The sequence below is a fragment of the Mariniflexile gromovii genome (genome assembly GCF_017814435.1).
Lineage (GTDB): Bacteria > Bacteroidota > Bacteroidia > Flavobacteriales > Flavobacteriaceae > Mariniflexile > Mariniflexile gromovii.
Map to the genome: position 1 here is coordinate 1 of NZ_JAGJCB010000028.1, position 44,483 is coordinate 44,483.

Below are 44,483 nucleotides of genomic sequence, written 5' to 3' on the forward strand. Positions count from 1 at the left end.
ATATTGATAATCCTATCGGAATTATCAACATTCCAACACCACAGAATCATCATTATGAGATAATTAAAATATAAATATTAACTTTGAAGAACTAGGCTAGTGCTTTTCATAGGATACGGTGTTCCAATGCTTTTTACTCATGTGGTATCCTGGTTGGATACAGCTGTATTCTGCACGAAGTTCTTCGGCGTAGTCGGGGTCGCATTTTAGGTTGATGGCTTTTTCGCCATATTCCCATTTTTTCAACCCTATTAAGGCAAACATTTTTCCTAATACTTTAAACACAAGGGTATCTTCATCAAAAGGAAAGTCTTCTGATACGCCTTTTTTGCTTAAACAATATTGATGTAGTTGTTCTATGTTCATTATAAAAGTCTTTCCATTACTTTTTCAGGATGCTTTAACTCAGTATATCCAAATTGCATATAAAGTTTATGGGCATCGGAAGTTTTCAGCATCCAAACTTTACACGATTGCAATTGCGGTTCTTCATTTATAGCTTTCATCAATTGTTTTGAATAGCCTTTGCCTCTATATTCTGGCAAAATAAAAACATCCATCACATATGCGAAAACGGTATAATCGGTTGCAATTCTTGCAAAACCTATTTGTTTCCCATCTATATAAACCCCAAAACACAAACAATTATCAATTGTTTTCTTTACTTCATCAAAAGTTCTTCCCTTTGCCCAATAGGTTGTGGTTAAAAATTGATGAATCACATCCATTTGAAGTTTGCTTTTATCTGTAGAAATTTCAATCATGGCTTTCCTATGTCACCTAAATGCGTATGCTTAAAATTATCAAAATATTTCAATCCATAACCAAAAATTCTATCAAAAGAAGCATGAGAGAACAACATAACGCCCAACAACTGCACAATCTCATTTTGAAAATACATACCAACTACATAAACCAAAATTGCAATGCCCTTGTGATGAAACACATTATATGCTATGGCTCCAACTTTTGTATTTACAAAATACCCCAGCATGCTAATATCAGGAAGCAGAATTAAAACCAAAAACCACCACCAACTGAAACTTAATTGGCTAAAAGCAAAAATTCCTAGAAGGAACATCATGAGTTCTTCTAATTTTAAAACAATCTTCATTATTCTATAATTTTATATAAAACTGGCTTGCTAGGTGTGGCATCATTTTCAAAAGGGGCTATTTGAAGGTTTAAAATATAACTGCCATCTTCAATTTTATTGGCAACATAAATAAATTCTGTTATGGTAGCGTCCAGCCTTAATTTGCCATCAAAATTCCAAAAGGCCTTGTGCGCCAATAATTTTCCGCCGTCGTATTCCCTATCCACACTTGGCAAATCAATCAGCAAATGTTTAATGCCTTTATTGCGAATAAACACCATGGCTTCTTCTGTAATATAGGTCCAATTGGTATTGGAATACTGGCGTTTTTTTTTATCTTTTGTATTCGGCATCGTTCTTATAACCAATGCCTCAGGTGTATTATCTTTTAACAGAAGTTCTATTTGCTTTTTTGAAATAACAGTATCTTTCATGTATTTTTCGGCAGCCACAGAAATTAATTCTGCCGTGAAAAAAAACTGTTTTAGGTTCTTGTTTACGGAATGAAACGCTTTAGTTATATGCCCAACGCATTCGGTATGGGTTCCATGGGCATGCGGACTGAATTGAATGTTGTTGAAATTAACCGATGCACCTTTTTCGACGCTTCCCACCCAATCATCAATAATTACGGGCTCCATTTTAGGCTCTCCAATATACCATGCATTTACGTTGCTTTTTGAAGCTTTTAAGGGTATTGAAATATCGAGCGGTTTAGATAAATCTATTTGATATTTTTTAGACTTGTATTGAATGGTAGCAATCATAGTCTCAAATATAATCAAATCATAAACAAATCGGATGCTATACCATCGGCTAAAAATTTGCCTTTTTTAGTGGTTGTTAAAACGCTTTCATGCGATTGCTCACTAAGTTTTGAAATGCTAAGCAGTTCTAAATTCACAAATTTCTCTGAAGTTTTAAGCAGATGTTCTAAAAATGGCTTCCCAAAATCCTGCTCCACTTTTTCTAAGGAAACGCCCCAAACCGTTCGTAAACCTGTCATGACATATTCGTTGAATTTATCTGTTTTGGAAAGTGTTTCCGTTTCTATTGGCAGTATATCTTGTTCTAACGATTTTATATATTTTGAATTATTACGCACATTCCAACCCCGTTCATTGCCATTGAACGAATGTGCCGATGGGCCAATACCCAAGTACGATTTCCCTTGCCAATAAGCCGAGTTGTTTTTACTAAAATAATCAGGTTTTCCAAAGTTTGACAATTCATAATGTACAAACCCTGAAGCTTCTAATACTTCAATTAAAATATGGAATTGCTGTTGCGCCAAATCATCATCAACATTTTTAATAAGCCCTTTTTTTATAAAAGCATCCAAAGCGGTTTTAGGTTCTACTGTTAAGGCATAACTTGATATGTGTGGAATGTTGAAGCCTAAAACAGTTTCAATGTTTTTTATCCAGTTCTCATTTGTTAGCCCTGGAATTCCGTAAATCAAATCGATGGAAATATTATCAAAATGTTTTGTAGCTTCTTGCAAACATTTTTTGGCTTCGTCGGCATTGTGTGCGCGATTCATAAGTTTTAGATCGGCTTCGAAGAAGGATTGGATGCCTATAGAAAGTCTGTTAATTCCAATTTCTAAGTAATTTTCAAAAATGGAATTACGAGTGAGACCTCTCGACTGCGCTCGAGGTGACATTTGGGATTGAATCAAATCATCTGGATTTGCTTCCAAAGTAATCTCTGGATTTTCTGCAACTTTATAGTTTTTATAAACCGTATCAATCAAAAATCGTAACTCATCAATCGTCAATAAAGAAGGTGTGCCGCCTCCAAAATAAATGGTTTCAACGGTTTTGTTTTTGAATTCATCTTTACGCAAAACCAATTCTTTGGCCAAAGCATTCACCAACGCATCCTTCTTATTCAACGATGTTGAAAAATGAAAGTCGCAATAATGACATGCTTGTTTGCAAAATGGAATATGGATGTAAATGCCAAAAGCCCCACCTAGCCTCCCCAAAGGGGAGGAAATCTCACTCAAAATCATTTCTTTACGCTTTTTATCCCCCCTTTGGGGGTAAGGGGGCTTTTGGATATTCTGGTGCTATTCTGCTTTACAAAAGCATCCCAACCGGAATAGCTTTTTCCAATTTCTACTTTTCCTTCGTTATAAAAATGGCACACCGCAGCTGCCAAACCATCGGTAGCATCCAGATTTTTTGGCAATGTTTTCAAACCCAATAAACTTTGAAGCATTTTTGCCACTTGTTCTTTAGTGGCATTTCCGTTGCCGGTAATAGCCATTTTAATTTTTTTTGGCGAATACTCTGTAATGGGGATTTCCCGACTTAAACCTGCTGCCATGGCAACACCTTGGGCACGCCCTAGCTTTAACATACTTTGCACATTTTTACCAAAAAATGGTGCTTCAATGGCAATTTCGTCTGGGTTGTGGGTGTCTATAAGTTCAATAGTCCGTTCAAAAATGAGCTTTAATTTTAGGTAGTGGTCGTCGTACTTTTTTAAATCGAGTTCGTTCAATTGTAAAAAAGACATGGTTTTACCCACAACTTTAATAAGTCCGAACCCCATAATGGTAGTTCCAGGGTCAATACCTAAAATAATTTTTTCTTTACTCATTAACGTACGCTTATTTGATATGATACCAGAATAATGGTTTAATTTGCAGCTTGAGTTTATGATATACCTGTTGCCATACAAAACTAAACAATTCTTTTTTGTGCTTATTAAAATAAGCATTGTTGTTGCAGCATTTTATTTTATATACATAAAACTGACCCAAAACACAGATTTTGATTACCCAATCTTTTTTGACTTTTCAACCAAAAACAACCTGTTTTCCATAAAAATCATGCTTTTTTTATTGGTTTTAACTGGTTTTAACTGGTTTTTTGAAATTCTAAAATGGCAAAAATTAACCGCTTCAGTAAAAAAAATAAGTTTTAAAAATGCCTTAGAACAAAGTTTGGGTTCTTTAACCGCTTCGTTATTTACACCCAACCGCATTGGTGAATATGGCGCCAAAGCCATTTACTACACAAAGGATTACAGAAAACGCATCATGCTAATCAACCTATTAAGTAACGTTTTGCAAATGGGCGTTACCTGTATTTTGGGTGTAGTTGGGTTTAGTTTTTTTGTTTCAAAATATCCTATTTCAATTAATTATTCTAAAATATTGCTTCTATCCATACTCACGGTTTTTCTAATAGGCTTTGCAATTTTCATATTAAGCAAAACGAAATTCCGTATTAAAGGGTTTTCTTTTGAAAAAATAAAGACGTTCATTTTAAATTTTCCTAAAAAACTCATTGTTTACGGGTTTTGTTTTTCGCTATTGCGTTATGCGTTTTTTTCATTTCAATTTTATTATTTATTAACCGTTTTCGGAATAAACATTTCCTATTTACAGGCGATGATGGTAATTTCCACCATGTATTTATTAGCCTCCATATTGCCTTCTATTTTTATTTTTGATGTGGTTATAAAAGGAAGTGTTGCTGTTTATTTATTCAGCTTTCTTGGAATAAATACATTAACCGTTTTAAGCATCGTAACCGTAATGTGGTTTTTTAATTTTGTGCTCCCAAGCATTATGGGTAGCTATTTTGTTTTAAATTTTAATTTCCCTAAAGATTAACCATGATTTTAATCAGTATTACCATAACTGTTTTGTACTTACTTTTAATTGGAAGTTTCACCATTGGCTTTGACAAGGTAACACTTTTTAAACTTGAAGATTTACCTGCTAAAACAAAATTTTCAGTGGTGATTCCCTTTCGAAATGAAGCTGAAAATTTATCTGCTTTATTGCAAACCATCCGTTCTTTAGAATATCCCAAGGAATTATTTGAAGTTATTTTTGTTGATGACGCATCGGAAGATGATTCAGTAGAAATTATTAAAAACTTCATAAATGAAAGATCCTTTGATGATGCTCTGATAAGCATTCGAGTTATTTCAAACGAACGTAAAACAAATTCACCAAAAAAAGACGCCATTACCACAGCCATAAAACAAGCAAAAAATGAATGGATTATAACCACCGATGCCGATTGTTTAGTACCTAAATACTGGCTTGATAGTTTTGATGAATACATTCAAAAAAGTAATGTCCAATGTATAGCGGCACCTGTAACCTATGTTATAAAAAATAGCTTTCTAGATCGGTTTCAGCTTTTGGACCTATTCAGTTTACAAGGCGCAACCATGGGCGGTTTTGGCATAAACAAACCCTTTTTGTGCAATGGTGCTAATTTTGCCTATACCAAAGCTCTGTTCAATGAATTACATGGGTTTGATGGCAATACCCACACGGCAAGCGGCGACGATATTTTTATGTTGGAGAAAGTCGCTAAAAAACACCCAAAACAACTCCACTATTTAAAATGCGAATTAGCTACTATTTTTACCAGAACACAACCAACCTGGAATGCTTTACTATCACAACGTGTACGTTGGGCAGCAAAAACCAGCACTTACAACAATTGGTTTGGAAAGCTTACAGGACTTGTAGTTTTACTTATGAACGCGCTCATTATAACCTTACTGACACTTACAGTTATTGGCATTTTCAATTTGAAGGTTTTTATATATCTAGTAATAATAAAATTTAATATCGATTTCTTTTTAATTTATAAATCGGCTATATTTTTCAATCAAAAAGGGGTGCTAAAAAGCTTTATTGTAAGTTTTATGTACTATCCTTTTTTTAGTGTTTATGTAGCTTCTACATCGCTATTTTCAAGCTATAAATGGAAAGGGCGCACTTTTAAAAAATAACATTAATTGGCTTGTATAATAACCGGTAGTTCGAATTCAGTTTTTACTTGCTGACCTCGTTTTATAGCCGGAAATACTTTGGGCAATGAATCTAAACTTGAATAAATTAAAGCTTCAATATTTGGTATTTCTTTCATTATTAAACTATCTGTATCAATATTTAAAAGTGACAGAATACCTGTTTCAGATACTTGGAATTTTAAATTGATGGTATCGGTTACATCTTGGGTTACAACTATGGAGTCTTTTTGGAGCTTTTCTAAAATATGAGTGGTTAAAACCTCAGTAAAACAAGTGGTTTTCCCGTTTTTGGTTTCAATAGAATCACACTCCGAAAAAGTTGGATAAACATCTACATCGTTCCAATTAAACGTTTGCAACTCTTCATTTAAAATGGCTTCGGGAGTTGTTTTTTTTGCATTGAAATACTCGCAAGACGTAAGCGCTAAAACTAATATAAAAACACAAATTTGCTTCATAGATTAAAACTGAAGCCGAAAAGTACAATTTTTTTGGTTTTTATATAATCAAAAACAAAAAAACCGAAGCTTTAACTTCGGTTTTTATCTAATTTACTTAAATTACTCTTTTTTATCCTGAGATTTATCGTCTTGAACCTGAAAAACTATTGGTAAAGAATAAGGTACAGTTACTTTTTTGCCTTTTTGTTCCCCAGGAATCATTTTTGGCAAGGTTTTAATAACACGAATGGCTTCTGCCTCTAAAGCGGGATGTGGTGCTCTAGAACGGACTTCTGTAATATTCCCTTCTTTATCAATTTTAAAAATAACGTTTATACGCTGCCTTCCAACTAAATTGTTTTCTTCAGCTATTTTAGTATTAAAATTTTTATTTACATGATCTGCAATACTTTTTGACATACACGCTTTCCGTTCTTCATTGGTTTCTAATGTTTCACAATCTGGAAATATAGGGACATGCTCTACCACACCAAATGGCACTTCTACATCATTTAAATATTTTTTCTCACTCTTATCACTAAACTTAGATGGAGAATACAACCTATAAAGGTTGCCTTCCTTTGAATAAATTTCCAATAGTCCGTAACCCTCAGGAATTTGCTCACTTTCATTATGCAGACTATAAACTAACTCTTGATTTTCTGAGTTGAAATCTGCCCAAATCACATAATTTGGGTTCGATTTTAAAAAATTTTCTTGTTTTTGTTTTGACTCATTAGCCTCTTCTAAAGCCAACTTATCAGAATTGACCTCTACAATATTAACCGTGTAAGTGTATTCACTTAAATCTTTACTCAATATTCCCATTTCATTTTGAACGGTACAAGCTGAATAAATAAGCATTGCAACAACTAACGGAATTAATAAAGCATACTTTAACAAATTAATTTGTTTTGATTTTGATTTTTGTAACATAACGATTCGTTTTTTGATTAATGATTGTTTAAAAAATGGATTGATGAATGAAATATTTTTAGTTTCGAAAACTTGTGATAGAAGATTTTGATAATAACTGGCCTTATCCTCATTTACTACCATTTTTGCATCGGCAATAAACTCATGAAGCAACATGATTCTGTTTTGATACATATACACTAAAGGATTAAACCAAAAAAGAATGCGCAGTACTTCAAAAAACAACAAATCTAGCGTGTGTTTTTCTTTAACATGAATAATTTCGTGCTTTAAAATGGAGGCTTTTTCATGGTCGTTTAAACGCTCTCCCAAAAATATAAAGTGTAAAAATGAAAAAGCAACATTACTGTTTTGGAGTTTTACAATAGATAACTGCCCTAGTTTACTTTTAGGGTTTCTAGCAAGCAACCAAACAATTTTTGAAACTTTAAAAACAAAACCAATGAATGCTAATAGCACGCCCATGTACAGAATTATTTCCCAGTTAAATAGTGCTGCAGACTCAGTTATTAATGCGTCTAGTTGTAAATTTGATGGATTATTTTGCTTGACATTGCCAATAACAACTTCTGGAAGGTTTATTATAAATTCTTGAGGCAACGTTTCTTTAAAACTATCAATTTTAATAAACGGGATAATAACTGATGCTAATGCTGAAGTGATTAAATAAACCCTGTTCCAATTAAAAAAAGTTTCTCTTTTTAAAAACGCATCATAAATGAGCAAAAAAACTAATTGAAACGCTACAACCTGTATAATATAATGTGCCATAACTATTCTTCTTTATTAATCTCTTTTAGTACAGATTCTAGTTCTTTTAAACTGATATCATTTTTCTTCATAAAAAATGACACCATACTTTTAAAAGACCCTTGAAAATAATTATCTACCAAACTATTAATAGATTGATTGCTATATTCTTGTTGTTGTAACAATGGAAAATAGATATGCCCCTTGCCTTCTTTCTCATAATCTACAAAACCTTTGCTCTCTAATATTCTAACAATGGTTGAAACCGTATTGTAAGCTGGTTTGGGTTCTGGAAATTCTTCTATTATGGCTTTCACATTGGCTTTTTTAAGTTTCCAAAGTATTTGCATAATATCCTCTTCTGCTTTTGTAAGTTGTTTCATTTTTATACCTTTTTTTAAACTTTGTCTTGTGCCAAAATCCTCTTGGATTTTTTCATAAATAAGCAAGAATAAGCAAATTAATTATAGCCTTTCTTATCAACTGATATTAGTTCGGCAAGTTTTATATTTAGTTTATCCCCTTGTAAATTTCTATCCACGATTGTTCCATCCCTATCAATTAAAAAATTCGCGGGAATTGTATGGATTCCATAAATTAATGAAGCAGAATTATAACTACCTTTTAAATCACTAACATGAAGCCACGGCAATTTGTCTTTTGCTATTGCATTAAGCCAATTTATTTTGTCAGAATCTAATGAAACAGCAAATATTTCAAAGCCATAAGGATTATATTTTTCATAAGTTTTTACCAAATTTGGATTTTCCTTTCTGCATGGCCCACAAAGCGAGCCCCAAAACTCCAATAAAACAATTTTATCTTTAAGGTCTGAAAGTTTTTTAATTTTCCCATTTGTATCTTCCAGTTCAAAATCAATATACCTTTCACCTACATTTGGAGTTTTGTTCAGTTCAATAAATTTTGAAATTCTTTTTCCGTACTCTGAATTTTTATTTTCTGTAGAAAACAGATCGAAAAGTTCTTTAGTCTTTTCCTTTCCCCATGTTTTAGAATATACAGCTAAAACGGCCATACTAACAATACTATTAGGGTTGTTTTTTACAAATTCCATTTCTTTTTTTTGTCTTTCATCTTTAGAAAGACCATCAATTTCTTTACGAAGTCTTTGTTTTAAATCTTCTGTAATAGAACCCGTAACATTTGCTTGCTTGAAATCAGTTTTTCTTGCATCAAATATCATTTCATTATTTTCAAGCCATAAATACCTGTATTTAGAACGGTCTTTTGTATGTAAAACAACTCTTAAAGGTGATTCAGTTAATTTAGTATGAAAGTAAAAAGAATTATTTTCGACTTTTGCAGAGTCTATTATTTTCTTCTCTAAAATATTATCTAAATAAAGGAATGTTCCGTTTTGAATTGCGTTTGTAAATCCTGTTAAAGAAAATTCTTTTGTAGTTTTTTGTGAATTACAAGAAATAGCTGTTAAAGCTAATAACCCGAAAATTATTTTTCTCATAACTGTTAATTTAGTTGAATAAAACAAATATAACTAAAATTTTAGTTCAAACTAATTTTTTAGTTACAAATTTTTGTAAAAGAAGAAACCCTATGGGTCTCTCACATCCATAGGGTTTATGTAAATTGCTATTATCAACAAAAAAATTGAGGGATTACAAGTTTTTTAGAAGTGTTGATAGTACAAAGGTACAAATAACATATCTTTTTGAGTTACGGTAAACCCGTAATAATACTACGGGTTAAACATAGAATTCAAGTATAGCAAGCAAATTGGGGCCAAAAAAAATTAAAAAAAATTACATAAACATCAACTCTTTGCGCTTCATTACACAAATCCTTTACTTTTTGCAGCATTCACAAGTGTTTCATCTTGTCCATCCTGCACATCAAAAATCTCTCTTAATTGTTTTTTACGTTTTTCAATGGCGCTTAATGAAAGATCTAAATGAGGTGCTAAATTTTTAGTTTTAATACCTTGAGACAATAAGTGAAGTATTTTTCGATTTTTTTCATCAATTACAATATCACTAGCAATTGCTTTTCTTATATAACTATTAACGGTACCGCTGTAAAATGGTGGATTGTTAAGTACTGCTTGAAAAGCACTAGCAAGTTCACTGGATGTTAAATCACTTTTAATTAAAAACCCTTCCGGATCTATAGTTTTTATAATGTTATGAATTCTAAACGATTCATTAAACATGGTTAAGATTATAATTTTCGATTTTGGCAATACCTTACGTGCATAAGCTGCTAAATCTTCACCTGAAGTCATTAAACCATCCGATGATGGTGGCAAACTAATATCAACAAACAACACATCGTATAGATTATCTTTTTCTACAGATTTATCCATAAATGCTATGGCTTCATCACAATTGTTGGCGATATCAATTTCTAATTGCTGACTTTCTTTTTTTGTAAAAAGCAACGTGTTTTGATAACCTTCAATAATCATTGGGTGGTCATCAATCATTAAAATTCTAATTTTTTGGTTCATAAATTTGGTTAGGTCATTGGGACTTGTATGGTTACTTTTGTGCCTGTATCTTTTTCAGATGTTATATCTATAACACCATTTATTTCATTAATTCTAGAGTTCATGTTTTTTAAGCCAATACCCGATTTGGCTTTTTGAACATCAAATCCAGTACCGTCATCGATTAGCGTTAGCCAAATTACATTATTTTTTAATTCAAAACTAACATTAACTTGAGTTGCACTTGCATGCTTATAAATATTATGTAAAGATTCTTGAATAATTCTATAAATATGTATCTTTTTCTTATTAGAAACTTCATCCCAATTTATAGTATCATCATGGTTGAATTTATATGAAAGTTTATAAACTGTTGCCTGCGTTATTACAAGTGTTTTAATTATATCTACAAATCCAGAACCTGAAACAAAATCGGTATTTAACTCGTGCGATACTTTTCTAATATCCTCTTCAATTGTTTTTAGCTCATTAATGTATTGTTCTCTATTTTTAATAGCTTCCATAGAACTACTCATATTTAAGCTATCCAAGCTCAATCTGGTTCCAAACAAACGCCCTAAAATACCATCGTGTAATTCTTCTGAAATACGCTTTTTCTCTAAAGTTCTTGCTTCTTCAATTTTTTCGTTTTGAGAAAGCATTAGGTTATAAATTTCTTCGTTCGTTTCTTGTTGTTCTTGTATAAACTGTAGTTCTTTATTTTTACTTCTTTGCATAATTACAAGGTATAATAAAAATGATGCAATAATAACAGCTACTGAAATGACTAAAAGCCACAATCTCTCTTTGGCTATTTGAATATTTTCTTCTTCTATTTGGTTGGTTTCAAAACGGATTCTTGCAAATTTGTTTCTAATGGTTCGTTCGTTTTTTTGCAAACTATCATTTAAGCTTATATAGGATTTTAAATGTTTAACAGCAAGCTCTCCTTCTTCAATTTTTGAAAGTAACAATAGTGATTTTAATAAATCGTCGTTATGGTATTTCTCTGAAATATCCTTAGCTATATATGCATAATGTTTAGCCAAATCTTTATTCCCTTTACCATTGTAATATTCCGCTATATGCTCATTGATAATAATAGTGTTATAACCTCTGTAATTTATACTATCACTAATCTTTAATGCTTTAAAATATAATCCAGGAAGCTGTTCATGCTTATTTAATAAATATAAAGTATGCGCATAATTATCCAATACAAGTGCATACATACTACGGTTTTCCTTAATAAACTCTTTATCCTGTAATATTTGATTATAATAATTTATAGCTAAATCAAATTGCTTTGCGTTTTTGTAAGTATTCCCTATATTATTCTTAGAGATATTTATTGTTTCTTTATTATTGCCTTTTAATTTCTCCTTAAGTTCAATAGCCTTCGTATGGTATTTAATGGATTCATCAAATTGCTCTAGTTCTTTAAAAACTATCCCAAGGTTATTATATATAAAAGATTTTAAATTTATTATATCATCTGTTTTATTTAATGATTCCAACAATGATAATGCATCAACGCACGACACTTCGCTACCAATAAAATCTTTTTCATTCTTTTGTATAACAGCAATACCATATAATGTTAAAGCTAGTCTATACTTAGTTTTTAATTGTCTAAATATTTTCTCAGCATGATGGTAATGATAAAAAGCACTATCGGTTAAAGGAGTTGCTTTTCTATAATATTCCGCAATGGTATAATGGGCCTCTGCAATTGAAGAAGAGTCTATTTCTTTCGAATTTAGAACAAATTGCTTTAGGGAAGCAATCTTTTTTAAATCTTTACTTTGTTGCCCAAAGGAATAATTTAAAAAAACTATAATTGCTATATATAAGAAATTAAATTTCAACTAAAGGGATTATTATTCATTCCCTCAAAAGTATTTATAATTTCTTGATAAAAAAAGCCCTTTACAATACTACTGTAAAGGGTCTTTTTTTTTTATTTAAATAATAAAATAATTTTTTTATTGATCAATATCTCCTCCTGTATAAAGCGTTTCTTGAGTATTTGGAGATCTTAATACATCATCCTCATTCAAGTCTTGTTTAGTGCAAGAAGTTAGTGATGCGAAAATAACTGCTACAATTAAAGTAATTTTTAGGGATTTCATAAATATTTGGTTTTAAGGTTAATTTATTTTTTCTTACAAATTCTAAAACAAACGTTAACTGGACTTTGAAAAACAAAATCGTTGTTAGAGGGAAAAAATGGATAATTAACTTAAAATCAAACGCACACAAAAGCACACAGATTCTTTAAATACTATTTTGAGGGAAATATGACTTTTCAGTCAAAAGGGAATGGATTAATATAACTTAAAATTGTAGGCCAAATTTAGGAAAACAATTTTTAAGCGGACTCTAATGTAAACTAAATTAGATTCACAAAAAAACTTAATTAGATTAAATGCATGTTTTTATCGATTAAGTGCAATTCAATTAACAGAATATATTATTTTTACTACAATGTGGATTTGCTTTTTATCAATGTTGTCTTGACAATTTTTGTCTTAACATCCATATCACTCGACTTATTTTGAAGTCTGTTAATTAATAATTGAGCAGCACTAGCGCCAATTTCTTTGGCATGCTGTCTTATAGTAGTTAATTGAGGAATGGTATGATAAGAATCTGATTTACTTGCGTAACCTATTACCGATATGTTTTTAGGCACTTTCAAACCTAATTTAACCGCTGTATTTATCGCAATAATTCCTGAAGCACTATCGGCAGCAATTATACCATCTATAGTTGTATTCTTTTTAAAAAAAGACATTATTTTTTTTTGTTGATCGTCTTTCTTTTTAATCTTTAAAATCAATGGTTCAGAAATGTTATTTTCCAATATTGCTTTTCTATAACCACGCTCTCTTAATTTACCCACACTAATTCCATCTAAAGTGCTTATAAATGCAATGTTTTTGCGTTTTTCAGAAAATAAAAATTTAGTAGCGTTGTAGGTAGAATCAAAATCGTCCACTATAACCTTATCACAAAGTACATCATGCGCCACTCTATCAAACATAACAATTGGCAAGCCTTGGCTAATTGTTTTTTTAAAATGATCAATTTCATTTTTTACCTGGGTTTCTTCTGCCAAACACATAATAAAACCATCAACACTTCCATTAGCCAACAACCTCAAGCTTTCTTTTTCCTGCTCTAAAGATTCGTTTGAAATACAGGTAATAATATTATAACCATACTTGGCAGCCTCTCTTTCAACACCAAAAAGCACTTTTGCCAAAAAATGGTTTAATATATCTGGAATAATAACCCCAATCGTTTTAGTCTTATTTTGTTTAAGGCTTAAAGCAACTTTATTGGGCTTATAATTATATAATTCTGCAAGCTCTTTTACACGCTTTACTGTTTCTTCGCCAATTTCCTCACTATTATTTAATGCTTTAGAAACCGTAGATATTGAAACATTCAACTCTTTTGCCAATTGTTTTAAAGTAACCATACTTGTTAACGTGTAAATAAATTTATTGCAATTTACAAAAATAGATATATCTAAATAAAGATTAATATTCAACCAAGCTATTTTCACTAATAAGCACAATAGATTCACATTAATCTAACACTTATTAAGTTTTAGAATGGTATTTTTGTCCATATATAATATTCCTATGAATTTTTCAAAAGTAAAATTGGTTGTTACAGATATGGATGGCACTTTGCTTAATCCAAAAAGTGAAGTCAGCCCACGGTTTTTTAATCAGTTTAATGAATTAAAAAAGAAAAACATTCACTTTGTTGCCGCCAGTGGCAGACAATATCAAAGCATTTTAGAAAAACTAGAAGCCATAAAAGACGAAATTTCAATTATTGCCGAAAATGGAGGCATGATGAAACATAATAATACAGAACATATTTTATTAAAATTAACCACAGAAAACATTGCAAAGTCTATTGAAATTTTACGTCAAATAGATGGTGTTTTTATTGTTTTATGCGGAAGAAAATCGGCTTACATAGAAAATACCAATCAAGAATTCGTTTCAAAATTCAATAAATATTACTCAGAATATCAAATTGTTGAAGATTTAACAAAAGTGACGGGTGATGATTTTCTAAAAATAGCGGTTTATCATTTTGAAAGTTCAGAAAAACACATTTTACCTTATATTGGCGAATTAAAAAATAATTTACAAGTTATTGTTTCTGGACAACATTGGTTGGACATATCGCATGCCAACGCCAATAAAGGATTTGCACTAAGCATGCTTCAAGAAAGCTTAGGAATAACCAAAGATGAAACCATGGTTTTTGGTGATTACAACAATGATTTACAAATGTTAGATCTGGCATATTTCAGTTTTGCTATGGAAAATGCCCACGATGATGTTAAAAAAGTAGCTCGCTTTCAAACCAAAAGCAACTCTGAAGAAGGTGTTGAAGCCATTTTAGAGCAAGTTATTAGCCATATTAATAATGATATTGACAAACCTATTACGCATTAACCAATAAAACTCATTTATATAAAAACAAAAACAGGTCCAGTTGTTATAAACTAGACCTGTTTTTGTTTCTTTTAATGTATGAGACTGCTATTTACCTAAAATCCTGAACATACCAGTACCACAAGATGGGCATTTACCTTTCATTGCTTTTCTACCATTTTTCATAGTTACTTCAGCAGCATCTTTTATTTCTTTTTTGTCTTTACATTTTACACAGTATCCTTCCATGATGATTGAGTTTTATTTTTATTAAAATTAATTTTTATAAATGTAAGTTTTATTCTAAGTGCGTGCAAATAAAAAATAAACATTATCTACTTTTTATTTAAAAAACTGTGCTTAAAACTCCTTTTGTAAGCACAAATAGGATTAACGGCGTTAATTACGCCATAAAATTTCTTAAAATCACCGAGAAAAAGATAATAAAAATGCTCCAATTATAAAAAAGGAGCATTTCATTTTTAACCAACAACGTAAGTTTTGATAACATTGTTGATTCGCTATTAATTTAGTTCAAAATTAATTTCTTTAAATTTTTATATGATATTTCCAAAACGGTTTGAATTCATTTTTTGATTTTGCTATAAACACACATGGCCAAATAGCCTTCAATATTTCCTTCTTCATGCTTTAGATTTAAACTCACTCAATGATATAAGACTGATGTAGCTACGTTGTTTTCTATAAATTTTAGCATAGCAATCTCAGGATTAACTCGCCACATATAATGGCTACTTATCTTCATCAAGCATCATTTTGGTGTTTATAGAATATGTTAATGCTTCATCAAAATTCTTGAAAATTGCACAAGGCGTATGAGGTTCGTAAATTCTTTTATAGGAATTAATCAATAATTTAGTGTTTATCGAATTAATTACAAACGCTTCAGAAACTCTAACTTTCTTAAAAACAGAGCTGTTGGCAAAAAACTTGGCTGCTTCTGTACTAAAGGTTCCATGACAATCTCTTATGTCTATTAAAAAAGGCATGGGTTTACCTTGCGACAAGGAAAAAATAGCTTTTTCATATGTTTCAACAGTATCTACACTTAGCGTGAGATTAGTGTCTTTATTCTTGAATTCACAAAAAAGAATACCTAAAGAGTTTGTCCAGAATAGAGCTTTATTGAGTTTTATTACTTTTTTAGGAAAATCCATTAAGATACGGCATTAAAATTATGATTAATCCCTAACGAATAAGCGAATGCACTATCGTAATTGGTAAAAATTTTATTAGGAATTACAGGATCTTGAATCCCTCTTAATAAAATAAGCAAAACTTGTACAAAATAAGAATTAACAACAAAAGACTTTGAAAGTATTTCCGATTTAATTTCTGGATTAAACGCTAAAATTCTAACTACCGATAAGGCATAATGATCATTCAATTGTCTAAGATCAACAAGTAATGGATAGTACATACCATCAGATAACGTTGTGATAGCTCTTAAATATTCTTCTAAAAACTCTTCGCTAAATTGCTTTTTACATTCGCTACTTATAAACTTGCAAAAAAGAACACCGTCTTCTAACCAAAATTTAGCTTTTTTACATTTTATTTGCTTATTCATATCTGTTATTCTATTATAAACAGAATGACAATTGGTGTGCCAAAGCTTAATGTAAGACAATTATATTTAACTATTTATTTGATTATTAAATAGTTACAAATTAAACGAAAGAAACGGCCTATCTTTTAAATAACGGAATACCGCCACTTAAATAAACAATAACCTACAAAAAACGGAATACCGTAATTTTATAAAGGTTTGACAATATTAAGTTTAGCCATTTTATCACGAAGCGTACTTGGTTTTAAATCAAGCAAAATAGCGGCGCCTTTGGGACCACTGATTTTCCAATTACATTGTTCTAACACTTGTAGAATATGATGGCGCTGAACAGCATCTAAAGATAGGTTTTTAGTATTAATTGAAATTTTTGAGTTTTGAGTTTTAGATTCAAAACCTGGAATTAGTAATGTTTCATTTGTTGACAGTATTGAGGCTCTTTCAATTAAATTTTCCAATTCACGAATATTTCCAGGCCAGTCATACCCTATTAATTGGTTCATGGCTTCATCAGATATGTATTTAATGTTTTTGGAATATGCTTTATTAAACTTATCCACAAAATGCTCTACTAATAATGGAATATCATCCTTACGCTTTCGTAAGGGCGGTACTTCTATAGGAAATACATTCAATCGAAAATATAAATCTTCCCTAAACTGTTTTTTTTCAACTTCTTCTTTAAGGTTTCTATTTGTTGCCGCTATAACTCTTACATCTAACTTTTTAATAACTGCACCACCTACCGTTTCTATTTCACCTTCTTGTAAAAACCTTAATATTTTTGGCTGCATATCTATAGGCAACTCGCCAATTTCATCTAAAAACAAAGTGCCACCATCTGCCAATTCAAATTTTCCTGTTTTGTCTGCAAAAGCACCTGTGAAAGAACCCTTTTTATGACCAAACAGCTCACTTTCAATAAGTTCTCTTGGTATTGCAGAACAATTAACCTTGATTAATGGTTTATTATTTCTTAAACTTATATTATGAATTGCTCTTGCCAATAATTCTTTTCCAGTACCAGATTCCCCTAATAACAATACCGTGGCGGTAGTGGGAGCTACTTTTTCTACCTCGGTAAGTACATTACTGAACGTGGCACTTCCATAAACCATTTCCTCATAATTAAAAACTAGATCTAGCTCGTTTCTTAGGTAAATGTTTTCTCGTTCTAACTTATTTCTTAATACATTTAGTTCTTTATTAGCTTTTGTAAGCTGCTCGTTTGCCTTAATAGCTTCATTTTCTGCTAATTTTCGCTCTGAGCTTTCAACCATTAACGATACTAAATTTGCAATGGAAGTAGCGAATTCTTCATCATCTTTACTCCATACCCGTTTTGACCCAACATGCTCAAAACAAACGATACCATACAAATCATTCGACACTTGAATAACCACATCAAGTATAGAATTAATTCCTAATGGCACAAGGTACTCTCGTTTTAAACCATCTGTAATATTATTAGTAAAAGCATCATGAATACTTATTATTTTATTTTTAAATATTGCTTCAAAATAATTGGGACTATTCGTTTCTTTAAGTATTATTCCCTTTTCACTATCTTGATTATTCAAATCAAACAAATCTTCTAGCTTAATTTCGTTTTTTTTGTCATTAAATTCCCATATAGAAACACGTGCCACATCTAAAGTTTCTGCTGAAAGCTTGGTTATTTTTTTTAGAGCTTCTCTATAATCGGTACCAACAAGACTGGCTAATTCTAATATTACATTCTTCTTTTGATTGGATTTGGCTGCATTATCTTCCAATAGTTTTTTGGCTCTTTCCTCTTCAGAAACATCTTTTACAGTACCAAATAATGCAATAACCTCTCCCACATCGTTTGTAATATTACCTGCTAAAAATGAAGCCCAAAACTTTTCTCCATTTTTTCTAATAAACTCAAATTTAAAAAATGGTGCCTCTCCAGTTGCAACCCTATCTTTAGTCTTAGACATTTCCCCAAAATCTTCCTCTTTAGCAAATGGGTATGGTAGGTTAAGCCCTATTAACTCTTCTTTGGAATAACCAAGCATGTTACAGAAAGCATCGTTAACCATCATAATTTCTGCCTTAGGATTAACTATTAACAACCCCTCTTGCATGGACATGATAAGCTTATCTGTAAATTCTTTGGCTAGTTTTAAGTCTATTTCTGCTTTTTTTAGGCTGGTTACATCACGCGCAATACCTAATATTTTCCCATCTTTTTGAAGTTTTGCAGATATCTCAACGTCTAGTACAGATTTATCTTTCCGAATAAACTTTCTAGAAAATATTATGGACTCTCCTTTAAGTAACTTTTTTAAATTATTTTGATCTTGAATTATTTCACCAACAATGAAATCTTGAATTTTAAGTTTAGAAAATTCCTTTTCCGTATAGCCCAAACTAGTATAAGCAACCTTATTATAGTTGTATATTATGCCATCCAATGAATACGTGATGATAGCATCAGTGGCCTGGTCTATTAATGATTTATAGGATTCATCCTTCTTTTTAATTTCTTCAACAATCCTGAATTTTTCAATGGCAATAGTTGCTAAACTAACAGCAAAATTAAGCTCTCGAACCTCATCCAATGATGGTGTGTTTGTATCTTTGCTATAAATAGCAAAAGTTCCTAAAACAGTATTGTTCTTTGATATTATTGGCAAAGACCAACATGACCTTAAATTGTTTTCTAAAGCAACGACTTTATAATCTACCCATAATTTATCTGTACTAATATCCGAAACAATTACAGGTTTTTTGGTAAATGCAGCAGTACCACAAGAGCCGGCATTTTTCCCTATCACACCACGTTTTATGGCTAAGTTATAAGGTTCTGGCATTGAAGGCGCAGACACTAAATCAAGATGTACACCATCTTCATCCAGCAAACTAATTGAACCAAAATAATCTGGGTGAACAGACTCATAGTTTAAAAGAAGCTTGTCAAAAATTTTATTTAAAGGTGTGTTTACGGCAATTAAATCTAAAATTTCATTTTTATGGATTAATAATTGCTCTGCTTTTTGTCGTTCTACAACTTCATTACCAAGATCTAAACTTTTTTGTTCTAGCTTATTAATAAGTCGTTCACTATAAAGTTTTAAGACTTCGTCTCCAGAAATTCTTACTTTTTTAAGATACTTTACTTGGGTTTTTGCAGAATTGAAAATATCGTTTACCGTAAAAAGTAACTGGTCGTGATCTATAGGTTTTCTTAAAAATTGTGCTGCACCTAATTTTAGCGCAAAATCTTCATCCAGTTTATCCGTATAGGTAGAAGTGTAAAATACAAATGGTATGCTTTTAAATAATTTTTCCTTTTTACAGGCTTGACAGAACAAATACCCATCCATTATAGGCATTAAAATATCTGAAATAATAAGATCGACACCATTATGTTCGTATAGCTTTTTTAACCCTTCACTACCGTCATTGGCTTCAATAACATTAAAACCTGCTTCTTCAAGAATGACTCTTAATAGATATAAGTTTTCAAAAATATCATCTACAATTAAAATAGTTTTATTGTCCATTACTCATTATTCATTTATAATACTTTCCATTTGATGAACAAAAGTTTCAGGATTAATTGGTTTCTCCAAATACCCATCGGCTCCAGCTTCAATGGCTTTTTCTTTGTCACCACCCATGGCGTAACTGGTTACAGCTATGATTTTTGTGTTTTTAGGCAACCCATTATGTCTTAGTTTATTACATATTTCATAACCATCCATATCTGGAAGTTGTATATCGATCAAAATAATCTCGGGGTTGTTTTCATGCGCCAATTTTAATCCATCTTTTCCATTATAAGCCTTAAGCACGTTATAATTACTTTGTGAAAGGAGATAAGATAACATGTACATATTTTGTTCATTATCTTCTATGATTAGTATTGTAGGTTTCATAAATATTTCCTGTAATATAATTCTTTAAATATAACAAATGTTTTAAATAGACAACTAAAAATTTATACAATTTAGTTAATCGACAAATTCTTCTGCTATTGGCAATTTGAATATAAAATTACTTCCTTCACCTACTTTACTATGCACTTCTATGGTACCCCCTAATTTTTCGATTAGATTTTTACATATAGCCAGCCCCAACCCTGTGCCTTCATGACTTCTACTTAATCCTCCGTTTAATTGAATAAATGGCATAAATAATTTATTAATATTCTTTTTACTAATACCTATTCCTTGGTCTATAACTTGAGTAACAAGCATATCGTCTTCTACATCCACTTTCACTTTTATGGTTCCCTTATTTGAAAATTTAATGGCATTGGATAACAAATTGAGCAACACCTGTTCAATTCTTCGTTCGTCACTATTTAAAGTAATATCCATTCTGGATATTTCGGTTTTTAGAACAAGCCCTTTTTTAGAAGCTTGTGGGTCTAAAAAATCGATTGTCTTTTCTAAAGTTGTTAAATAATTAAAAGGATAATGAAATACTTTTAATTTTCCTGCTTCAATTTTAGAAATATCCAAAACATCATTAATTAAACGCAATAAGTGTTCACTACTAGCTTTAACCATAGATAGTTGTTTTTTCTGCTCCTCATTAAGTGGTCCTGCAAATTCTTTTAAAAGTATTCCTGTAAACCCGATAATTGAGTTCATTGGTGTTCTTAATTCATGCGACATGGTAGCCAAAAACGCTGATTTCATCAAATCGGCAGATTGTGCTTTAACTTTTTCCTTTTCCAATTCAATGGATTGAAGATTTAAGTCTTCTAAAAGGTTTAATAAAGCCTCTTTGCCGTCATTTAATTCTTCGGTTCTTAAATCGACCAACTTCTCGAGATTATTTTTGTAGTTTAATAATTCATTTTGATTGTTGATTCTTTCAGTAATATCAGTAGCCGTACCGATATATCCGTACAAATTATTATTAGTATCAAACAAACCAATACTTTTAGCTTCTATAAATGTAATTTTTCCTTTCTTATCCTGAAATCGCATTTCCGTTTTAAATTCACCACCTTTTAAAACGGCCGCTTTCCATTCATTTTCTATACGTTCTCTATCCTCTGGGTGCAATGCCTTAAGCCAACCATATCCCATGGCATCATCAAAATTCATCCCTGAATATTTCATCCATTCTTCATTTACATAGGTACAAGCCCCTTGTGTGTCTGTATGAAAAATTCCTACTGGTGCATGAGATGTAAGACTACGGTATAACAACTCGCTATTTTCTAATACTTCTTCAATTTTTTTTCTATCTGTAACATCCTGCATAATACCAATTGATTTAACAGGATTTTGTTTTTCATCATAAAAAGTTTCACATTGATCATCTACATATTTAACTTGCCCATTATTAAACACCAACCGATAATTTATACGATAGGGCGTATTGTTTTTAACGGATTCGTTGTATGCGCTTATAACCATATTTCGATCGTCTGGATGAATTGCATTATAAAACATCTCTTGGGAGACCTCAAACTTTTTAAAATCTTTTCCGAATATCCTAAACATGCCTTTGGACCACAACAATTTTTTTGTTTTAAAATCGAGTTCCCAACTTCCAATCTTAGCAATCTCTTGCGCTTTATTTAATCTCGACTCGCTTTTTTTTATTTGCTTACTGGTAAATTCATGAATTGATTTTAACTCTGCTTCTTGTTCTAGTAATTTCTTGTTAATAAGCTTATCCAATCTTTCGGATTGTCCTAAAAAATACCAAACTCCCAAACTTCCCAAAACAGAAATTAAAAAACCAAATAGCGCAAACCAAATAGCTGTATTAAATTTCTGTTGAGCTGGAATAACATATAGTTTCCATTCGCCAGCAGACATTTCTATGGGCACTGCATATTCCTTAAAGGTTGACACATCGTTTTCTAAAAAGTATTCTTCCCTGCCTGTCTCAAAATCAACCTTTGACAATTGGTACTTAAAACGATCATCAATATCAATCCCAATATTTAGGTCGTTAAAAAAAGTGGAAAGTTTAGTAACAACTGCAGAAAACCCAGAAAATTTGCCATCAATAAAAATAGGCTGCCTGCTTATTATACCAACCCCTCCTTGTTTAAGGTTTACTGGTCCTGCAATAAAAAAATCTTTTCTTTTTATGGTTGCTAGCGCACCGCTACTTGCAGAATCACTTTTTAAAATATTTAAACCAATGACATCATTACCTTTTAATGGATAAACGTGGGTAATATAGCCCTCGCCATCAACTAATTCTACGACATCAAAATATTTATTTCGTTCTAATAATTCTTTTGCTACATCATCAAAATCTTCCGGTATGCCATTACGTTCTACATTATAAGCAAGTGTTTTAGTAGCTGTGTAGCTGTACATAACCAACCCTTGCAGCTTCTCTTTGATTAAATTAACTTGATTATTAATTTCTTTTTTCTGCGTATTCTCATTAATTATAAACTTTTGATAAGCAATGTATTGGCTAATAATGAGTAGAATTATAAAAGTAACTACTCCAGCTATCAATGGTCTTTTTAGAAAAAGATAGATAGGGTGATTTTTCATAATAAATCAAAATTGAAAAGATGCTTTGTATTAATCATTAATTTATTTATCATTTTTTTGACTGTAGTTCTTTTATAATGTTTTTAAGTTCCTTCATTTTTAATTCTCTTCCAACAAATAATTTGTTCATGCGCTGTAATTCCACATTTTTTACATTGACCTCTTCTGTTCTTATTTTTACTAATTCTTCCAGATTATTTCGATGGTTTTCTAATTCTGCTTCAGCAATTTTCTTTTCAGTGATATCTAAAACTGTAATTAACACGTGTTCTTCGCCATGTAGCTGGAGAGCTTGTAAGGAAATTGATATAAAAAGAAATCTTCCATCGTGCATGAGGTACTTTAATTCAATATTTGATACATACCCCTTTTCGCTAAACTGGCTCCACAACAATTTTTCGTTTTCCAGATTGTTTATATCATCTAAATTAAATAAGCCTATTTCCTCAGCAGTTTTATTTAACATGTTTTCTCTTTTAAATCCAACCATATTAGCCAACGCTTCGTTTACTTCAACAATCTTTTTTTCCTTATTAAGTATTGCTTTTCCAATAACATTAGATTTAAAAGCTTTAGAAAATTTCTCTTCACTTTCTTTTAATGACATCTCCATGGTTACCCTTCCGGTAATATCATGTACCAAAGAAAAAATGGTTTCTATTTGCCCATCAGGAGATTGCAAAACAGAGTTATACCATTCACAATAAATTACTTTTTTAGTTTTGGTATAATTCCGATTAACTATCTTATTATTTTTTACTTCACCCCCCATTAATTCATTAGCAATAACTGTAATAGCTTCAACATCATCTTCATAAACCATATTCAAGTCGTTAAAATGTTTCCCCACAGCTTCTGACTCTTCCCATCCAAATATATTTTTGGCTTTCGTTGACCACTTCTGAATGATTAAATCTTTATCCCATTCTATGATGGCTAGTGGAGAATTATTCAAATGTGTAGTAAGGCGTTGATGTGCCATCATAATTTCCTCTTCTGCTTTCTTTCGCTCGGTTATATCTCTAATTATTCCAATTAAGAATTTATTACCAGCATCATCAGTAAATCTGGTTTTTTTTGTTGAAATTATTCGTTTTTCTTGACCTTTAAATGTGAAGGTTTCTTCATTAATATTTTCAACACCAGTTAATAGTACCTCTCTATCAATTTTTAAAAAACCATCTCTTTCATCTTGAGGAACGTCTTCAGCAAGTGTTTTTCCTATAATATCGTCTTTAGGGAGATTGAAAAAAGAACAAAACGCATCATTTACTAAAAGTAAACGGCTTTCACTATCCTTTACCATTAAAGGATCTCCAATATTATTAATAATATTATCTAAATATTTTTGGTTTTTTATTAAAAGCTCTCTAGCCTTTTTGCGTTCTGTTATATCCTGAAAAAACACTGAAACGCCATCTTTAGATGGAATTACTCGGTTATCAAACCAACGGTCCCAAGGATGGTAATAATTTTCAAATGAAATGATTTGTTGCGTATCAGCAGCCTTATGATAATTAGTATAAAAAGGCAATCCCACAATTTCAGGAAACTCCGTCCAAATATGCTTCCCTATTAAGTCTTCTGCCTTTCTACCCAACATGAATGCGGCACTCTTGTTAACATAAGTATAGTTCCAATCATTGTTCAATGAGAGAAAACCATCTGTCATACTTTCAATGGAATCCACATTAAAGTTTTGGGCAAGTAACACTTGTTCCTTCTTTTTATTTAACACCTGTTTCTCCTTATATATGCTCTGCCTTTCAAGATTATTAATGGTGTTAAGCACAAATTCTTCTCCATTAAGAACTATGACATAAAAAGACAGTGAAACCTTTTTTACAAGTCCATTTTTTAACTTAATGGAACATTTGTAAGAAATGATCTCTTTGTTCTTTAATAATTTTTCTCTTATCAAAGCTCCATCTTCTATGCTTACTAATTCAAGACCGTATACGGTTTTGTTAATTGCTTCACTGTTGCTGTAACCCGTAAACGTTTCCCAAGCTGAATTAACAAAAACATATTTTTTTGTAGTAACACTTGAAATGGTTTTTGGGATTGGGCTATTTTGGAAAAGACTAACAAAGAAATTCATTTCCTCTTCTTTAGAATTTTCATTTGAGTCTTTTGGGATTTTCATATTATTATTAAGTGTGTGTAATAAATGTATCACTTCCAATATAACACTTTTTTATTTTGTAAGAAAATATTATTAAAATAAATTTGATAGTTATTTTTTAACCATCAAAACTTTCAATTTCGCATCGCTGTTTAAGTGTTTTGGAAACTATTGTATCAAAAAAATAAAACAATAAAGCCTCCCAATTTTCTTCCCATGATACTTCGGCAATACATACAACTCTTTACAAACACCAAAGTTCGCTAAATTTAATAGAATACAAAATTATCCGTTCAAATCTACTTTAATATCAGTATCATTTTTTCTAAAATTGTCATTACCTTCTTTTAGCCTTAAGTTTTCTGCCTCCAATAATTCTATTATACGTTGAGCATCTTTTATACGCGCCTCTAGATGTTTTAACAACCTTTCCTCAATTAAAACACCACTATGCTCTTCTACATAATTGGACTTCTCCTCCAAAACCTTAAACCATTCGACTGTAATTTCTGGAAACCTTTTCATTACAGCCTTCAAAACAGCTGTACTTTTTAAAATTGATGGATAGCAATCTGAACGAGGATCTAATCTAAAAAATCTATTTATGTGAGTTGGCGAGACACCAATTTCTTTCGCAAAAGCACTATTGTTTCCTAATGCTTTCTTCTCAATTAACTCTTTAAGTTTCTTATTTTCAATCGAAAATTCCATTTATGACTTGTTTAATTGTTTTAAACATCTAATTACGGGAAAATGACGGGAAAAACAATCTCTAAACAAAAAAGCATCCCAATTTTCTAGAAAGAAAAAAGGAAAGCTTCTCATTGGTTTAACTACTTAAACCTTTAGCAAACACAATGTGCTTACTAACAACACAACTTCTTTATAAGTGCCAAAAAAAGCCCTAATCTCTTAGAGCTTTTTAGCAATTTTCGCGGTCTGGACGGGACTCGAACCCGCGACCTTCGCCGTGACAGGGCGACATTCTAACCAACTGAACTACCAGACCGTTGCTTTATTGCGGTTGCAAATATACACGCCTTTTTTAATATCTCAAATCTTTTTTAATGTTTTTTTAAAATATTTTTGCTAAACAAATTTTTTGCGTTCTATCATATAGGTTGTCAATATGTTATTGAAATCTTTATTTACATCTGCCTCAACATATTTGATTTGATATTGTAAACATTTAAGCTTTAAGGCTTCAAAATATCGACTTACTGCCATGCTGTAATTTTCCTTTATACTATCGGCATATAGGTTGATATAATCACCCGTTTCAACGTCAATAAAGCGTTTTGGCTTGTTATCAAAATCAAAATTCAGCTCCTTTTCCTTATCAAAAACATGAAATAATATAACTTCGTGCTTATTGTATTTTAAATGCCGAAGTGCTTCAAACATCTTTGCTTCATCTTCCGAAGTTTGAAACATATCGGTAAATAAAAAAATCATAGAGCGTTTATGTATTTTCTCTGCAATTTGATGCAAGTACCTATAAGTCTCCGTTTCTTTATTTACAGGTTTTGATACAACCGCTTCACTTAAATGGCTCAACAACATTTGATGGTGGCGTTCACTCCCCTTTTCTGGTGCATAATAATCGTAAGCATCACTATAAATACTTAAACCAACGGCATCACGCTGCTTTTTTAGAATATGCATTAACGATGCTGCTGCCAATACCGAAAACCCAATTTTATTTAGATTTTCAATGGAAAACGAACGCATTTCTGGATAATGCATCGAGCTACTATTATCTAAAATAATGTGGCAACGTAAATTGGTTTCATCATCATAACGCTTGGTATACAGCTTTTCGGTTTTTGCAAACAGCTTCCAGTCTATATGGCGGGTACTTTCTCCTTTATTATAAATTTTATGTTCTGCAAATTCGGCAGAGAACCCATGAAACGGACTTTTATGCATCCCAGCAATAAACCCTTCAACTACTTGTTTTGCAAGTAATTCCAGATTTTTAAAACCTTCTGCTTTATTTAGTTCGTTTTGTATGTTCATCCCCTCCTAACCTAAATCCCCACCTGGCCTCCCCAAAGGGGAGGTACTCTTATGAGGCAATACTAAATTCTCTAATTATATTATATCTTAACTTAATTTGTCCCCCCTTCGGGGGTTAGTGGGATTTAAATTATCCCATCAACAATACCGTATTCAACCGATTCTTGTGCACCCATCCAATGGTCGCGGTTAAAATCTTTCATAACTTTTTCAAAGGTTTGTCCGCAATTATCAGCTAAAATTTGGGCACTTAATTCTTTAGTTAAAACAATTTCTTTGGCTGTAATTTCAATATCACTAGCTTGCCCACGCGCACCACCGCTTGGTTGATGTATCATAACACGGGCATGGGGCTGTATAAAACGTTTCCCTTTAGCGCCTGCAGATAAAATGATTGACCCCATAGACGCCGCAAAACCGGTGCAAATGGTTGAAACTTGGCTGTTTAAAGACTTAATACAATCGTAAATAGCAAAACCAGAAGTTACATAACCTCCAGGGCTATTTATATATAAATGGATATCGGCGTTACCCAAAGCATCTAAATACATCAATCTATCAATCACGTGTTTTGCTGATTTATCATCGACCTGACCCCACAAAAACACCTTACGTTGTTCAATTAATTTGCTATCAATAGCATCTTGCACTTTTATTTTATCACTCATTTTTGTTCTTTAATTTTTAACTAAAATAAAAAAAGGTTTACCATTACGGCAAACCTTTTTAATTTCTTTTTCAATTTCTATTACAAAAGGGCATCAATAGCCTCTGTATATGCATTTTTAGGCGCTACACCTACTTGACGGCCAACAACCTCACCGTTTTGAAATACCAAAACCGTAGGAATGTTACGTACGCCATATTTTGCAGCAAATTCTTGGTTTGCGTCTACATCAACCTTACCAACAACTGCTTTTCCTTCATATTCGTCACTTATTTGTTCAATAATTGGACCAACCATTCTACATGGACCACACCAAGCTGCCCAAAAATCTACCAAAACAGGTTTACTACTTTTTAATACTGTCTCCTCAAACGTTGCATCTGTTATTTCTAATGCCATAATATTTATATTTTAATTCGTACTTTATTTTAATTACACAAAATTAGTCAAAAAATTCTCTAAAGCTTACAACGTAGCAATTTGTTTTCTTTATACTAACATTGTTTTGCACTATTGTAGGTTTCTTGGAAGCATAAAACAGGTTTTCCGTTATTTCTTTTTTGTGCTGAACATGTTTCAGTACCTCATCAAGTTTTCAATATTCATGAATATTAAATGCCTAAATCAAATTTAGTATCAGCACAAAAAAGGATGCCTCTTCAAATGTGAAGCATTCACGATTTCCTTAATTTTAAAAAATAAAATCCAAAGAGTAACCCTTTGCGCAGGGGCTAACTTTCAAAAATCAATTTACTAATTATTACACTTTTAAACCATTTTTTAACTTTTAATTATACTATCCAACCTTCCTCCTAAACACATAGCGATTCAAAATAAAACCTAAAATATTTTATTTTATTAGGATTCCTTACTATATTTGTATTGCAATAGTGCTTTAATTAAAACTTAAAACCATGAGTAAATCCGTTTTCTATCACGCTGGTTGTCCTGTTTGCGTAAGTGCAGAACACGACATTGTAGAACTAATAGGTGCCAACAATGTAGAAATTGTACATTTTGGCAAAGACAAATCTAGAATTGAAGAAGCAGAGAAAAAAGGTGTAAAATCGGTTCCTGCACTGGTTACCCCAACCGGTCATGTCCTGCACATTAACTTTGGAGCTTCTATGCAAGATGTAAAAGGCTAATTTTTTTTAACCTCACAAAAGTTAGGATTCCTAATTTTTTAAATAGAATCCTAACTTTTTAATTTTATCCAACGGGTTAGGATTGCTAACTTTGTAAAACCATTTTAATTTGGCAGTTTATATATGAACAGTCCTTTATTTAACCCAAACAATCAAGAAACCGATTTAGCTAACAAAATAGTTGCCGGTTTAGAGCGTATTTCGGAAGCTTTTAAAGTACTCCTTTGGGAAAAAGCAAAGGCACTGGGGTTAAGCCCTATACAAATTCAAATACTTATTTTCATTGCCTACCATAAAATGGAATTTTGCAACGTTACCCATTTGGCAAAAGAATTCAACGTCACCAAACCAACCATAAGCGATGCGGTACGGGTGTTGATTAATAAAGGTTTTATTGAAAAAATATTCCCAACGTCCGATAGCCGTAGTTACACCATACAATTAACCAATGAAGGCAAACACATGGTTTCTGAAACCGAAAACTTTGCGCTTCCTATAAAAAAGCAACTTAAAAATACAGAGACATCCGATTTGAATGCTCTTTTTAAAACCATTAGCAATCTTATTTTTCAACTGAATAGAAGTGGTGTTTTAACGGTGCAACGTACTTGTTATGCTTGTAAATTCCATCAAAAAATTCAAGATTCAGATTATTGTAATTTATTGGAAAAGGAATTGTTGAATTCTGAAATTAGAATTGATTGTCCGGAGTTTGAGGAAAAGTAATTTATTAAATTCTATCGAACTTATCCTTAACACCAAACTTTGTGATAGCTGGCGTTAAGGTTTTCAAATAGGCTCTTGTTTGGTTCCTCTAAAATTAATAATTTCTATAAGTTGGTTCTTTGCTTGTATCCTGTAGATGATGTAGTTGTTTTTATCTACTAATCCTTTATGCACATTTTTATATTTACCTGTACCAGGGCAGATTTTTGGATATTTGCTTATGCGAATTAAAAGATCTTTTAAATTTTGTTCTAAATTAAGAATCTCATTAACGGTCCATTTCTCTTCTAAATATTCTACAACCTTATCTAAACCTCTTTTAGCTTGGGGTGTCCAAACAATTTTCAATGCCATTTATCAAAACGTTTCATTACGGCTTCATTAGTAATGTAGTCTTCTTTATCTGCTTCGTTTATTCCTGTTTTGATTTCCTCTTGCTCTTCTTTAGACATATCGCTCCACCAATCTCCCTGCTCTTCTTCAAAAACTTTTTTCAGCTTCGCAAGTAAACTTTCTTTCTGCGTTTGCAACAAAAGATGCATTAACTCTAATTTTGTGGCTTCAATGTTCATAATATAAATTATTATAGTACAAAGATAAATTTTATTTCATTTACTAATTTACGAGTTTTATTTCTAATTCTATTCCCAAACAAAATAGTTTATAGTTCTTATTGTTGCCACCACTAAGAAGATCTTAACGGAAACGGAGAAAGATTTTTTTTATATCAAAAAGGCAAGTCTGAGTTTTTATTTTGCTCATATTCAATTACCTTTTTCATCCTTGCTTCAATAGATTCTATAAACTTGATTGTATTGGAAACATTGTTGAAAATTAATACACTTTCTTGGTAATTCAACACTGAATTGTCATGTGCGAAACTTTTATTATTTCTAATGTCATTAAAAGCCTCAATTAAATTGATTGAATATTTTAGTATTTTCTCAGCCATGGTAGATTCAATATGCTTATTATCAACTATAAATTTTATGTACTTTCCAAATACTGAATTTAATGAATTTGATTTATCATATTCAATTTGATGCTTGTCACAAAGTTCTCTTAAATATCTAAATGTAAACGTATGAAGTCTATCTAAACCCGCTTCAGGTTCATTTTTTTCAACACTTTCTCTAATCGACTTTGCAAGTAACTTAAAGTCTTTATCCTCTACATTTGGTTGAATGGCATCAATATGTTCAACAATACTATCTTGTTTAAGTCTGTCAGCAATTCTTGTACATTCTTTATAAATGTTTTCTTCTGCAAGATAATCTATATCGCCCATGTAGACTTTAGAAAGCCAATAGTCGCAAAATGCAGATAATAGTTTCCCAAAAGTATAGTTTGATTCTACTTTAATAAACTGCCTCAGTCGGTTTGCTTTTGAATTAGATGCATAATGATATTTTTCACTATCTATATCTAAACTAACAGCTTCTACAACAAATTCCTGAAAAGTTCGATCAGAAAAATCCATAACATAACCACTTTTCATTCCTAAAAATTTCTCAATGCTCGTTTTCTCAATAAATGTTAATTCCGCCATTTTAAAAAATTCTTAATTTATTAATGCTTCACATTTAACATAGAACAATACATTTTAAGCATTTAAAGATTTTAAAGATTCCTGCTTTCGCAGGAATTAGTTTAGCTTAAACATAACCTGTTCGCTCTCCAACTCATGCAACAGTTCTTGCGAAACTTTTACTTTTTGCTTTCTGCTTGGCATGGTTAATTTTATTTGTTCTTTATGATCGTACACCACAAAATTGAGCATTTGGCTTCCTGGGTGCATTTGCAACAGTTCTTTTAATTTTAATATTTTGGATTCTTGCAGATCGTCTATGTTAAGTTGTATGGATAGCTTTTTTGCATAGTTTTCCATAACATCGTGCAGCAACTGGAAACTATTGAATTGTAACCTTGGTTCGCTTTTTTTGCCTGTATCTTTATTTACCCAACCTTCGCGCACAAACGATTTTACAAATACAAAACTATTTTGCAGTAAAAAGTGCCTGAACTTTAAGTATTCTTCGCCAAAAATGCGGAACTCGAAACTATCGGTATAATCTTCAATGGTAAACATAGCCCACCCTTTACCCTGTTTACTAACGCGGTGCTGCACATCGGTAACCACTCCTCCAAAAACAAGTTCGCGGTTTACATAAGGTTCTAAATTTTTAAATAAGGCTAAATTGGCATTGCAAAAAGTATTCATTTCTATTCTAAAATCATCCAACGGGTGTCCAGAAATATAAATACCCACTACTTCGCGCTCTTGCGCCAATTTTTTCATAGTGCCCCATTCTTCGCATGGTGGCACTTGGGGTTCTGCTATTTGTACATTGCTGGCATCGCCAAACAAACTTACTTGTGCTGAGTTTTCGTTTTCTTGATGTTTCGCTCCATAACGAATGGCTTTTTCCAAAAAGGTAATGCCATCGCCATCATCATGGAAATATTGTGCACGGTGTGTTTCATTAAAACAATCAAACCCACCTGCTAAAGCTAAATTTTCAAAGGCTTTTTTATTGGCTGCTCGTAAATCGATACGCTTCGCTAAGTCAAAAATCGATTTATAATGGCCGTCTTTTTTTCTATTGTCAACTATGGTCATAACCGCACCATGACCAACACCTTTAATGGCGCCCATACCGAAACGTACCGCATTGTCTTTATTTACAGAGAATTTATAAAACGATTCGTTTACATCTGGACCTAGTACATCCAACTTCATACGCTTACATTCTTCCATAAAGAAGGTAACTTGTTTGATGTCGTTCATGTTGTTAGAAAGTACCGCAGCCATATACTCCGCAGGGTAATGCGCTTTTAAGTAAGCTGTTTGGTAAGCTATCCACGCATAACAAGTGGAATGCGATTTATTGAAGGCATAACTCGCAAACGCTTCCCAGTCTTTCCAAATTTTCTCAAGGGTTTTAGCATCGTGTCCATTAGCACTCGCCTGCTCTACAAACTTGGGTTTCATTTTATCCAGTACCGCAATTTGCTTTTTACCCATGGCTTTTCTCAGTACATCGGCTTCACCTTTGGTAAATCCCGCCAGTTTTTGGGAAAGTAACATTACCTGCTCCTGATATACCGTAATACCATAGGTTTCCTTTAGGTATTCTTCCATGGCATCCAAATCGTATTCAATAGGCTCATCACCATGTTTACGACGGGTAAAACTTGGAATGTACTCCATTGGTCCCGGACGGTACAGGGCATTCATGGCAATTAAATCTTCAAAAACGGTTGGTTTTAGTTCTTTAAGGTGTTTTTGCATCCCGGGCGACTCGTATTGGAACACCCCAACGGTTTCACCTCTTTGGAACAACTCATAGGTTTTTTCATCATCCAACGGAAAATTATCGGGATCGAGTAAAATACCATGTTTCGCTTTTACAATTTTAACGGTATCTTTTATAAGGGTAAGCGTTTTTAACCCCAAGAAATCCATTTTTAGTAAGCCTGCTTCCTCTACCACGGAGTTATCAAACTGGGTAACATACAAATCGGAATCTTTTGCCGTTGCTACCGGAACGAATTTGGTTATATCATCGGGCGTAATGATAACACCGCAGGCATGAATACCCGTATTACGAACCGAACCTTCCAATATTCTTGCAAGATTTACGGTTTCAGCTTCTAAATCGCTTCCTTCGGAAATGTTTAAAAGTTGATTGACTTTCTCTAAATCTTCTGCCCTGAATTTACTGCCCAATTCCTTTTCGCTTAAACCGAAAATTTTATTCAGTTTAGACATGGTAGGAATCAATTTCGCAATACGATCGGCATCAAATAATGGCAGATCGAGTACACGAGCGGTATCGCGAATGGAGGATTTTGCAGCCATTGTACCATAAGTGATAATTTGCGCTACCTGATTGCTTCCGTATTTTTTGATAACATAATCCATAACTCGACTTCGGCCTTCATCATCAAAATCGATATCGATATCAGGCATACTCACACGGTCTGGATTTAAGAAACGCTCAAAAAGCAAATCGTACTTAAGCGGGTCTATATTGGTAATCCATAAACAATACGCAACCACCGAACCTGCTGCAGAACCACGACCTGGACCCACCGACACATCCATATTTCGGGCTTCGCGAATAAAATCTTCAACAATTAAAAAGTAACCTGGATAGCCTGTGTTTTGAATAACGTCGAGTTCAAAATCCAAGCGTTCTATAACTTCTTCCGAAAGTTCTTCACCATAACGTTTTTTAGCCCCTTGATAGGTTAAATGGCGCAAATAGGCGTTTTCACCACGTTTACCTCCATCAACTAAATCTTCTTCATGTTTAAATTCTTCTGGAATACCGAATGCAGGCAGTAAAACCTCTCTCGCCAATTCGTAAGCTTCCACTTTATCTACAACTTCTTGGATGTTACTAATCGCTTCAGGAATATCCTTGAAAAGCGATTTCATGTCATCCGAAGACTTAAAATAATACTCCTGATTTGGTAATCCGTAACGGTACCCTCGACCGCGACCAATGGGTGTCGCCTGCTTTTCACCATCTTTGACGCACAGTAAAATATCATGCGCATTGGCATCTTGCTTTTTACAGTAGTATGTATTGTTAGTAGCTACTAATTTAACGTCATGTTTTCTGGCAAGCTCTATTAATACTGTATTTACGCGATTTTCATCTTCTTGGTTGTGGCGCATGATCTCCACATACAAATCATCTCCAAACTGTTCTTTCCACCAAATAAGCGCTTCTTCAGCCTGATTTTCACCTATATTCAATACTTTACTGGGTACTTCACCATACAAGTTACCCGTTAAAACAATAACATCTTCTTTATATTTTTCAATTAAAGCCTTATCAATTCTTGGCACATAATAAAAACCATCGGTAAACGCGAGTGATGATAATTTTGCCAAATTATGATAGCCATTTTTGTTCTTAGCCAACAGTACAATTTGATAACCGTTATCTTTTCGGGTTTTATCGGTATGGTCTTCACATACAAAAAACTCGCAGCCAATAATGGGTTTTATTTCAACAGCTTTTGGAGTTTCACCTCTTTCAATAGCAGCATCATTCTTAGCTTTTACACCTCTATTGTGGTTGCTAACCGCTTTCACAAAGTGAAAAGCACCCATCATGTTCGCATGGTCTGTTAACGCAACAGCTGGCATGTTATGTTCGGCAGCGACGGATACCAAATCGGCAACACTGATGGTGGATTGCAACACCGAAAACTGCGAATGGTTATGCAGATGTACAAAATCAACTTCCTTTAAATCGGATACATTTTGTTTGATTTCTTCGGTTGAAATCGTTTCAACCTGAGCACTTTTTAGGCGTTCCCTAATTTTAGCACTTTCCTTTTTAAGGTTGATATGTTTTAATCCTATAAGCTGAATTTCAGCAGGATTTGCTTCCTTGAACTTTTGAAAATAATCGGGTTGAACATCCAACTGTTCTTTGGTGTATTCCTCTAAACGAATCAGTTCTAAAAAACAACGCGTGGTTGCTTCCACATCGGCAGTCGCGTTATGAGCCTCCGCAAAAGGCTCATTAAATAAGAACTCGTGCAATTCGGTAAGTGTTGGCAACTTAAATTTACCATAACGACCACCGGGAATTTGGCATAAACTGGCCGTATGCTCGGTACAGGTGTCTAAAACCGGCAGTTCCTGCAATGGGTTTGCTACATCACCTCGCACAAATTCGGCACCCATAATGTTAAAGTCGAACTTCACATTTTGCCCAACAACAAATTTGGTTTTACTTAAAGCTTCATTAAATTTTTCTAAAACTTCTGCTAAGGAAATGCCTTGCTCCTGCGCCAACTCCGTAGAAATACCGTGAATTTTCTCAGCATCATACGGGATATTAAAGCCGTCCGGTTGCACCAAATAATCTTGATGATCGATACAATTTCCCAACCCATCGTGTAATTGCCATGCAATTTGAATACATCGTGGCCAATTATCGGTATCGGTAATGGGTGCGTCCCAACGCTTAGGCAAACCAGTGGTTTCGGTATCGAAAATTAAGTACATGCTTTGTGTTTATTTGTTGATGCGTTTATTTGTTTATCTCAAATAACGAGCATATAAAATTACGTAGAAATAATACTTTTTCGGTATGAAGTTATCAAGAGTTTTAAACAAAAACCAAACAGCTATTGCTAAACGAAATTCATTTAAAAAGTCTATTTTTGAATACATCAAACCAACACCATGAAAATCAAACTATTGTTTCTAAGCTTTTCCTTCAGTTTTCTAATTGTTACTGGACAAAACACCCCCATGTACGTAGGCACCTATACAGATGGCTTTAGCGAAGGCATCTATAAATTTGATTTCAACCTTAACACCGGAGAACTTACCAACTTGCAATTGGCAATAGCTACCGAAAACCCTTCGTTTATAGCTTACTCACCAAATAAAAAATATTTATATGCTGTTAGCGAAAGCTTAGGAGGCACCATAGCTTCATTTAAAATTCAAGAATATGGTCAGCTCAAATTCTTAAATAAAGTAAGCAGCCATGGTGAAGGACCTTGCCATGTTTCTTTAAACAAACAAGGCAACAAAGCCGTGGTTTCAAATTATCGTGGTGGCAGTGCTGCTATTTATAACATTTCAAGAGACGGGAAACTTAATGAAGCTTCCCAGGTTTTCAACTACAACACCACAGATAAGGAATCGCACGCACATTCAGCTCAATTTTTTAAAGACGAATTGTATATTGCAGACTTAGGCATGAATGCAGTTTACCAATACAAACTAAAAAACAACATCTACGAATTAACCACACCTTCTATTTTTAAAACTACCGAAAACCCGGGTCCTAGGCATTTTGCATTAACAAAAAACGGAGAATTTATTTATATTATCAACGAACTTAGCGGTTCGATAACTTCGATTAAAAAAAAAGCATCTGGATTTGAACAAATTGACTTCGATGCTACTTTAGAAGATACCTACGAAGGCAAAAATGCCTGTGCCGATATTCATTTATCTAAAAACGAGCTTTATTTATATGGCTCTAACAGGGGAGAAAATTCCATTGCAGTTTTTAAAAGAAACAAGGTTGATGGTACTATTGAAAAAATTCAAACCATGCCCGTTCATGGCGATTGGCCCAGAAATTTCACATTAGATCCCTCTGGAAAATTTCTATTGGTTGCCAATCAAAAAAGTCAAAATATCTCCGTTTTCAGCATTGAAGCAGCAACAGGAATGCTGACTTTTTTACACAGCGTAAAAGCACCAAGACCCGTTTGTTTATTGTTTTAAAAAAATCGATTTCAAACTGAAATAAAGCATTGATAATTAGAAATAAAAGAGTATCTTTGCGCCCTCATTAATAACCGAGGTCGAGAACCTCAAATAATTAATTATTATGCCAGTAAAAATTAGATTACAAAGACATGGTAAAAAAGGGAAACCTTTTTACTGGATTGTTGCAGCCGATGTACGATCAAAAAGAGATGGTAAATATCTTGAAAAATTAGGTATTTATAACCCAAACACAAACCCAGCAACTATAGATTTAAATGTTGATGGTGCTGTAAAATGGTTACAAAACGGTGCACAACCAACCGACACAGCTAAAGCGATTCTATCTTACAAAGGTGCCTTACTAAAAAATCACCTTGCAGGTGGTGTTAGAAAAGGCGCTTTAACCGAAGAACAAGCGGAAGCTAAATTTACTGCTTGGTTAGAAGAAAAAGCTGGTAAAGTTGGTGCAAAAACTGATGGTTTAGCAAAAGCACAAGCGGAAGCTAAAGCAAAAGCTTTAGAAGCTGAAAAAGCTGCAAACGAAGCTCGTATTGCTGCCGCTGCTCCTGTTGTTGAAGAGGAAGTTGCAGAAGAAGCTCCTGCTGCTGAAGTAGAGGCTTCAAACGAAGAAGAATAAAAAATATTTTTTTTATACTTTTAAACTCCGGTACTTGTATCGGAGTTTTTTATGCAAAATGGTTTTGCGTTATGCTGAATTTATTTCAGCATTCTAAAAATTTAATTAATGAGATCCTGAATCCAATTCAGGATGACAAATAAAATTTGTCATGAAAAAAGAAGATTGTTTTTACTTAGGTAAAATTGTAACCAAATATAGTTTTAAAGGCGAACTTTTAATTAAGTTGGATACCGACCAACCTGAATTATACGAAAACTTAGACGCTATGTTTATTGAGGTTCGTAATACGTTGATTCCGTTTTTTATTGAAAGTTCACAGCTTCATAAATCTGATTTATTGCGTGTGCGCTTTGAAGATGTTACCAATGAAGCCGATGCCGATGCTTTAATAAAAAGCGATGTGTATTTACCTTTAGAATTTCTTCCGAAACTTGAAGGCAACAAATTCTATTTTCACGAAGTTATTGGTTTTACCATGGAAGACCAAAACTTTGGCACAGTAGGAAAAATTGTAGGCGTTAATGATTCTACTGCTCAAGCCTTATTTGAAGTAGAAAATAATCGCAAAGAAATACTTATTCCCATGAACGATGAATTCATTGTAAAAGTTGACAGAAAAACAAAAACCATCATAGTGAATACACCAGATGGTTTGATTGATTTATATCTTTAAGACGCTTTATAAGGCATAGATTGTTGTACATAGAAGTCTTTATAAACCTCAATACCATATAATGATTTCACGATGATATCTTGTTGACTTTCTAACAATTCTTCATCAGTATCTGAAAACTCAACATTATTAAGGATTTTTTGATATTTTTCAATATCTAACATTTGAATTTTTCCTGCTTCATTAAGTAACAACTGAACATCTTGAGTTTTTAATGCTTTAATTAGGCTTGAGTTTTTCATAGAATTATTGATATCTGACACATCGTAATATGTAGGAACATCACCATTTTCTCTGATGCTTGCATCCAAAGACTTAATGAAACTCGTTCTTTCGTAGCCAGCTACACTAAAAAAATTCTTTAATATCTTATCTTCAACTTGGCAAAGCGCATATAAAAATAATTTTTCAGTTTCGCAGTTTAAAATTAGTAAGTCGTTTAGGACACTAACACTTTGTTCGGATTTTTTCATAACTATTAAGTAGGTTTTAATTTAGGGCAAAAAAATTAATATTCCTGTTTAACGGGCTATTAAATAGGATGAAAAGCAATAAAATCTGTTAATTTATCTTACTTTTTGGAGCAATTTAGTAAAAAAAGATTCTTATAACCAATTATAATTATAAATTTCGATGAGTGGTAAGTTTTATTTTAAAATAAATCTAAATTGGAGCAATAAAAATACGCCAATAAAATCGGTATCTAACCCGAGTTTATTGGCGTATAATTTCTTTTTGAAAAACCTTTTACAATCGTGTATTTATCAAACAACAAATTGTTCTTGTCGTTTCATAGCATTCATATTGCTAAAAATCCTATCACGTTGTTTTATCAATGTTTTGCAAGTAGATAATGGTAATTTAATTTCTCTTAAAAGAGCGTCATATTTTTCAATACTTGCTTGTTTCAAATTATAAATTTCTTCCAACAAATCACCTTGAAGGTTTAGTAACATATAATTTTTAAAGTTTGTCAAAATTCTACCAAATTTACCACTTAATGCATCAAACTGTTTAGGTTCACCATCTAATTTTTCAATTTCACCTCTCAACTGCCTACCGAATTCATTTCCTTCGAATCCTCTTTCTCTAAAAAACGATTTTAAATTATCATCCGTAGACAAATCATGAGCTTCTAAATAAACTTTTTCAATCTCATAATTCATAATTAACAAATTATTGAGCTTACTTAAAATTTTTTCTGAAGACTTCATACAAATAATCTTTAGTTTAGCATTTTCAATAAATTTTTTAATGATGCGTATTGATTTCACATCCATCATATAATCGTACAATATAATAACGCAAATAGTGATAATTTATTTTTTAACATTATTTAGTATATATTGTGATTTTTTAACATCAAATTTTAACATATCTTCTTAAAATATTAACAGCTAATACATGTCGGACAAACCATTCCAATTCAAACAATTCACAATAAAACAAGACCGGTGTGCTATGAAAATTGGTACCGATGGTGTACTACTTGGTGCTTGGGCCTCTACACAGCACAACCCCTTTTCTATATTGGATATTGGTGCGGGTACCGGAATTATCGCGCTTATGCTGGCACAGCGTTGTAACGCGGAACTTATAGATGCTCTTGAAATGGATGATGATGCTTACGAACAATGTGTGGATAATTTTGAAACCTCACCTTGGGGAGATCGTTTGTTTTGTTACCATGCTTCATTGGACGAATTTGTTGATGAAATTGAGGACCAATACAACCTGATTATATCAAATCCACCATTTTATTCTGAAGATTTTAAGTCGGATAACGAGCAACGTGATTTAGCTCGATTTAGCGAAGCTTTGCCGTTTGACCATTTAATTGAAAGTGCCTCAAAACTACTTTCGGAAGATGGTGTTTTTTCAGTAATCATACCTAATAAAGAAGAAAATTTATTTATCAATTTAGCTTCAAATTTCAACTTGTTTCCTAATAGGATATTGCACGTAAAAGGCTCCCCTACTTCAGATATTAAACGAAGCCTTATGGAATTCTCGTTCCGCGAAAGCGATATTAAAAAAGAAACGCTAATTATTGAAACGGGGCGCCATGAGTATACCCAAGACTATATAAACTTGACGAAAGATTTTTATTTAAAAATGTAATTGAATACTAAGAATTAATTAAATTTGAGGAATTATAATGACAAATTCTTAAAAAAATACAGGTTTTACTAATTATTTTATTCTGAATAGGTCATAAAACCCAAAATTAATGTCGCAAACGGAATAAACGCCTTCGGACATTAATTTAAAATAAAGTAGCCAGATGAAACCAGATTTATTTGAAGCACCAGATTACTATCATTTAGATGATTTACTTTCCGAAGAACATAAATTAGTTAGAAATGCTGCCCGAGCATGGGTAAAACGAGAAGTCTCACCCATCATTGAAGAATATGCGCAAAGAGCTGAGTTTCCCATGCAAATTATTAATGGTTTGGCAGAAATTGGCGCTTTTGGCCCTTACATACCCGTTGAATATGGTGGCGCTGGTTTAGATCAAATTAGCTATGGTTTGATTATGCAGGAAATTGAGCGTGGCGATTCTGGTGTACGTAGCACCGCTTCGGTACAATCAAGCTTGGTAATGTATCCCATTTGGAAATACGGCACCGAAGCCCAGCGCAAAAAATACTTACCGAAACTAGCAAGTGGCGAATGGATGGGCTGTTTTGGCTTAACGGAACCTGACCACGGCAGTAACCCAGGAGGTATGGTTACCAACTTTAAAGACATGGGCGCCCACTATGTATTGAACGGTGCCAAAATGTGGATTAGCAATGCGCCTTTTGCACAAGTTGCGGTTGTTTGGGCCAAAGATGAAACGGGAAAAATTCATGGTTTGCTTGTTGAACGTGGTATGGAAGGATTTTCTACACCAGAAACACACAACAAATGGTCACTTCGTGCATCGGCAACCGGCGAACTTATTTTTGACAATGTAAAAATACCCAAAGAAAATTTATTGCCCAACAAATCTGGCTTGGGCGCGCCATTAGGTTGCTTAGATTCGGCACGATACGGCATTGCTTGGGGTGCTATTGGCGCCGCTATGGATTGCTATGATACGGCATTACGTTACAGTAAAGAACGCATGCAGTTTGGCAAACCTATTGGGCAGTTTCAACTTCAACAAAAAAAATTAGCTGAAATGATTACTGAAATAACCAAAGCCCAACTTTTAACGTGGCGCCTTGGTGTTTTACGCAATGAAAACAAAGCAACTTCGGCACAAATATCGATGGCAAAACGCAACAATGTGGATATGGCCATAAACATTGCCCGTGAAGCGCGACAAATTTTAGGCGGCATGGGAATAACCGGAGAATACTCCATCATGCGGCATTCAATGAATTTGGAAAGCGTCATTACTTATGAAGGGACGCATGATATTCATCTACTTATTACTGGTTTGGACATTACGGGTTTAAATGCTTTTAAATAGTTGCCAAAAAACTTGTTTTATTTTACATAATATAAATTCATGCTTCTTACTTTTAGGAAGCATTTTTTATTGAAATTTGTTTAAATTTACTTTTATGTTTTCATCCAGAAAGAGATTAGACAACGCTTTTAAAAATGCCAAAATCATCAACTTTGATGATTCCAGTAAGTTTATCTTATTTAGTGATTGCCACCGGGGCGACAATAGTTTTGCTGACGATTTTGCCAACAACCGAAACATTTATTTCCATGCCTTAAAGCATTATTATGCTGAAGGTTTCCAATATTGCGAAATTGGTGATGGCGATGAACTATGGGAAAACCTATCGTTCACACCTATTTTTGAAGCCCATAAAAATGTGTATATGATAATGAGGGAATTCCATAAAGGCAACAATCTACACATGATATGGGGAAACCACGACATGGTTTACAGAAATCCTAGCTACGCAAAAAAGTATCTTTATACTTATTTTGATAAAACATTGGGAATAGACGTAGACTTATTTCCGGGCATTGAATACCATGAAGGCATTATTTTAAGGCATACCACTACAAACCAAGATATATTTTTAACTCACGGACATCAAGCAGATTGGTGGAATTATCTGTTCTGGAAATGGAGTCGTTTTATGGTAAGGGTCCTTTGGAAACCGCTCAATGTTATGGGAATTGCCGACCCTACAAGTCCTGCAAAAAACTACAGCGAACTTATACGAATTGAACGCAGAACTAAAAAATGGATTATTGAAAACAATAATTTAGTTACCATTGTTGGGCATACCCACAGACCCCGATTTCCAGAACCTGGCGATATTGCTTATTTTAATGATGGCAGTTGTGTACACCCCAGAAGCATCACCGGTATTGAGATTGAAAACGGAGAAATAGCACTCATTAAATGGTATATAGATACCAATGATGATGGCGTGCTTCAAATAGTAAGAGTTTTGCTTGAAGGCCCCAGAAAATTGATTGATTATAAAACTGCTTGATGGGTTAAATCCGAAATAATGATTCAAAAAAGATATGAAGGTTTTTTAAAAACACCCTGCTTATGGAAAAGTAAGGATGTTTTTTCTTTACAACAATTTGAAATCATTTCTGAATCGCAAACCTTAAATATTGAAATAGACGAACAACTTCGTTTGGGAAAATATGTAGAACGTTTAGTCGCTTTTGAACTCGAAATGCAAAGTAATATTTCCATAATTGCGGAAAATATTCAAATTCAAGATGAAAAAACAACTTTAGGTGAAATAGATTGTTTACTTTTAAAAGATGGTGAACCCATTCATTTAGAAATCATTTATAAATTTTATTTATATGATGCTTCTGTTGGAACTACCGAAATCGATCATTTTGTTGGTCCCAACAGAAAAGATTCCCTAAAAGAAAAACTTACCAAATTAAGAGACAAGCAACTCCCTCTTTTGTACAATAACATGACTGAAAAATATTTAACTGCTTTAGAATTAAACCAACATGAAATTAAACAGCAGGTATATTTTAAAGCCCAACTATTCGCTCCTTTTGCCAATAAAAACATCCAACTTAAAGTTTTAAATACAGCATGTTTTGCAGGATTATATGTTAATAAAAACCAACTGCATGAACTTGAAGATTGCAAATTTTACATCCCTAACAAAAAAGATTGGTTGATAGTTCCTCACCCACATGTAAATTGGATGCTTTTTGATGCATTCAACCACCTGGTTAAAGATTATTTTCAACAACAATACTCACCCTTATGCTGGATCAAATTTAAAAATGGGCAGTTAACAAAAATATTCTTGGTTTGGTGGTAAGTGTTGGCTCCGCTACCGCCAACCAGAGCTTAACAGTAGCAGGGCGCCCGAAAATTGATTGATTATAAAACAAATTATTAGTTAATAGACGCAACCAAATAGTGCTTTTTATATCTAATAAGAAAATAGACCTCAATGAAAAAAGTAATTTTAATTTTACTGGCATCCATTTTTATTTACGGTTGCAGCTCCAAAGATAACGTGAAGGTATATGATGCCGATTATTTAATATTTGGCCATTTTTATGGATTTTGTATTGGTGAAAGTTGCATTGAAACTTTTAAATTAACATCCGATACATTATATGAAGATACTAACGACCAGTTCGCACATGCCTCTTTTAATTTTGAAGCGTTGGATGACGCTAAATTTGAAGCAGTAAAAGATTTGGTAGATGCTTTTCCAACAAAATTACTTGAAGAAGAAAAAACGACTTTTGGTTGTCCTGATTGTGCCGATGGTGGCGGACTTTATATTGAATATTCTAAAAATGGCGTTGTTAAAAAATGGAGGATAGATAAAATGAAATACAATGTACCTGAATATTTATATCCTTTTATGGATGCTGTGAATGATAAAATTGCACTAATTAATAAGTGATAAACCCCAAAATAATTATATATCATTCACGATTTCAATTTTAAAATAGAAATGCATGGGTACAAACCCTCACGCGGAGGCAAGTTAGGTTGGTTATTATCGTTTTTTGCCTCATGAAGCTAGTGCGAGCGTCTCGTTCGTACTGAAATATATAATAAATGTATTGTTGGCACGAACGGGATGCTCGCGCTCAATGTCATTAAGTTAAGCTTCTATTCAATTGATTATCAATGGTTTATTGTTGTTTTTATGGCATTGTTTTCGTATATTACATTGATAATCAAATACATATGACCTTGAAAAAA

The 44,483-nt window shown here is 32.7% G+C and carries 43 protein-coding genes, 1 tRNA gene and 1 pseudogene; 13 read left to right on the top strand and 32 right to left on the bottom strand.

Annotated features, from left to right (window positions below):
• Positions 1 to 111: 111 nt before the first annotated feature.
• The 6 genes and pseudogenes from J8H85_RS17675 to ruvC all read right to left on the bottom strand — a co-directional run.
• Positions 112 to 366 (bottom strand): annotated as a pseudogene (locus J8H85_RS17675) (MmcQ/YjbR family DNA-binding protein); the annotation flags it as partial.
• On the bottom strand, positions 366 to 764 hold the full coding sequence (locus J8H85_RS17680; RefSeq protein ID WP_209656860.1) for a GNAT family N-acetyltransferase: 399 nt from the start codon (positions 762 to 764) through the stop codon (positions 366 to 368). The gene J8H85_RS17680 and the pseudogene J8H85_RS17675, both read right to left, overlap by 1 nt.
• The gene (locus J8H85_RS17685) at positions 761 to 1,114 is read right to left on the bottom strand and encodes a DUF4260 domain-containing protein (protein WP_209656862.1); all 354 of its coding nucleotides are present in this window, start codon (positions 1,112 to 1,114) and stop codon (positions 761 to 763) included. Before J8H85_RS17685 ends, J8H85_RS17680 begins: the two co-directional genes overlap by 4 nt.
• On the bottom strand, positions 1,114 to 1,863 hold the full coding sequence (locus J8H85_RS17690; protein ID WP_209656864.1) for a cyclase family protein: 750 nt from the start codon (positions 1,861 to 1,863) through the stop codon (positions 1,114 to 1,116). The genes J8H85_RS17685 and J8H85_RS17690 overlap by 1 nt, the downstream gene beginning before the upstream one ends.
• 14 nt (positions 1,864 to 1,877) lie before the next feature.
• The gene (gene hemW, locus J8H85_RS17695; protein WP_209656866.1) at positions 1,878 to 3,113 is read right to left on the bottom strand and encodes a radical SAM family heme chaperone HemW; all 1,236 of its coding nucleotides are present in this window, start codon (positions 3,111 to 3,113) and stop codon (positions 1,878 to 1,880) included.
• The gene (gene ruvC / locus J8H85_RS17700; protein ID WP_209656868.1) at positions 3,110 to 3,706 is read right to left on the bottom strand and encodes a crossover junction endodeoxyribonuclease RuvC; all 597 of its coding nucleotides are present in this window, start codon (positions 3,704 to 3,706) and stop codon (positions 3,110 to 3,112) included. Before ruvC ends, hemW begins: the two co-directional genes overlap by 4 nt.
• 58 nt (positions 3,707 to 3,764) lie before the next feature.
• Between ruvC and J8H85_RS17705 the strand changes: the two genes are divergently transcribed.
• Both J8H85_RS17705 and J8H85_RS17710 read left to right on the top strand, forming a co-directional pair.
• Positions 3,765 to 4,727: a lysylphosphatidylglycerol synthase transmembrane domain-containing protein gene (locus tag J8H85_RS17705; protein WP_209656870.1), complete on the top strand. Its 963-nt coding sequence runs from the start codon at positions 3,765 to 3,767 to the stop codon at positions 4,725 to 4,727.
• Positions 4,728 to 4,729: 2 nt separating this feature from the next.
• Positions 4,730 to 5,869, top strand: coding sequence for a glycosyltransferase family 2 protein (locus J8H85_RS17710; protein WP_209656872.1), 1,140 nt, complete (start codon positions 4,730 to 4,732; stop codon positions 5,867 to 5,869).
• Between the two features lie 2 nt (positions 5,870 to 5,871).
• On the opposite strand, the gene J8H85_RS17715 is transcribed toward J8H85_RS17710, so the two are convergent.
• From J8H85_RS17715 to J8H85_RS17750, 8 genes are all read right to left on the bottom strand, one after another.
• Positions 5,872 to 6,348, bottom strand: a complete 477-nt coding sequence (locus J8H85_RS17715) for a hypothetical protein (RefSeq protein WP_209656874.1) — start codon at positions 6,346 to 6,348, stop codon at positions 5,872 to 5,874.
• A gap of 102 nt (positions 6,349 to 6,450) precedes the next feature.
• Positions 6,451 to 8,037, bottom strand: coding sequence for a M56 family metallopeptidase (locus J8H85_RS17720; RefSeq protein WP_209656876.1), 1,587 nt, complete (start codon positions 8,035 to 8,037; stop codon positions 6,451 to 6,453).
• A 2-nt stretch (positions 8,038 to 8,039) separates the two neighbouring features.
• On the bottom strand, positions 8,040 to 8,399 hold the full coding sequence (locus J8H85_RS17725) for a BlaI/MecI/CopY family transcriptional regulator (protein ID WP_209656878.1): 360 nt from the start codon (positions 8,397 to 8,399) through the stop codon (positions 8,040 to 8,042).
• 77 nt (positions 8,400 to 8,476) lie between these two features.
• Entirely contained in the window at positions 8,477 to 9,499 is a 1,023-nt protein-coding gene (locus tag J8H85_RS17730) for a TlpA disulfide reductase family protein (protein ID WP_209656880.1), read from the bottom strand.
• A gap of 327 nt (positions 9,500 to 9,826) precedes the next feature.
• On the bottom strand, positions 9,827 to 10,501 hold the full coding sequence (locus J8H85_RS17735; protein WP_209656882.1) for a response regulator: 675 nt from the start codon (positions 10,499 to 10,501) through the stop codon (positions 9,827 to 9,829).
• An 8-nt stretch (positions 10,502 to 10,509) separates the two neighbouring features.
• Positions 10,510 to 12,348, bottom strand: coding sequence for an ATP-binding protein (locus J8H85_RS17740; RefSeq protein ID WP_209656884.1), 1,839 nt, complete (start codon positions 12,346 to 12,348; stop codon positions 10,510 to 10,512).
• Positions 12,349 to 12,465: 117 nt separating this feature from the next.
• A complete protein-coding gene (locus J8H85_RS17745; protein ID WP_209656886.1) occupies positions 12,466 to 12,612 on the bottom strand; it encodes a hypothetical protein in 147 nt (48 codons plus the stop codon).
• Positions 12,613 to 12,962: 350 nt separating this feature from the next.
• The gene (locus J8H85_RS17750; protein WP_209656888.1) at positions 12,963 to 13,967 is read right to left on the bottom strand and encodes a LacI family DNA-binding transcriptional regulator; all 1,005 of its coding nucleotides are present in this window, start codon (positions 13,965 to 13,967) and stop codon (positions 12,963 to 12,965) included.
• Positions 13,968 to 14,133: 166 nt separating this feature from the next.
• On the opposite strand from J8H85_RS17750, the gene J8H85_RS17755 reads away from it, so the two are divergent.
• Positions 14,134 to 14,967 carry an HAD family hydrolase gene (locus J8H85_RS17755; RefSeq protein ID WP_209656891.1) on the top strand — a complete coding sequence of 278 codons (834 nt, stop codon included), beginning with the start codon at positions 14,134 to 14,136 and terminating at the stop codon, positions 14,965 to 14,967.
• 87 nt (positions 14,968 to 15,054) lie between these two features.
• Here the strand turns inward: J8H85_RS17755 and J8H85_RS17760 are convergent, their stop codons facing one another.
• The 12 genes from J8H85_RS17760 to trxA form a co-directional block, all read right to left on the bottom strand.
• A complete protein-coding gene (locus J8H85_RS17760; protein ID WP_162880137.1) occupies positions 15,055 to 15,195 on the bottom strand; it encodes a DUF5679 domain-containing protein in 141 nt (46 codons plus the stop codon).
• A gap of 503 nt (positions 15,196 to 15,698) precedes the next feature.
• On the bottom strand, positions 15,699 to 16,124 hold the full coding sequence (locus tag J8H85_RS17765; protein ID WP_209656893.1) for a DUF7793 family protein: 426 nt from the start codon (positions 16,122 to 16,124) through the stop codon (positions 15,699 to 15,701).
• Positions 16,124 to 16,537, bottom strand: a complete 414-nt coding sequence (locus J8H85_RS17770) for a DUF7793 family protein (protein ID WP_209656894.1) — start codon at positions 16,535 to 16,537, stop codon at positions 16,124 to 16,126. The genes J8H85_RS17765 and J8H85_RS17770 overlap by 1 nt, the downstream gene beginning before the upstream one ends.
• Before the next feature lie 188 nt (positions 16,538 to 16,725).
• Positions 16,726 to 20,070, bottom strand: a complete 3,345-nt coding sequence (locus J8H85_RS17775; RefSeq protein ID WP_209656896.1) for a sigma 54-interacting transcriptional regulator — start codon at positions 20,068 to 20,070, stop codon at positions 16,726 to 16,728.
• Positions 20,071 to 20,076: 6 nt separating this feature from the next.
• The gene (locus tag J8H85_RS17780) at positions 20,077 to 20,445 is read right to left on the bottom strand and encodes a response regulator (protein WP_209656898.1); all 369 of its coding nucleotides are present in this window, start codon (positions 20,443 to 20,445) and stop codon (positions 20,077 to 20,079) included.
• A gap of 75 nt (positions 20,446 to 20,520) precedes the next feature.
• The gene (locus J8H85_RS17785; RefSeq protein WP_209656901.1) at positions 20,521 to 23,049 is read right to left on the bottom strand and encodes a sensor histidine kinase; all 2,529 of its coding nucleotides are present in this window, start codon (positions 23,047 to 23,049) and stop codon (positions 20,521 to 20,523) included.
• Between the two features lie 49 nt (positions 23,050 to 23,098).
• On the bottom strand, positions 23,099 to 25,195 hold the full coding sequence (locus J8H85_RS17790; RefSeq protein ID WP_209656903.1) for a PAS domain S-box protein: 2,097 nt from the start codon (positions 25,193 to 25,195) through the stop codon (positions 23,099 to 23,101).
• A gap of 264 nt (positions 25,196 to 25,459) precedes the next feature.
• A complete protein-coding gene (locus J8H85_RS17795; RefSeq protein WP_209656906.1) occupies positions 25,460 to 25,885 on the bottom strand; it encodes a hypothetical protein in 426 nt (141 codons plus the stop codon).
• Between the two features lie 224 nt (positions 25,886 to 26,109).
• A tRNA-Asp gene (locus J8H85_RS17800) sits at positions 26,110 to 26,183 on the bottom strand.
• An 80-nt stretch (positions 26,184 to 26,263) separates the two neighbouring features.
• Positions 26,264 to 27,193 carry a DUF58 domain-containing protein gene (locus J8H85_RS17805; protein ID WP_209656908.1) on the bottom strand — a complete coding sequence of 310 codons (930 nt, stop codon included), beginning with the start codon at positions 27,191 to 27,193 and terminating at the stop codon, positions 26,264 to 26,266.
• A gap of 125 nt (positions 27,194 to 27,318) precedes the next feature.
• Positions 27,319 to 27,861, bottom strand: coding sequence for a ClpP family protease (locus J8H85_RS17810; protein WP_209656910.1), 543 nt, complete (start codon positions 27,859 to 27,861; stop codon positions 27,319 to 27,321).
• Positions 27,862 to 27,941: 80 nt separating this feature from the next.
• Positions 27,942 to 28,259 (bottom strand): thioredoxin, encoded by a 318-nt coding sequence (gene trxA, locus J8H85_RS17815; protein ID WP_209656912.1) that lies wholly within the window; start codon positions 28,257 to 28,259, stop codon positions 27,942 to 27,944.
• 515 nt (positions 28,260 to 28,774) lie between these two features.
• On the opposite strand from trxA, the gene J8H85_RS17820 reads away from it, so the two are divergent.
• Positions 28,775 to 29,008 (top strand): thioredoxin family protein, encoded by a 234-nt coding sequence (locus J8H85_RS17820; RefSeq protein ID WP_209656914.1) that lies wholly within the window; start codon positions 28,775 to 28,777, stop codon positions 29,006 to 29,008.
• 123 nt (positions 29,009 to 29,131) lie between these two features.
• Positions 29,132 to 29,734: a MarR family winged helix-turn-helix transcriptional regulator gene (locus J8H85_RS17825; protein WP_209656916.1), complete on the top strand. Its 603-nt coding sequence runs from the start codon at positions 29,132 to 29,134 to the stop codon at positions 29,732 to 29,734.
• A 63-nt stretch (positions 29,735 to 29,797) separates the two neighbouring features.
• On the opposite strand, the gene J8H85_RS17830 is transcribed toward J8H85_RS17825, so the two are convergent.
• The 4 genes from J8H85_RS17830 to dnaE form a co-directional block, all read right to left on the bottom strand.
• Positions 29,798 to 30,088, bottom strand: coding sequence for a type II toxin-antitoxin system RelE/ParE family toxin (locus tag J8H85_RS17830; protein WP_209656918.1), 291 nt, complete (start codon positions 30,086 to 30,088; stop codon positions 29,798 to 29,800).
• Positions 30,079 to 30,306: a hypothetical protein gene (locus J8H85_RS17835; RefSeq protein WP_209656920.1), complete on the bottom strand. Its 228-nt coding sequence runs from the start codon at positions 30,304 to 30,306 to the stop codon at positions 30,079 to 30,081. Before J8H85_RS17835 ends, J8H85_RS17830 begins: the two co-directional genes overlap by 10 nt.
• 155 nt (positions 30,307 to 30,461) lie before the next feature.
• Positions 30,462 to 31,214, bottom strand: coding sequence for an abortive infection family protein (locus tag J8H85_RS17840; RefSeq protein ID WP_209656922.1), 753 nt, complete (start codon positions 31,212 to 31,214; stop codon positions 30,462 to 30,464).
• Positions 31,215 to 31,379: 165 nt separating this feature from the next.
• Entirely contained in the window at positions 31,380 to 35,768 is a 4,389-nt protein-coding gene (gene dnaE / locus J8H85_RS17845; protein ID WP_209656924.1) for a DNA polymerase III subunit alpha, read from the bottom strand.
• 180 nt (positions 35,769 to 35,948) lie between these two features.
• On the opposite strand from dnaE, the gene J8H85_RS17850 reads away from it, so the two are divergent.
• The 3 genes from J8H85_RS17850 to rimM all read left to right on the top strand — a co-directional run bounded on the left by J8H85_RS17850 (position 35,949) and on the right by rimM (position 38,308).
• Positions 35,949 to 37,010, top strand: a complete 1,062-nt coding sequence (locus tag J8H85_RS17850) for a lactonase family protein (protein WP_209656926.1) — start codon at positions 35,949 to 35,951, stop codon at positions 37,008 to 37,010.
• A 106-nt stretch (positions 37,011 to 37,116) separates the two neighbouring features.
• Complete coding sequence (locus J8H85_RS17855) at positions 37,117 to 37,632, top strand: 30S ribosomal protein S16 (RefSeq protein WP_209656928.1); 516 nt, start codon at positions 37,117 to 37,119, stop codon at positions 37,630 to 37,632.
• Between the two features lie 151 nt (positions 37,633 to 37,783).
• Positions 37,784 to 38,308, top strand: a complete 525-nt coding sequence (rimM, locus tag J8H85_RS17860) for a ribosome maturation factor RimM (protein ID WP_209656930.1) — start codon at positions 37,784 to 37,786, stop codon at positions 38,306 to 38,308.
• Here the strand turns inward: rimM and J8H85_RS17865 are convergent.
• On the bottom strand, positions 38,305 to 38,781 hold the full coding sequence (locus tag J8H85_RS17865) for a hypothetical protein (protein WP_209656932.1): 477 nt from the start codon (positions 38,779 to 38,781) through the stop codon (positions 38,305 to 38,307). The genes rimM and J8H85_RS17865 overlap by 4 nt on opposite strands.
• Positions 38,782 to 39,072: 291 nt before the next feature.
• On the bottom strand, positions 39,073 to 39,522 hold the full coding sequence (locus J8H85_RS17870; RefSeq protein WP_209656934.1) for a DUF2383 domain-containing protein: 450 nt from the start codon (positions 39,520 to 39,522) through the stop codon (positions 39,073 to 39,075).
• A gap of 247 nt (positions 39,523 to 39,769) precedes the next feature.
• Between J8H85_RS17870 and J8H85_RS17875 the strand changes: the two genes are divergently transcribed.
• From J8H85_RS17875 to J8H85_RS17895, 5 genes are all read left to right on the top strand, one after another.
• Positions 39,770 to 40,429 (top strand): tRNA1(Val) (adenine(37)-N6)-methyltransferase, encoded by a 660-nt coding sequence (locus tag J8H85_RS17875; RefSeq protein WP_245243852.1) that lies wholly within the window; start codon positions 39,770 to 39,772, stop codon positions 40,427 to 40,429.
• 163 nt (positions 40,430 to 40,592) lie between these two features.
• Entirely contained in the window at positions 40,593 to 41,771 is a 1,179-nt protein-coding gene (locus J8H85_RS17880; protein ID WP_209656938.1) for an acyl-CoA dehydrogenase family protein, read from the top strand.
• A 94-nt stretch (positions 41,772 to 41,865) separates the two neighbouring features.
• Positions 41,866 to 42,765 carry a metallophosphoesterase gene (locus J8H85_RS17885; RefSeq protein WP_209656940.1) on the top strand — a complete coding sequence of 300 codons (900 nt, stop codon included), beginning with the start codon at positions 41,866 to 41,868 and terminating at the stop codon, positions 42,763 to 42,765.
• Positions 42,766 to 42,783: 18 nt separating this feature from the next.
• Positions 42,784 to 43,578 carry a DUF1853 family protein gene (locus tag J8H85_RS17890; RefSeq protein WP_209656942.1) on the top strand — a complete coding sequence of 265 codons (795 nt, stop codon included), beginning with the start codon at positions 42,784 to 42,786 and terminating at the stop codon, positions 43,576 to 43,578.
• Positions 43,579 to 43,713: 135 nt separating this feature from the next.
• Complete coding sequence (locus J8H85_RS17895) at positions 43,714 to 44,178, top strand: hypothetical protein (RefSeq protein WP_209656944.1); 465 nt, start codon at positions 43,714 to 43,716, stop codon at positions 44,176 to 44,178.
• The last annotated feature ends 305 nt before the right edge of the window (positions 44,179 to 44,483 follow it).

Bases quoted from the DNA above. Each gene is read 5' to 3' on its own strand.
- J8H85_RS17680 (WP_209656860.1), bottom strand. From the start codon at position 764: ATGATTGAAATTTCTACAGATAAAAGCAAACTTCAAATGGATGTGATT.
- J8H85_RS17685 (WP_209656862.1), bottom strand. From the start codon at position 1,114: ATGAAGATTGTTTTAAAATTAGAAGAACTCATGATGTTCCTTCTAGGA.
- J8H85_RS17690 (WP_209656864.1), bottom strand. From the start codon at position 1,863: ATGATTGCTACCATTCAATACAAGTCTAAAAAATATCAAATAGATTTA.
- hemW (WP_209656866.1), bottom strand. From the start codon at position 3,113: ATGATTTTGAGTGAGATTTCCTCCCCTTTGGGGAGGCTAGGTGGGGCT.
- ruvC (WP_209656868.1), bottom strand. From the start codon at position 3,706: ATGAGTAAAGAAAAAATTATTTTAGGTATTGACCCTGGAACTACCATT.
- J8H85_RS17705 (WP_209656870.1), top strand. From the start codon at position 3,765: ATGATATACCTGTTGCCATACAAAACTAAACAATTCTTTTTTGTGCTT.
- J8H85_RS17710 (WP_209656872.1), top strand. From the start codon at position 4,730: ATGATTTTAATCAGTATTACCATAACTGTTTTGTACTTACTTTTAATT.
- J8H85_RS17715 (WP_209656874.1), bottom strand. From the start codon at position 6,348: ATGAAGCAAATTTGTGTTTTTATATTAGTTTTAGCGCTTACGTCTTGC.
- J8H85_RS17720 (WP_209656876.1), bottom strand. From the start codon at position 8,037: ATGGCACATTATATTATACAGGTTGTAGCGTTTCAATTAGTTTTTTTG.
- J8H85_RS17725 (WP_209656878.1), bottom strand. From the start codon at position 8,399: ATGAAACAACTTACAAAAGCAGAAGAGGATATTATGCAAATACTTTGG.
- J8H85_RS17730 (WP_209656880.1), bottom strand. From the start codon at position 9,499: ATGAGAAAAATAATTTTCGGGTTATTAGCTTTAACAGCTATTTCTTGT.
- J8H85_RS17735 (WP_209656882.1), bottom strand. From the start codon at position 10,501: ATGAACCAAAAAATTAGAATTTTAATGATTGATGACCACCCAATGATT.
- J8H85_RS17745 (WP_209656886.1), bottom strand. From the start codon at position 12,612: ATGAAATCCCTAAAAATTACTTTAATTGTAGCAGTTATTTTCGCATCA.
- J8H85_RS17750 (WP_209656888.1), bottom strand. From the start codon at position 13,967: ATGGTTACTTTAAAACAATTGGCAAAAGAGTTGAATGTTTCAATATCT.
- J8H85_RS17755 (WP_209656891.1), top strand. From the start codon at position 14,134: ATGAATTTTTCAAAAGTAAAATTGGTTGTTACAGATATGGATGGCACT.
- J8H85_RS17760 (WP_162880137.1), bottom strand. From the start codon at position 15,195: ATGGAAGGATACTGTGTAAAATGTAAAGACAAAAAAGAAATAAAAGAT.
- J8H85_RS17765 (WP_209656893.1), bottom strand. From the start codon at position 16,124: ATGGATTTTCCTAAAAAAGTAATAAAACTCAATAAAGCTCTATTCTGG.
- J8H85_RS17770 (WP_209656894.1), bottom strand. From the start codon at position 16,537: ATGAATAAGCAAATAAAATGTAAAAAAGCTAAATTTTGGTTAGAAGAC.
- J8H85_RS17775 (WP_209656896.1), bottom strand. From the start codon at position 20,070: ATGGACAATAAAACTATTTTAATTGTAGATGATATTTTTGAAAACTTA.
- J8H85_RS17780 (WP_209656898.1), bottom strand. From the start codon at position 20,445: ATGAAACCTACAATACTAATCATAGAAGATAATGAACAAAATATGTAC.
- J8H85_RS17785 (WP_209656901.1), bottom strand. From the start codon at position 23,049: ATGAAAAATCACCCTATCTATCTTTTTCTAAAAAGACCATTGATAGCT.
- J8H85_RS17790 (WP_209656903.1), bottom strand. From the start codon at position 25,195: ATGAAAATCCCAAAAGACTCAAATGAAAATTCTAAAGAAGAGGAAATG.
- J8H85_RS17795 (WP_209656906.1), bottom strand. From the start codon at position 25,885: ATGGAATTTTCGATTGAAAATAAGAAACTTAAAGAGTTAATTGAGAAG.
- J8H85_RS17805 (WP_209656908.1), bottom strand. From the start codon at position 27,193: ATGAACATACAAAACGAACTAAATAAAGCAGAAGGTTTTAAAAATCTG.
- J8H85_RS17810 (WP_209656910.1), bottom strand. From the start codon at position 27,861: ATGAGTGATAAAATAAAAGTGCAAGATGCTATTGATAGCAAATTAATT.
- trxA (WP_209656912.1), bottom strand. From the start codon at position 28,259: ATGGCATTAGAAATAACAGATGCAACGTTTGAGGAGACAGTATTAAAA.
- J8H85_RS17820 (WP_209656914.1), top strand. From the start codon at position 28,775: ATGAGTAAATCCGTTTTCTATCACGCTGGTTGTCCTGTTTGCGTAAGT.
- J8H85_RS17825 (WP_209656916.1), top strand. From the start codon at position 29,132: ATGAACAGTCCTTTATTTAACCCAAACAATCAAGAAACCGATTTAGCT.
- J8H85_RS17830 (WP_209656918.1), bottom strand. From the start codon at position 30,088: ATGGCATTGAAAATTGTTTGGACACCCCAAGCTAAAAGAGGTTTAGAT.
- J8H85_RS17835 (WP_209656920.1), bottom strand. From the start codon at position 30,306: ATGAACATTGAAGCCACAAAATTAGAGTTAATGCATCTTTTGTTGCAA.
- J8H85_RS17840 (WP_209656922.1), bottom strand. From the start codon at position 31,214: ATGGATTTTTCTGATCGAACTTTTCAGGAATTTGTTGTAGAAGCTGTT.
- dnaE (WP_209656924.1), bottom strand. From the start codon at position 35,768: ATGTACTTAATTTTCGATACCGAAACCACTGGTTTGCCTAAGCGTTGG.
- J8H85_RS17850 (WP_209656926.1), top strand. From the start codon at position 35,949: ATGAAAATCAAACTATTGTTTCTAAGCTTTTCCTTCAGTTTTCTAATT.
- J8H85_RS17855 (WP_209656928.1), top strand. From the start codon at position 37,117: ATGCCAGTAAAAATTAGATTACAAAGACATGGTAAAAAAGGGAAACCT.
- rimM (WP_209656930.1), top strand. From the start codon at position 37,784: ATGAAAAAAGAAGATTGTTTTTACTTAGGTAAAATTGTAACCAAATAT.
- J8H85_RS17865 (WP_209656932.1), bottom strand. From the start codon at position 38,781: ATGAAAAAATCCGAACAAAGTGTTAGTGTCCTAAACGACTTACTAATT.
- J8H85_RS17870 (WP_209656934.1), bottom strand. From the start codon at position 39,522: ATGAAGTCTTCAGAAAAAATTTTAAGTAAGCTCAATAATTTGTTAATT.
- J8H85_RS17875 (WP_245243852.1), top strand. From the start codon at position 39,770: ATGAAAATTGGTACCGATGGTGTACTACTTGGTGCTTGGGCCTCTACA.
- J8H85_RS17880 (WP_209656938.1), top strand. From the start codon at position 40,593: ATGAAACCAGATTTATTTGAAGCACCAGATTACTATCATTTAGATGAT.
- J8H85_RS17885 (WP_209656940.1), top strand. From the start codon at position 41,866: ATGTTTTCATCCAGAAAGAGATTAGACAACGCTTTTAAAAATGCCAAA.
- J8H85_RS17890 (WP_209656942.1), top strand. From the start codon at position 42,784: ATGATTCAAAAAAGATATGAAGGTTTTTTAAAAACACCCTGCTTATGG.
- J8H85_RS17895 (WP_209656944.1), top strand. From the start codon at position 43,714: ATGAAAAAAGTAATTTTAATTTTACTGGCATCCATTTTTATTTACGGT.